The sequence below is a fragment of the Cellulomonas sp. URHD0024 genome (assembly GCF_000426185.1).
Taxonomy (GTDB): domain Bacteria; phylum Actinomycetota; class Actinomycetes; order Actinomycetales; family Cellulomonadaceae; genus Cellulomonas.
Genome location: NZ_AUEW01000001.1, coordinates 859,108 through 913,856, shown reverse-complemented (window position 1 = coordinate 913,856; position 54,749 = coordinate 859,108). Strand labels below are relative to the sequence as shown.

Here is a 54,749-nt window from a genome sequence, read left to right as displayed (position 1 = left end):
CGCCGAGCGCGTTGGGGCCGGCCTGCAGCAGGTCGGTGACGTCGTAGGTGGAGTAGCGCAGCCGGTGAGGGTAGACGGTCCAGCCGGGTGCGAGGTCCTCGTCGCCCACCCGGATGCCGTTGAGGTACGGCTCAACGAGCCCGTGCGCAGTCAGGTACAAGCGCGCCGAGACCGGGCGTCCCCGCAGGTCGAACTCGTGCCGCATGAGCGGTGGGCGTCGCAGTTCGCAGTCCTCGGGTGGCTCGAGCGGCGTGATGGGTCGGGCGACCCAGTCGGTGGCCTCGAGGAGGCCGATCTCGGCGGCCGTGGCGGGGGACCAGGCCGACACCGTTCCGTCAGCGGCGCGTACGCGCACGGCGATGTGCACGCGCTCACGGGACCGCAGCGCCCCGAAGGGCCACGCGACCAGCGACTGTCCGGCACCGGCCAGCCAGTCGGAGGTCTCGTCCGCACGGCCGTCGGCGCGGACGCGAAGCTGGTAGTCCGACGTCCCCCAGTCGGTGGGCGCGTGGTCGATCGTCCACGAGATGCGTGGTCGCGCCTCGCCGATTCCGAGCGCGTGCACGTGGTGCTCGATCCGGGGGGCCGACAGGGCGATGTCGCCGTCGGACGACGTGCGGGAACGGTCCGGCGCCGCGACCGGTCGTGGTTCTGTGAGCACGCCTCAGCCCTTGACCGCCCCGGCGGCCAGGCCGCGCATGACTCGCTGGTTCAGGAAGATGTACAGCACCAGGACGATGAACATGTTGATGCAGATGGCCGCGAAGGTCGGCCCGTAGTCGACCGCGCCGAACTGCCCGGTGAAGTTGAGCAGGCCGACCTGGACCGTCCGCAGGTAGTCCTGGGTGGTGAAAGTCAGCGCGATCAGCAGGTCGTTCCAGAGGAAGAAGAACTGGACCAGAGCGATCGTGAAGACGGCGTTGCGCATCATCGGGAAGCCGATCGACCAGAACGAGCGGATCGCGGAGGCCCCGTCGAGGGTGGACGCCTCGAAGACCTCGCGGGGTATCGACCGGAAGTAGGTGGCCATCATGAACACGGTCAGGGGCAGGCCGATCGCCGTGTAGGTGATGATCAGCGGCCACAAGGTGCTGGTCAGGTGCAGCTTGAAGTACACGGTGAACAGCGGCAGCAGGATCATCTGGCCGGGAATCATGATGCCCGCCAGGAAGAGCAGCAGGACTCCGCCACGGCCGCGGAAGACCATGACCTCCAGCGCGTACCCGGCGGCCGTTCCCAGCACGATGACCAGGGCGAGCGCCGGGAACACGGCCAGGATCGAGTTGCGCAGGTAGAGCGCGATGCTCGACCAGGCCTCGGCGTAGTTGCTGAAGTTGGCGAAGCTGTCCGGCAGCGACCAGGTGGGGTTGTTCAGGAACTCGTCCTGCGTCTTGAAGGATCCCAGCAGGAGCCACAGGAGCGGGTAGACCATCACGACCAGCAGGACGGTCACGCCGGCATAGAGAGGGATGCGGCGGAGGCGCTTGCGTGCCCGCCCGGGGCGGGTCGGGTTGGCCGTGGTCACGGGGTTGGTGCGCGTCAGGGTGGTCATGGCTCAGTCCTGGGTGAGGTCGCGACGGTTCGCGCGGAAGATGAAGAGGGTGACGATCAGGCACAGGATCGTCAGCGCCAGGGCGATCGTGGAGCCGTAGCCGTAGTCGCCGTAGAAGAACGACGTGCGGTACATCAACAAGGTCAGCGGTGTGGTCCCGCTGCCTGGGCCTCCGCCGGTCAGGGCGTAGATCGAGTCGAAGACCTTGAGGGTGCCGTTGATGCTGAAGATGATGGAGGAGACCAGCACGGGAAGGGACAGCGGCAGCACGATGCTGCGGACCAGGCGCCAGCCGGCCGCGCCGTCGAGGCGGGCGGACTCGAGGAGCTCGTCGGGCACGTCGACAAGACCGGCGTACAGCAGCACGGCGTAGAAGCCCATCGAGCGCCAGATGTCCATCAACGCGATCACCCAGAACGCGGTGCCGGCGGTGCCGAACCAGTCGACCGCGTGCAGTCCGACGGCCTCCAGGAGGGCGTTGACCGGCCCGGTCTGAGGCGCGAACTCGAAGAACTTCTGGAAGAGCAGCGAGACCGCGACGGTGGGCAGGACCACGGGGAAGAACACCAGCGTGCGGATGGTGGCCGAGGCCTTGCGCAGGAAGAAGACATAGAGCAGTGCGAGGCCATAGCCGACGGTGACCTGGCCGATGGTGATGACCACCGCGTACTTGAGGGTGAAGAGGAGCGCCTCACGTGCGGCCGGGTCGGTGAACAGCTTCTGAAAGTTGTCCAGGCCTACCCAGGTGAACCCGGTGACGACGCTGCCGCTGAAGAGCGTGTACCCCAGGGACCACAGCATCGGCATCAGCATGACGACCGAGTACACGAGCAGGGCTGGGCCGAGCAGCAGCAGGATGGCGCGCTTGTCGCCCAGGACACGGTTCATGGCAGGAGCTGTCTCTCATCGTCGAGGGGTAGCGAAGGGTGCGGTGGTGGGCCGATGGATGCCTATCGGCCCACCACGCGCCTGTCAGGGGATCAGGAACCCAGGCTCGCCTGGACCTGCTTCATGAATTCCTCACCGCTCAGCTGTCCGGAGCCCAGCAGGCCTCCGTCGTTCTGGCTGGTTGTGGTCGCCTGCGGGCTGAAGTACGCCTCGAACCACAGGATGCTCTCCTTCGTCTTACCGATCTCGTCCTGGACCAGCTGGCTCAGCGGTGCCACGTTGGTGTCGCCGCTCACCTCGAAGCCGGTGACCTGGCCGCTGTCGCGCAGGGCGACCGTGCCGTAGTTCGCCGCGATGCACTTGACCCAGTCCTGCGTCGCGGTGTCTTTGAACCCCTTGGCGGAGATCGCCACGGCGGTGCCGACGTTCGCCGGCATCTGGTCGGCGGAACCCTTGCCCCCGTCGACGGCGGGGAAGTGCATGAAGCCGATGTTGTCGGCACCGACCTTGTTCTGCGTCTCGTCCGAGAAGTTGGAGACCGCCCACGAGCCCATGTAGATGAACGCCGCATCCCCGGTCAGGAACGTGTTCAGCGCCGTCGTGTAGTCGATCGACGTGGGCGACTGGCCGAAGTAGCCCTGCTTGCCGAGGTCCGCGATCGCGTCGGCCGCCTTGACGTACTCGGAGTCGGTGAGCTTGGCCTTGCCGTCGCGCACGTCCTGCAGCGCGGTCGCACCGAGGTCCCGGGCGATGTAGTTGCCCACCCAGCGGGTCACGCCCCACCCGTCCCCACCCTTGCCGGCCTGGGAGATCGGCTGGATGCCTGCGGCCTTGAGCTTGGCGAACGCATCGGTGAGCTCGGTCCAGGTCGCGGGGACCTCGATGCCGTTGTCGGCCAAGATCTTCTTGTTGTACCAGATCCCCTCGATGTTCAGCTCGGTGGGCAGCACCAGCTGCTTCCCGTCGTAGAGGTTCTCGATGACTGACGTCGCCGCAGGCAGGACGCTGTCTGAGATGCCGAGCGTCTTGAGTGCCTCGCCGGCGTCCTGCAGCGTGCCCTGCTCCGCGAGCTGAGCGTTCAGCGACGGGGCGTTCGCGCTGATGAAGAGCTGCGGCAGCGCATCCTGCCCCGCGAGGAGCTGGAGCTGCTGGTCGAGTGTGGACTGCGCCTGCTTGGTGATCTCAAGCGGTTGGGCCGCGTCCTGCGCCTTGCACTCGTCCTTGCTCAGCGTGGTCAGGGTGGTCGGGATGGTCTCGTTCTCGTTGATGGCGAGGAACGACAGCTTGGACGCCGACTTCCCCGACCCGCCGTCGGACGACTTGCCGGACGAGCCCGAGTCCGACCCGCTGCACGCCGCGAGCGCCAATGTTGCGCTCAGTCCGAGGGCGCCGACCAGCAGCGTCCGCCGACGCTTCAGCATCGAGTTCACAGTTCCTCCTTGAAGTGCGAAAAGTGTGGATTGAAGCGTTTCAAAACGTAGACCCTCGCTTCCGGTCGGTCAACTCGCGTTGCCGAACTGTGACGTGGGCAGGTCCTTCGCCACCCGTCGGCTCGGCCGCGTGTGCTGAAGTCACCGCTCGGGTTGGTTCGGTTCAACACGGGCGGGGAGGCTCGGACAGCGTGCGGACGGTCGCTCGCTTCGACGGCTACTCTCGACTCGCGCCAGATCACTCGATCACAGAAGGAGCCGTCGTTGCCTCCCGGAGAGCCGATGAGCCGTCCGACCGTCAGGGCGCGCCCGAGCGTGGACGACGTCGCGTCTCTCGCCGGGGTATCGCTGGGCACCGTCTCCAATGTGCTGAACCATCCCGACAAGGTTGCGGCCGCGACGCGGGAGCGGGTCGAGCGCGCGATCGTCATGTTGGGGTACGTCCCCAACACCGCTGCGCGGTCGTTGAAGTCCGGATCGAGCAAGTCGATCGGCCTCATCGTCTCCGACCTCAGCAACTCCTTGTTCGTCGACATCGCACGGGGCGCCGAGAACGGCGCGGAGCACGGTGGCCTGACGCTGCTGATCGCCAACAGCGATGCACAGATCGAACGTGAGTCGAACTACTTGGCGATGTTCGCGCAGGCCCGGGTGACGGGCGTGCTGATGACGTTGAACGACGCCGCGCACTTCGCTGCCGTGGCCCGCCGCGCGCCCGCCGGCGTCCCTCTCGTCCTGCTGAACTTCAGTGCACCCGTGTCCCAGTACTGCAGCGTCGACGTCGACAACGCGCTCGGCGGCTATCTCGCCACCAAGCACCTCATCGACTCCGGCCGGCGCAAGCTGGCATTCGTCGGAGGACCGGCCGAGCTCCAGCCGGTGGTCGATCGCGGCAAGGGCTTCCATCAGGCGGTCGGCGAGCACCCAGAGGTCAGTTCCGAAGTGATCACTCCCGAATGGATCAACCGGTCTGACGGCTGGGCCGTCGGTGTCGACCTCGCGCCACGGGTCGCCGCCGGGGAGATCGACGGGATCTTCGCGGCCTCCGACCTGCTGGCGGCAGGAATCGTCCAGGCGCTGACGGTCGCCGGACACGTGCGTGTTCCTGAGGACGTCGCGATCGTCGGCTACGACAACAACCAGGCGGCCTGGGACAGCCCGATCCCGATCTCGACGATCGCCCAACCCGGCGACGAGGTGGGGCGTCTTGGTGCCATCCTCCTCGCCGAGGAAGCCGCCCACGGTGGTGGACCGCACGAGCACTCGGCCGTCGTCCTGCCGCCCAAGCTGGTTGTCCGTCAGAGCTCGTCCCGGCGATGACGAGATCGGACGGGGGTACGTCGTGAACGGGCGCCGACGGCCGTCGATCGCCGACGTGGCGCGCACGGCAGGCGTGTCTGTCGGTACGGTCTCGAACGTCCTCAACCGGCCCGATACGGTCGCGCCGCCGACGCGCGAGCGGGTCGAGAGCGCCATCGCTGAGCTGTCCTTCGTCCGCAACGGGTCGGCTCGGCAGCTTCGTCAGGGTTCGATCAGCACCGTCGGGGCAATCCTGCTGGACATCCGGAACCCGTTCTTCACCGATGTCGCGCGCGGGATCGAGGACCGTCTCGCCGTCGACGACCTCACCTTGATGCTGGCGAGCTCGGACGATGACCCGGCGCGCGAGGCCAAGTACCTGCGGCTGTTCGAGGAGCACGGGGTCCTAGGCCTGCTCGTCGTGCCGACCGGGCGATCCGTCGACCACCTCCTGGAGATCCAGCGCCGCGGCGTTGCCGTGGTGCTCCTCGATGCGGCGTCCGCCGCCTCCGGGCTCTCCTCGGTGTCGGTGGACGACGTGACCGGCGGCGAGCTCGCCGCAGCTCACCTGCTCGAGCAGGGACATCAGTCGATCGTGTTCCTGAACGGCCCGCACGAGATCCGGCAGTGCGAGGCGCGCCGGGTGGGCGTCGACCGCGCGGTGGCCGCAGCCGGGCTCGAACCAGATCAGGTCGTCGACGAGGTCACGCTCGCGACCCTCGACGCGTCCGGGGCCGACGACGCGCTCACGCGGTGGCTCGCCGCGCACGACGGTTCGGCGCCCCGAGCGATCTTCTGTGTGAACGACCTTGTCGCGATCGGGGTGCAGCGCTGCCTGCGACGCCAGGGTGGCACCGCACTGCTCGCGCGGACGGCCATCGTCGGATACGACGACATCGACGTCGCCGGGGAGCTGGCGCTGCCGCTGACGTCGGTACGGCAGCCGACGCACGAGATGGGCCACGCGGCGGCGGAGCTCCTCCTGCGCCAGGCCGACAGCGGCGAGATCGACGACGTCGTGTTCCGGCCCGAGCTGGTCGTGCGAAGCTCATCGCTCGTCACCTGAACGGGTGGCAACTTGACGCGTCCGGTGCGGCGCTCGTACGCTCTGAAACGTTTCAGCCTTGAATCGTTTCACCACCCAGAGGATGGCAATGATGTCCCACCCCGTCGTCGAGTCCCTGGTCGCGCGTTCGAACCGCCTCGGAGCCGACCCGCGCACCACCAACTACGCAGGCGGCAACACATCGGCCAAGGGCACGACGCTCGATCCGGTGACCGGCGCGGACGTCGAGGTGCTGTGGGTCAAGGGATCCGGGGGAGACCTCGGCACGCTGACCGAGAAGGGTCTGGCCGTCCTGAGGCTCGACCGGGTGCGCGCGCTGACCGGCGTGTACCCCGGCGTCGAGCGCGAGGACGAGATGGTCGCAGCGTTCGACTACTGCCTGCACGGTCGTGGTGGCGCCGCACCGTCGATCGACACCGCCATGCACGCGCTGGTGGACGCCGCCCACGTAGACCACCTGCACCCCGACGCGGGTATCGCTCTGGCGACCGCGGCGGACGGCGAGGCTCTGACGCGCGAGATCTTCGGTGAGACGGTCGTCTGGGTGCCGTGGCGCAGGCCCGGGTTCCAGCTCGGGCTCGACATCGCGGCGATCAAGCAGGCGAACCCGCAGGCGATCGGCTGCATCCTGGGCGGGCACGGAATCACCGCGTGGGGCGACACGTCGCGGGAGGCCGAGGAGCGCTCGCTCCGGATCATCGGCGCCGCCGAGGCGTTCATCACCTCGCGCTCCACGGACCGGCATCCGTTCGGCCCGGTCGTGCACCCGGCTCTGCCCGACGGCGACAGGCGCGCCCGGGCCGCGGCCCTGGCCCCGGTGATCCGCGGGCTCGCCTCCACGGACCGCCCGCAGATCGGCCACTTCACCGACTCCGACGTGGTGCTCGACTTCGTGTCCCGCGCCGAGCTGGGCCGGCTCGCGGCGCTGGGCACGTCGTGCCCGGACCACTTCCTGCGGACCAAGGTCAAGCCGCTGGTGGTGGACCTGCCCGCCGACGCTCCTCTGCAGGACGTGGTGGCGCGGCTGGCCGAGCTGCACGCTGCCTACCGGGCGGACTACCAGGGCTACTACGACCGCAACGCCACCCCGGAGAGCCCGGCGATCCGGGGCGCGGACCCGGCCATCGTGCTGGTCCCCGGCGTGGGGATGTTCTCCTTCGGCAAGGACAAGCAGACGGCCCGGGTGGCCGGGGAGTTCTACGTCAACGCGATCAACGTGATGCGCGGCGCCGAGGCGATCAGCACCTACGACCCGATCGACGAGGCCGAGAAGTTCCGCATCGAGTACTGGTCCCTCGAGGAGGCCAAGCTCGCCCGCATGCCGGCGCCCAAGCCGCTGGCCACCCGGGTCGCGGTCGTCACCGGCGCCGGTTCCGGGATCGGGCGGGCGATCGCCGAACGCCTCGCCGCCGAAGGAGCGTGCGTCGTGGTCGCGGACGTGAACCTGGAGGGTGCGCAGGAGGTCGCCACCGCCCTGGGCGGACCAGACGTCGCCGTCGCCGTGCACGCCGACGTCACCGACGAGGACGCGATCACCGAGATGATCGACGCGGCGTGCCTGGCGTTCGGCGGGGTCGACCTGGTCGTGAACAACGCGGGTCTGTCCATCTCCAAACCTCTGCTGGACACCACCGCCCGGGACTGGGACCTGCAGCACGACGTCATGGCGCGCGGCTCGTTCCTGGTGGCTCGTGAGGCCGCCCGGGCGATGATCGCCCAGAAGCTGGGCGGCGACATCGTGTACATCGCGTCCAAGAACTCGCTGTTCGCGGGCCCGAACAACATCGCCTACTCGGCCACCAAGGCGGACCAGGCGCACCAGGTCCGCCTGCTGGCGGCCGAGCTGGGAGAGCACGGGATCCGCGTCAACGGGGTCAACCCCGACGGGGTTGTGCGCGGCTCGGGGATCTTCGCCGGCGGCTGGGGCGCGCAGCGCGCGGCCACCTACGGCGTGCCGGAGGCCGAGCTGGGCGCGTACTACGCGCAGCGGACGCTGCTCAAGCGCGAGGTCCTGCCCGAGCACGTGGCCGCCGCGGTCTTTGCGCTGACCGGACCCGACCTCGTTCAGACGACCGGCCTGCACATCCCTGTCGACTCCGGCGTCGCCGCCGCCTTCCTGCGCTGAAGGGCCACGCCATGACCCAGCGCCAGATCCCGAAGTGGTCCGAGCTCAAGCCGCTCATGCGACCCAAGCCCCTCCGGTTCGACGCGACGGAGCGCCGGCTCGCCGATGCGTTGACGATCGCCGACCTGCGGACGGTCGCCCGACATCGGACACCGCGGTCGGTGTTCGACTACACCGACGGAGCGGCCGAGGCCGAGATCACCCTCGGCCGTGCCCGGTCGCTGTTCCGGAACCTTGAGCTGCGTCCGTCGATCCTGCACGACGTGTCAGCCGTCGACACGACGACCGACATGCTCGGCAAGCCCGCGGCCGTGCCGTTCTCGTTCGCCCCGACGGGCTTCACGCGGCTGATGCACCACGAGGGCGAGAGGGCTGTCGCCCGGGTCGCCGAGCGTCGAGGCATCCCGTACGCACTGTCGACCATGGGCACGACCTCGATCGAGGACGTCGCGGAGGCGGCACCCGAGGCTCGCAAGTGGTTCCAGCTCTACGTCTGGAAGGACCGCTCCGCGGGCGAGGACCTGATGGGCCGCGCGAAGGCCGCAGGCTACGAGGCCCTGCAGCTGACCGTCGACGTCCCGGTCGCGGGGGCGAGGCTGCGCGACGCGCGCAACGGCTTCGCGATCCCACCGGCGCTCACGGTGAAGACCGTGCTCGACGCCGCGACGCACCCGGCGTGGTGGATGAACCTGCTCACCACGGAGCCGCTGACCTTCGCGTCCCTGTCCGAGTGGTCCGGCACGGTCGCCGACCTGCTCGACAAGCTGTTCGACGCCACCATGACGATCGCCGACCTCGAGTGGCTTCGGGCGTCCTGGGACGGGCCGCTGATCATCAAGGGCATCCAGACCATCGAGGATGCGCGGCGGGTCACGGACGCGGGGGCGGACGCGATCGTGCTGTCCAACCACGGCGGCCGGCAGCTCGACCGGGCGCCCGTGCCGCTCCGGCTGGTGCCCGACGTCGTGGAGGCGGTCGGCGACCGGACCGAGGTCTGGGTGGACACCGGGATCATGTCCGGCGCCGACATCGTGGCCGCCCTGGCGCTGGGGGCAGACGCCACCATGGTGGGGCGCGCCTACCTGTACGGGCTCATGGCAGGCGGCGAACGCGGCGTCGACCGCGCCGCGGAGATCCTGACCCGCGAGGTCCGCCGCACCATGGCGCTGCTCGGCGTCACCCGGGTCGACGAGCTCGGCCCCCAGCACGTGCGGCTGCCATGAGAGGCGGCCGAGGCCAGCGACTGCAGGACCTTCGACCCTTACCGCTGGGGTTCGCGGCAGATTGAATCGATACAACGACGAGGTCGACACGACGAAAGCGGGTGCACGGTGGCGCAGCGAATGGTCTGGAACCAGACGGCGTACTTCGGTCCGGACGCGATCGAGGTGATCCCCGACGAGCTCGCACACCGGGGCTTCGGGAAGGCGTTCGTGGTCTCGGACCGGGTCCTGGTAGACACCGGCGTGACGGCACGGGTCACCGACCTGCTGGACTCGGCGGGGTTCCCGTACACGGTGTACAGCGACGTCCAGCCCAACCCGTCGATCGAGAACGTGCAGTCGGGCGTGGCCGCGTTCCAGGCTGCGGGCGCGGACGTCCTCATCGCGATCGGCGGCGGCTCCCCGCAGGACACCTGCAAGGCGATCGGCATCGTCGTCACCAATCCCGAGTTCTCGGACATCCGCTCGCTCGAGGGCGTCGCGCCCACGAAGCACCCCAGCGTGCCGATCATCGCGGTGCCGACCACGGCCGGCACCGCGTCGGAGACGACGATCAACTACGTCCTCACCGATGTGGAACGGCAGCGGAAGTTCGTCTGCGTGGACCCCCACGACATCCCGGTGCTCGCGGTGGTGGACCCGAAGATGATGGCGACGGCCCCGCGCGCGCTCAAGGTCGCCACCGGCCTGGACGCGCTGACGCACGCGATCGAGGGGTACGTCACCCAGGGGGCGTGGGAGCTGTCGGACCTGTTCCACCTCAAGGCGATCCAGGTGATCGCCGGATCGTTGGCCGCGGCCGCGGACGGCGACGAAGCAGCGATGGACCGGATGGCCCTCGCCCAGTACGTCGCCGGGATGGGCTACTCCAACGTCGGCCTCGGGCTCGTGCACGCGATGGCGCACCCCCTCGGCGCCTTCTACTCCGCGCCGCACGGCGTGGCCAACGGCATCCTGCTGGCGCCGGTGATGGCGTTCAACGCCCCGGCCACGGGTGAGAAGTACCGCGACATCGCCGCGGCGTTCGGCGTCGAGGGCGCACACGTGATGCCGATCGACGAGGCGCGCGAGGCGGCCGTCAGCGCGGTCGCCGGTCTGACGCAAGCCCTGGGAAACCCGACCAGCATCAGCGAGGTCGGCGCGACGAAGGCCGATGTGCCGGCGCTCGCGAAGGCCGCGTTCGAGGACGTGTGCGCCGGCGGGAACCCGCGCGAGGCGTCGATCGCCGACATCGAGCAACTGCTTCACGACCTGCTGTGAGGGACCAGGGCGCGGTCGGCTCCCGCCGGCCGCGTCCGTCCGTCGACGGCCATGCAGTGCGCACCACGACTGAAGACCCGAGCGAAACGAGAAGCCATGACCACCCTCAGCACCGACCAGCTCGACGTTCTCGCCGCGCAGGCGATCGAGCTGCCCTCGTGGGCGTTCGGCAACGCCGGCACGCGGTTCAAGGTCTTCAGCACCCCGGGCACGCCTCGCACGATCCGGGAGAAGCTCGCCGACGCGGCCGAGGTGAACCGCCTGACCGGGCTGGCCCCGAGCGTCGCGCTGCACATCCCGTGGGACGTGGTCGAGGACTACGCCGAGCTGGCGGACTACGCGCAGGGCCTCGGTGTTCGGCTGGGGACGATCAACTCGAACACGTTCCAGGACGACGACTACAAGTTCGGCTCGCTGACGCACGCGGACCCGCGGATTCGCCAGAAGGCGATCGACCACCACTTCGCGTGCATCGACGTCATGGATGCGACGGGCTCGCAGGACCTGAAGATCTGGCTCCCGGACGGCACCAACTACCCGGGTCAGGGCGACATCCGCGGCCGCCAGGACCGGCTCGCCGAGTCGTTGGCGACGATCTACGCGCGCCTGTCGGTGGAGCAGCGCCTGGTCCTGGAGTACAAGATCTTCGAGCCGTACTTCTACACGATGGACGTCCCGGACTGGGGCACGTCCTACGCGCACGTGACGGCGCTGGGCGAGCGGGCGTTGGTCTGCCTGGACACCGGCCACCACGCTCCGAGCACGAACATCGAGTTCATCGTGGCGCAGCTGCTGCGCCTGGGTCGGCTGGGGTCGTTCGACTTCAACTCGCGGTTCTATGCCGACGACGACCTGATCGTGGGTGCCGCCGACCCGTTCCAGCTCTTCCGGATCCTGTTCGAGGTCGTCCGTGGGGGAGGCCTGGACGCCGGGTCGCCCGTGCGGTTCATGCTCGACCAGTGCCACAACATCGAGGACAAGATCCCCGGGCAGATCCGCTCGGTGCTCAACGTCCAGGAGATGACCGCCCGGGCGCTGCTGGTCGACCTGGCCGAGCTGCGGGTCGCGCAGGACGCTGGTGACGTCCTGACCGCGAACGGGATGTTCATGGACGCGTTCTACACCGACGTGCGTCCCGCGCTGGCGGCGTGGCGCGAGGAGCGCGGTCTGCCGGCGGACCCCATGGCCGCGTACGCGGTGTCCGGGTACGGGCGGCGGATCGCCGACGAGCGGGTCGGCGGCGCGCAGGCCGGCTGGGGTGCCTGAGAGACGCCGGACCGATTACCCATGAACACCTACGCCGCGGTCGACCTGGGCGCCACCAGTGGTCGAGTCCTGACCGGGCGGCTGTCCGGGGGCCGGCTGCTGACGGACGAGGTCGCCCGCTTCGACAACACACCGGTGAGGGTGCCTGCGGGCGGACGCCAGGTCTTGCAGTGGGACGTCCTCTCGCTGTGGTCGGGCATCCGAGCCGGGCTGCAGGCCGCCCATCGGCGGGGCGGGTTCGACTCGGTCGGCGTCGACACGTGGGCCGTGGACTACGGCCTGCTCGACGCGGACGGTGCGCTGCTCGGCAACCCGGTGCACTACCGCGACGAACGCACCCTCGGGGCGTCGGACCGGTTCTTCGCGACGATGCCCGCGGCGGAGCACTACGGCCTCACGGGTGCCCAGGTGCAGCCGTTCAACACCGTGTTCCAGCTGCTGTCGGCCGCGGGAACCGTGCAGCTGCGCGCTGCTGAGCAGGCACTGCTCGTCCCGGACCTCGTGACGGCGTGGCTCGGCGGCGGCCGGGTCGCCGAAGTCACCAACGCCTCGACCACGGGCTTGCTCGACGTCGGCGCGCGCGCCTGGAGCGCACAGGTCCTCGGCCATCTGGAGAAGGCGGTCGGCGCGAGCGTCTCGTTGCTGCTGCCTCCCCTCGTCGAACCCGGCGCCGTTCTCGGCCATCTGCGGGCGGACCTCGGCTGGGGCGATGGACTGGTCGTGGCCGTCGGATCGCACGACACCGCCTCGGCGGTCGCCGCCGTCCCGATGGCCGACCCGCAGCACGCCGCCTACATCTCCTCGGGAACCTGGTCGCTCGTGGGGGTCGAGCTGACCGCGCCGGTCCGCACGGAGGCGTCGCGGCTGGCGAACGTGACCAACGAGCTGGGTGTCGACGGGACCGTGCGCTACCTGAAGAACGTGGCCGGCCTCTGGCTGCTCACCGAGTCGCAACGCACCTGGCGCGCCCAGGGGCACACGTCCTCGCTGGTCGAGCTCCTGGCAGCTGCCGCGGACGTGCCGGTTTGCCGGACCGTGATCGACGTCGACGACCCGGTCTTCGCTGCTCCTGGCGACATGCCCGCCCGGATCCGCGACGCCGCACGCGCGTCCGGGCAGCCGGTCCCCGAGGACGAGGCGTCGATCACCCGCTGCATCCTGGACTCCCTGGCGCTGGCCTACCGCCGTGCGCTGCGCACCGTCGCGGAGCTCTCGGGCCGCGACGTGCGGGTCCTTCACGTCGTCGGCGGGGGATCGCGCAACGGTCTGCTGTGCCAGCTGACCGCCGACGCCACGGGGCTGCCCGTCCTGGCCGGACCGGCCGAGGGCACCGCCATGGGCAACCTGCTCGTGCAGGCGTGGGCACTGGGGGACCTGGCAGGTGGTCTGCCGGCGATCCGGGAGGTCGTCGCCGCCTCCACCGAACTCGTCCGGTGGGAACCCACCGGTACCAGCACGGCCTGGGAGCAGGCCGAACACCGACTGCGGACACGACCGCAGCCCTGACAGTGAGGAACACCATGTACTCGACCCCGCCGCGCCCCGACCTCGAGGAGCTCCTCGTGTCCATGGGTGCCGCCGGCGCCCGGATCTGCGAGATCGACGCCTCCGAGGCCGGCGCCGGGAACCTCTCGATCTACGTCGGCTGGGACATCGAGGTGCGCCGCCGGTTCCCCATCACCGAACGGATCGATCTGCCCGCCCCCGCACCGGCCCTGGCGGGTCACACGATCCTGGTCACCGGCTCCGGGCGCCGTCTGCGGCAGATCCAGGACGACCCGGAAGCCAACATCGGCGCCGTCCTGGTCCACGCCGACGGCCTCACCGCGACCCTGCACACCTCGCCGCGCCGACTGTTCGAGAAGCTGACCAGCGAGTTCAACTCCCACCTCGGGGTCCACCAGGACCAGGTCCGGCGCCGAGGTGTCGAGTTCCAGGCAGTCGTGCACGCCCAGCCGATGAACCTGACCTACCTGTCGCACATCCCCGCCTACCGGGACACCGCCGCCATGAACGCCCGCATCCTGCGCTGGGAACCCGAGTCGATCGTGTCCCTGTCGGCCGGTGTGGGCGTCCTGGAGTTCATGATCCCGGGGTCCGCCGAGCTGATGGCCGCCAACGTCGAGGGCCTGCGTGAGTTCGAGATCGTGCTCTGGTCCAAGCACGGCGTGATGGCCCGCTCGGACGTGTCCGTCACCCGGGCCGTCGACCGGGTCGAGTACGCCGAGACCGGTGCCCGCTACGAGTACATGGATCTCGTGGCCGGCGGACGCGCCGAGGGCCTGACCCTCGAGCAGATCGGGTCCGTCGCCCGCGAGTTCAACATCGACTCCCGCTGGGTCCACTGACGACCCGGCGGCGCTCGACGGGGCTGCCGCCTGCACGAACCCGTGCCGACGGGAAGCGGCGCGGCCGGACGCCGCGCAGCGTCACGCCGTCGCAGTCGGCGATCTCGCAGATGACCCGGCGGGCTCCAGTCCGGTGAGGATGGCGAGGTCGACTGCCGCTTCGGTGTGACGCGGGCGCGCGGCGACGCCGCCCGGATGGGCGACCAGGGGCAACATGTGTCCGGGGCGGACGAGGTCGGCGGCGGTCGAGCCGGGCCGCCACAGCACGGCGGTGGTCGCGGCCCGGTCGGCGGCAGAGATACCCGTCGTGATGTCGACCGTGGCGTCGACCGAGACGGTGAACGCGGTGCGCAGACCGTCCCGGTTGTCGGCCACCATCGGAGCAAGGTCGAGGAGCCGGGAGTCGGCCGTGACCGGGACACATCAGAAGCGCCCTGCACCGGTCCATCATGAACGCGACGATTCCGGGGCTCGCGTTCCGGGCGGCGACGACGAGGCCGCCCTCGTCCTCCCGGCCGGGGTGGTCGGCGGTCGGTGACGACGACCGGACGACCCGCCCGGATCGGGGCGACCGCCTCCGGGACCCGCGATCCGGTCACGCGCCGTAGACGAGTGCTCGAGCGCTGAGTACGTCGGTGACAAGCACGTTGTCCCAGCGGCCGCGCAGCGCCCCCCGGATGGCGGCGACCTTGCGCGTGCCGCCGGCCACGGCGATGTGTCGCGGGATCGACAGCAGAGCCTCCGGGGAGGTGCCGAGGACGCGCTCGTCGAAGTCCGAGGTCACCAGGTTGCCGGCCGCGTCCAAGTACCGCAGGCAGACGTCGCCCACCGCGCCGGGCAGCGCGCAGGCTAGCCTGGTCGACCTCGGCGACGCCATTGCCGCTCTGTCGCAGCAGCGGCGAGGGCTCGAGCGCTCTGATGCGACGAGCGCAGTGGCCAGGCCCGGCCACAGCCTTCGCCGCCGAGGTGGCTGCCCGACGAACGCTCCGAGGAGCCCGAGGGCCAACGCGATCGCGCCGGGCGCATCCACGTGGAGAACGTAGCCGCTGTGTTGCCCCAGGTGCGGCGTTCGACGTGCGTGTGCATCCCGACGCCTCAGACGTGGCCGTGCGCTTCAAGCCACTACGTTGTGGACCTGTGCGAGATCGTGCGCGTGACGTCGGACGCGCTGCTCGGACGCTGCCGCAGAGAGAGTTCGGCTATGCGTGGCTCCGTGGCGACCGTTGGGTCCGGCCTCGACTGAAGGCCCGAAGTTGAGTGCCCGGATGCTCCCCAGGCGGAACGGAGTGTCGTCCCGTGTTGGGCACGTAGTGGGCACGAAAGCACGAAGGCCGCCTCGAGAGGCGGCCTTACCTGCGCTGATAGTGGCTCCCTCGACTGGACTCGAACCAGTAACCGTCCGATTAACAGTCGGATGCTCTGCCAATTGAGCTACGAGGGATCGTGCGGGGAAAACTCTAGCAGCCGTCGGGGGCTGCTCTTGCATTCAGCGGGGGAGCCCGACGGCATCGCGGACCTCGTCCTCCGCCGCGTCGACGACCGCGGCGACCGCCGGGTCGGACAGGTCGACGGAGCCCTCGCCGAGGACCTGCGTGAACAGCTCGCCGTCCTCGCCGCGGCGCAGGGCGACTCGGACGCGCTGCCCGTCGGGGAGCGTAATGGCGACGGCGTGGACCACGGACTGCTGGACCCGCTCACGGAAGGTCTGCGCGAACGCGGTCGACCCGGGAGCGTCGGTGAAGACGAACCGGGAGGTGCGCCCCCAGACCCACCGGACGCTCAGCGTCCTGGTCGCCGGGTCCATGGCGCCGTGGTCGACGTCCGACCACGGGTAGCGGACGGCATCCTGTCCGGCGTCCAGCACGTGCAGCGCCAGGCGGCTGGCGACGACCCACCGCTCGTCGGTCAGCTCGGTGCTGACCAGGACGGCGTCGCCGGGGCGCAGCTCGAGGCGCGCGCGAACGGCGTCGGGGAGTCGTCGACGGGAGAACAAGGCCACGGCAGCACGGTACCCGCGTGGCGCAGTGCCCCAGGTCGGGCTTGAACCGACGACCTCTCAGATTATGAGTCTGGCGCTCTGACCGGCTGAGCTACTGGGGCAGTGGAACACTACCGAAGGAGCTCGCGAACCGGCGGCGCAGGATCCCCTCCGAGTCGGGCTCGAGCGCCGTCGACGGACTGCCTCGCGACGACGCGCGCCCCTCGCAGGCGCCCCATCTCTACGGCAAACGGGTGAAACGCGTCACATGTCGGGAAGTCTGCCCGGGTCTGTCGCATCTGTCCCGGGAGGAAGTTGGACAGGTGCCCAGGAGGCGGCGGGACGGCGCGCCGCGCGGGACGCGCGTGACGAAACGGACAGGTGTCGGGTTCCTTCGCCCCTCGACATAACTCCTGGTCAGACGGCATCTGGCAGGGGAGCCGCCGTGGCGACGCGGCGCCAGCACCGTCCGCCAGGTGCTGACACACGACCCCTCTCCGAGGGAAGGTGAAGGGGGCCGTCCGCCCGGTTTTGGAGGGTTTGAATCACCCGTTTGCGCGCGAAACCGCCGTTTCCGCCTGTTGCACACCTGTCCAGATCCGGGCATAGTTCCCCTTGTCAGCGACAAACGGCAAACCCGCTGCAAGGCGGGGACGCAAAGCCACGGGGCCCACGAGGCCAGCCGAGCTACCGAACGACAGGAGAACGATCATGGCTGTTCCCACCATCGAAGCCCCCCTCTCGCAGGGCGCCCTTCTCACCCCCGGTGAGGTTGCGGTCCTCTTCCGCGTCGACCCCAAGACGGTCACGCGCTGGGCCCAGGCCGGCAAGCTCTCGGCGGTCCGTACCCTGGGCGGCCACCGCCGCTTCCACGAGTCCGAGGTCCGCTCGCTGCTCACGGGTGTTCCCACGCAGCGTGGCGAGTGATCTCGACACACACTGACGTCCCACGGGACGACGCAGGAAGCCCGCCGGGAACGGCGGGCTTCTTGCATGTCCGGGGTGGGGCGACGGATCAGGCGATGGTCGCCAAGACCGCCTCGCGGACCTCCGCGAGCGTGCGGTAGGGCTCGAAGACCAGCCACTCGAGCCCGGCCAGCAGCGTCGCCCCGAAGAGCGCGGCAGCCGCGAGGAGCGCGTTGCGCTCGGGCCAGGCCTCCGCGACGACGTCGGCGAAGGTGCCGATCGACTCGTCGCGCAGCTGCTGGATCGCGTGCTGCCAGCTGCGACCCGTGCGGAAGGACTCGGCGGCCATCAGCTTCGCGAAGTTCGGATGGGCCTCGATCTGGGCGAGCAGCTCGGTCACGAGCGCCTCCAGCGCATCGCGGCCGTGCAGCCCCTCGGCCGCTGATCGCAGGGCTGCGGTGAGGCGCCCGACGCCCTCGCTGATGATCGAGTCGAACAGTCCGGCCTTGGAACCGAAGTTGTAGAAGACGCTGCCCTTGGCGACGCCGGCGGCCGCGGCGATGTCGTCGACGGACGTGGCCGAGAAGCCGCGCTCGGCGACCAGCCCGAGCGCAGCGTCGACGATCTGCTGCTTGGTGTCCGTGGCACGCATGTCGGCAGCCTCGCAGATCGCTCGAGCACTCATAGGGTCAATGCCGGGTGAAGCCGGGCGATCGTCCAGGTGCGCATCCGGCCGGCCTTCCACGAGGTGACAGCCAGCGAGGCCAGCAGGACGGCAACCAGATATCCGACGGCGAACCACAGCCGGGCGTCCGGGGATCCGGTGACGAGGTCGCGCAGACCCTGGACGGCGTACGTCATCGGCAGGATCGGGTGGAGCGCCTGGAAGAACGCGGGCGTCGTCTGCACCGGGTACGTGCCGCTGGCCGAGGTGATCTGGAGCATCAGCAGCGCGATCGTCGCCACCTTGCCCGCCGCCGGCCCCAGCACCGCGATGAGCATCTGCTGCACGGCCAGGAACGTCGCGGCGACGAGGACCAGGAACGCGGCCGTACCGACGGGGTGACCGACGTGCAGGCCGAGCCCGAGTCCGACGACGCCGAGAAGGAACAGGACCTGACCTGTGCCGATGGCCAGCGCGGGCAGGTACCCGGCGATGGCGACCCGCCAGCCGGCCGCCGGGGTGGCGAGCGCCCGGGTGGGCAGCGGACGCATCAGGAGCCAGGTGACGATGCCGCCCACGAAGAGCGCCATCGGCAGGAACATCGGGGCGAAGCCCTCGCCGAGGCTGTCCGCCGTGGCGAGGTCGGTCGACTCGAGGGCGACGGGGTTGGCGATCGTCCTGGCGCGGGCGGTCCGTTGGGCCGACGAGTCGTCGGGGATCTGCGCGGTACCGGCGTCGAGTCCCTCCGCGAGCTGCCGCGTGCCGTCGCTCACCTGGGTGGTACCGCTCGCCACGTGCGACGCTCCGTCGGCGAGCGCGGCGGTGCCTGCGGCCAGCGTCGCGGCGCCGACGGCAGCGTCCGCCGTGCCGTCGGAGAGCCGTGACGCCCCGTCCGCCACGGAGGTCGCGCCCGTCGACAGCGTCTGAGCGCTCCCGGCCAGGGTCGTGAGGCCGTCGCGCAGCGCCGTCGCCCCGGAGTCGACCTGCGCAGCGCCCGCGTCGAGCTGGTGCAGCCGGGTCGCCATGCCGGGTAGGTCGGCCGAGCCGAGCGCGGCGAGCAGTGCGGCCGCCTCAGGGTCGCCCGCGGCAGCGCGGCCCTGCAGGTAGCCGCCGACCTGTGCGAGGCCCGAGCTCACGGTGTCGACCTGCCCGACCGCCTCGTGGACACCGTCGGCGACCTGCCGGGTCCCGGCGGCGAGGGCCACGCTGGACCCGCTCGCCGCCTGGGCGCCTTCGGAGAGCCTCCCGGCTCCGTCGGCCACCGCGGCGCTGCCGTCGGCCACCTGTGCCGCGCCGGACCTGAGCGTGACGGAGCCGGCCGCAAGCTGTGCCGACCCGGCGCGCGCCTGCCCGGCCGCGTCAGCGACCCGTGTCGCGCCGTCGCCGAGCGTCCTCGCGGCGTCGTGCAGCGAGACGGCGGCATCGGACGCCTCGGAGAGGCCGTCCCGGGCGGAGCCGAGCCCTACGAGCACCTGGTCGACCGCCTCCTGACCCGCGGTCGCCGCGACCGCGTCCCGCACCTGAGTCATCGCGGCGCGGCCCAGCGTCGTGCCGATGAACGAGTTGGCGTCGTTGTAGGTCACGTCGATCCGGGCGCTCGTCGGCGCGTCCCCGCCCGCCGACAGCAGTGCCGCCGAGAAGTCGTCGGGGATCGTGACCGAGAAGTAGTACGTGCCGTCCCGCACGCCCGACGCCGCGTCCGAGGCGCCCGTGAGATGCCAGTCCAGTGCGTCCGCACCGGTCAGCTGGTCCGTCAGGTCGGCGCCGGCCGTGAGTCGCCCGCCGTCTGTCCGCGTGCCTCCCGTGTCCGAGTTCACGAGCGCGACCGGCAGACGATCCAGGTGCGCGGTCGGGCTCCAGAACGCCCAGAGGTACAGCGCGCCGTACAGCAGGGGGACGAGCAGCATCACGGCGACCGCGACCCGGGGGAGCCGTCCGCGGCGGAAGCGGCGGAGCTCGGATCCGGAGGTCAAGGAGAGCATGTGGAGTCCTTCAGATGGAGAGGTCGAGGACGGTGTGCGGCGCCTGGGCTGCGCTGGCGGCGACGACGGTCAGCCCGTCGCCGGTGAGGGCGTCGAGCCGATCCCAGACGAGGCGCCGACGAGCCGGGTCGTGGACCTGGTCGAGGTCGTCGACGAGGAGCAGGCGCGGCCGCTGGGCCATCGCGAGGGCGATGCGCAGCAGGAGGGCGTCGACCTCGTCGAGATGCCACACCACCGTCTCCGCTGCCGGGACCGGCACGTCGCCGTAGACGGGTGCGAGGACTGCGTCGACGACGGACTGGTTCGGCCGGCGCATTCGCCGGTACCACGGGGAGAGCCACGCCAGGCGTTCGCGCACGTGCTGCGCGACGGTCACGGAGTCGTCGAGCTCGTCGATCCCGGCGAAGCCTGCGAGCGCCGCCTCCTTCTGCAGTGCTGGACGATCGGCGGGAAGCCGGTGCCCGAGCACGACGAGCCGGGACGACGGGTCAGGGATCATCCGACCCGCCAGAGTGAGCAGGATGCTGGTCCTGCCTGACCCCTGGGGACCGCGCAGGACGGAGAGCGACCCCTCGGTGATGTCGAGGTCGAGCGGCCCGTACACGGTTCCGCGATCTCCCGTCAGCCCGAGGGCACGCGCGTGTGCGGCGAGGGGTGGGGTCATGGTCGACACGAGGCTCCTTAGACTGACTGGTCAGTACAAAGATAACGCCAGTGGGACGCACGGACGTCGGCAGGCGGTGTCAGCCTGGTCACAACCTGGATCGCCCCGCGCCTCGGGAGGGCGGCGGCCATGAAAGGATCACCGCATGGCCATGCGAGAGATCCGGACCGTCGGGGACCCCGTCCTGCGCACTCCCTGTGACCCGATCACGACGATCGACGCCCGCGTCCGTGGGCTCGTCGAGGACCTCGTGGAGACCGTGGACACCGACGGGCGCGCCGGCCTGGCGGCCAACCAGATCGGGGTCGGCCTGCGCGCGTTCTCCTGGAACATCGACGACGAGGTGGGCTACGTGCTCAACCCGGTGATCGTCGAGCTGTCCGAGGACGAGTACCAGGACGGCGACGAGGGCTGTCTCTCGGTCCCCGGACTGTGGTACCCGACGAAGCGCGCCTGGTACGCCCGCGTCGTCGGCACCGACCTCGACGGCAACGAGGTGGTCGTCGAGGGCACGGAGCTCATGGCCCGCTGCCTGCAGCACGAGGTGGACCACCTCGACGGGATGCTCTACCTGGACCGCCTCGAGCGGTCCGTCCGCAAGAAGGCCATGCGGACGATCCGCGACCAGCTCTGAGGGCGGCGAGGTCGCAGGCTCGCCGGGCGTCAGGCTGGCGCGCGGGGCAGGCGTCGTGCATGCTGTGACCAGCACGCCGCGAGACCGTGTTCATCTGGGTGCCGTTGCTTGGACGCTCTGAGGTCGTTGGGGAAGACGAACCTCGAAGCCCGTTCAGGAGGACGACATGGCAGGTGCGATCACCCGCGGTGTTCTTTTTGTGCACTCCGCACCCCGCGCGCTGTGCCCCCACATCGAGTGGGCGGCGGGCAACGTGCTGGGCGGACGCGCGGCGTTCGACTGGACGGAGCAGCCGGCCGGACCCGACTTCTACCGCGCCGAGCACTCGTGGCAGGGCGCCCAGGGCACCGGCGCGCGGCTCGCCTCTGCGCTGCGAGGCTGGGCGCACCTGCGCTACGAGGTGACCGAGGAAGCGAGCCACGGGGTCGACGGGTCGCGCTGGAGCCACACCCCGGAGCTCGGCATCTTCCACGCCGCGACGGACGTGCACGGCAACATCGTCGTTCCCGAGGACCGCATCCGTGCCGCGCTCGAGCACGCGGCCGACCCGGTCCGGCTGCGCACCGAGCTGGACCTCGCGCTCGGGCAGGCGTGGGACGACGAGCTCGAGCCGTTCAGGTACGCCGGCGCAGGCGCACCGGTGCGCTGGTTGCACCGCGTCGGCTGAGCGCGCCGCTCGTCCGGCACGTCGAACTGCTGCAGGGCCACCGTGGGCCGAGCTCCGTAGGGAGAGCTCCGTGTGCTGGGCCGGAGGGCCCACCCGCCTGGGCTGAACCTGGTTCGCGGGTGGATGCCCGGGATGCCTGGATCGCCCGGGTGCTGGACCGGCTTGGCGGCGAGCGGGTGAAATTCTCTACAGTGCTTCCAGAGTCGCGATCTCACGCCGCTGGTCGGCACGAACTTGGAGCACTTCCCATGAGGACACCCCACAGGCACACGGTCGCGCTCGTTTCCGGAGCGTCACTGGTCGCGGCACTCGCGTCCTGCTCGCAGTCGACGGACCACGGGACCGGCGCGGACGTGGCCGCGAGCACGACCGCGACGGAGTCAGCACCCTCCTCCACGAACGTCTCGGACTACAAGAACGGCACCTACACCGCGACCGGGGCCTACACGTCCCCGGCAGGTGACGAGTCGATCGGGGTCTCCGTCACGCTCGCGGACGGCGTGATCACCGCTGTCGCCGTGACGCCCGCGGCGACCAACCCGATGAGCCAGAAGTTCCAGAGCGCGTTCGCCTCCGCGGTGTCCGGCGTGGTCGTCGGGAAGGCTGTCGCCGACGCGGACGTCGACGTCGTCTCCGGCGCGTCCCTCACGCCGGAGGGCTTCAACGCGGCGCTGGCGCAGATCGCGTCCGATGCGCACGCCTGATGCGTCGTTCGACGCGATAGGTACCCGCTGGTCGATCTACCTCGACGGACCGCTCGACGTCGTCACGTTGCGGCGGGTCCGTGACCGGATCGACGCGTACGACGCCGTCTGGTCGCGGTTCCGAGCCGACTCGCTGGTCAGCCTGATGGCGCGGGAGGCGGGCACCTACCGCCTGCCCGCCGAGGCCGGGCCACTGCTCGACCTCTACGCGCTGCTGGGTCGAGTCACGGACGGGGCGGTCTCACCCCTGGTGGGGCGGAGCCTCGTTCGCCTCGGCTACGACGCCGACTACTCCCTGCGACCCTCCGGCGCACCCGAGGCGGCACCCGCCTGGGATGCCGTGCTCGAGCGCGACGGCGATGTGCTGGTCGTTCGAGAACCCGTGCTGCTCGACGTCGGCGCTGCCGGGAAGGGTCAGCTCGTGGATCTCGTCGCCGCCGAGCTGAGGGCGTGCGGGATCGAGCAGTACGTCGTCGACGCCGGCGGCGACCTGGTGCACCGCGGGGGTGAGGCGTTCCGGGTCGCGTTGCAGCAGCCCGGCGACGCGACGCGTGCCGTCGGTGTGGTGGAGCTTGCCGACGCCGCGCTGTGCGGCTCGGCGGTGGACCGACGGGCTTGGGGTGACGGGTTGCACCACGTCCTCGACGCGAGGACGGGCATGCCCACGAAGCGCGTGGCTGCCACGTGGGTGGTGGCGCCGTGCGCGATGGTCGCCGACGGTCTGGCGACCGCGCACTTCTTCGCCGATGCAGACCTGCTCGAAGCCGCGATTCCGCATACGTACGCGCGGCTCGGGTCCGACGGGCGGCTGCGCTACTCGCTGGGCCTCCAGGGGGAGGTCTTCGCATGAGCGGCCTGTCCGGATCCCTCGGGAAGACCACGATGTACCGCGTCACGACGTGGGCCCTCGGGGCGATCCTCCTGTCCGCGATCGTGCTGGCACTGGTCGGCTCGGTGCATCAGGACCCCCTGGCGATCTTCCTGGGCGCGGTCGTGGCCGTCGCCGTCACGGCCCTCACGAGCCGACTGTGCGGCGCCCTGTGGCGGACGCGCGTGCACGTCGAGTCCTCGGTGATCACCGGGCTCATCCTCGCGCTCCTGTTCTGGCCACAGCTGAACGTGGCCTCGTTCCTCACGATCGCGGCTGCCGCCGTCGTCGCCGGCCTCTCCAAGTTCCTGATCGCGGTACGGGCCCGGCACCTGCTCAACCCCGCGGCGGCCGGCGCCTTTCTCGGGGGGCTCGTCGCCGTGCCGTTCGGCGGCTTCCCTGCAGCGTGGTGGGTCGCGACGCCGGCGCTGCTGCCGGTGGTCGCCCTCGCCGGGCTCGCCGTCGTCCTGCGCACGCGGCGCGCACTGCTGGTGGCCACCTATCTCGTCGCGTCGCTGGCGGTCGTGGTTTCCCGGCTCGTCTCCGACGGGTCCCCGCCGCTCGACGCCCTCGTCACCGCGTTCCAGTCCTACCCCCTCGTGTTTGCCGCGTGCTTCATGCTCACCGAGCCGCTGACCTTGCCGCCGCGACGACGACAGCAGCTCGCCGAGGCGGCTGTGGTCGGTGCGCTGACGTTCGTGCCGTTCCACTTCGGCTCGGTGTACAGCTCGCCGGAGCTGGCGCTGCTGGTGGGGAACGTCCTGGCGTTCCTGTTCGGTCAGCGTCGTGCGGTCCACCTCCGGGTGCAGGGGCACCGGACCGTCGTCCCCGGCGTGCGCGAGGTCGCCTTCGCGCCCGAGAACCCGGTGCGCTGGGAGCCTGGGCAGTGGATCGAGCTGCACATCCCGCACGCCGACGCCGACGGGCGTGGCTCCCGGCGGGTGTTCTCGATGTCCAGCGCGCCCGGCGACGAGCTGACCGTGGCGTTCCGGCTCTCGGACGCACCGAGCACCTTCAAGGCCGCCCTGAGCTCCGTCCCCGAGGGGGGCCTCGTACGGGCCACGGCCGTCGGTGGCGACTTCCTGCTCCCGCGCGACGCCTCGGTGCCGCTGCTGCTCGTCGCGGGCGGGATCGGCGTGACCCCGTTCGTCAGCCACCTCGCGTCCCTCGTGCGCTCCGGCGACCCGCGCGACGTCGTGGTCGTCCTGCTCCTGGGTCCTGGTGACCCCCCCGCGTACCCGGACGTGCTGCTCGCCTCGGGCGCGCGCGTCGTCGTCGTGTCGCCGGCGATCCCCGACGACCTGCCCCAGTGCTGGACCCACGTGTCCGCGCCCCTGCTCGACGCAGAGCTGCTGCGGGCGCAGGTCCCGGACGCCGCGAGCCGGGTCGGCTACGTCTCGGGCTCGCCCGGCATGGTCGACCACGCCCGCAAGGTCCTGCGTGGCGCAGGCGTCCGGCGTGTCCGGACGGACACGTTCAGCGGGTACTGACGGTCCGCTGCTGACGGTCAGCGGCGCTGAGCGTCACCCGGGCGTCAGACCGAGGCGACGACCAGGGCGACGTTGTGTCCGCCGAACCCGAACGAGTTGTTCACGGCACCGATCTGGCCGTCCCGCAGCGCGCGGGGCTTGTCGCGGACCAGGTCCAGCACCAGCTCGGGGTCGGGGTTCTCGACGTTGATCGTCGGCGGTGCCTGCCGCTCGTGCAGCGCCAGCACGGTGAAGATCGTCTCCAGAGCGCCCGCGCCACCCAGCAGGTGGCCGGTCATCGACTTGGTGGCCGAGAGGGCGACGTGGTCGGCCTCGTCACCCAGCAGACCGCGGATCGAGCGGGCCTCGATGAGGTCACCGACCACGGTCGACGTCGCGTGCGCGTTGACGTGCACGATGTCGGTCCGCGCGATCCCTGACTCCTCGAGCGCGGCCTTCATGGCGCGGATCTGACCGTCGCCCGACGGCTCGGGGGAGGTGATGTGGTAACCGTCGGCGGACAGACCGATGCCGGCGATCCGCGCGTAGACGCGGGCGCCACGCGCGGCGGCGTGCTCGGCGCTCTCGAGGATGACGATGCCGGAGCCCTCGCCGATCACGAAGCCGTCGCGGTCGACGTCGTACGGGCGGGACGCGCCCTCGGGGTCGTGGTTGCGGAGCGAGAGGGTGCGCGACGCGGCGAAGGCGGCGACGGGCATCGGGTGGATCGTTGCCTCGGTACCACCGGCGATGACGACGTCCGCGCGTCCGCTGCGGATCATCTCGACCCCGTAGCCGATCGCCTCGGCGCCCGACGCGCAGGCCGAGACGAGCGCGTGCGCGCCGGCCCGGGCACCGAACTCCAGCGAGACGTAGGCGGTCGGCGAGTTGGGCATGAGCATGGGGACGGTCATCGGCAGGACGCGACGGGCGCCCCCGTCCGGGTTGGTGAGGAGCTTCTCCCACGCGTCGAGGATGGTCTGCAGGCCGCCGATGCCGGACGAGACGACCGACCCGAGCCGGTCACCGTCGACCTCGGGCGAACCGGCGTCGGCCCAGGCCTCGCGGGCCGCGATGATCGCGTACTGCGCGGACGGGTCCATCTTCTTCTGCTCGGGACGGGTCAGGACCTCCCCGGGGTCGACCTTGATGGTCGCCGCGAACTCGACGGGGATGCCGAAGGTCCCGGCCCGCTCGAACCAGGCGTCGTCGAAGCGCCGCGCACCGGACTCGCCGTTCAGTGCGGCGGCCCAGGTGCTGGTCACGTCCCCACCCAGCGGGGTGGTCGCGCCCAGTCCCGTGACGACGACATCAGGTACGTGGCTCATCGGTGCTCCAGGTCGGATCTTGGGGGCTGTTCAGGTGTGGACCGCCCGGGCGGGCACGGGATGCGCCGGCCCGGACGGACCCGGGGTGGGACAGGCTCAGGCCTGCGCACCCGCGATGAAGCTGACGGCGTCGCCGACGGTCGCGAGGTTCTTGACCTCGTCGTCCGGGATGGTGACCTCGAACTTCTCCTCGGCCAGCGTGACGATCGTCATCATCGACAGCGAGTCGATGTCGAGGTCGTCGGTGAAGGACTTCTCGGGCAGGACGGAGTCCGTCGGAAGGCCGGTCTCCTCGCTGACGATCTCGGCCAGTCCGGCCAGGATCTCCTGCTCGCTGTACGCCATCGGTATCTCCTCGTTAGTCGGGTTCGTGCTGTGTGGGGTCGGACGAACGGTACAGGGGGGGCCGCACCGACAGATGACTCAGGGCAGGACCACGACCTGCGCCGCATAGACCAGACCGGCGCCGAAGCCGATCTGCAGGGCGAGCGCGCCGCTGGACACCTGTCCCTCGCGGAGCAGTCGCTCGGTCGCGAGCGGGATCGAGGCCGCAGACGTGTTGCCGGTGTCGGCGATGTCCCGGCCGACGACGACGGACTCCGGAAGCTTCAGGGTCTTGATCATCTGGTCGATGATCCGCATGTTCGCCTGGTGCGGGATGAACGCCTCGATCTGGTCGGCCGTCACGCCCGCGGCGTCCATCGCCTTCTGCGCGACGGGTGCCATCTGCCAGACGGCCCACTTGTAGACGCTCTGGCCCTCCTGGCGCAGCGTGGGCCAGCCGAGACCCTCGTCGCGCGTCGCGAGCCACGAGTGCGTCTGACGGATCGCGTGCGCCTGGGCACCGTCGGAGCCCCAGATCGTCGGGCCGATCCCCGGGGTGTCCGAGGGGCCGACGACGACCGCGCCGGCTCCGTCGCCGAGCAGGAAGGAGATCGAGCGGTCGGTGGGGTCGACGAAGTCGCTCATCTTCTCGGCTCCGATGACCAGCACGTTGCGCGCGGTTCCGGCGCGCACCAGGGCGTCTGCCTGGCCGATGCCGTAGCAGTACCCGGCGCACGCCGCGGAGATGTCGAACGCGGCCGCGGGGGAGGCGCCGATGCGGTCAGCGATGATCGCGGCGCCCGCCGGGGTCTGGTGGAAGTACGTGACCGTGGACAGGATCACGACGTCGATGTCCGCGCCGGTCAGGCCCGCGTCCTTGAGCGCGAGGTTGGCGGCGTCCGTGGCGAGGTCGATCACGTCGGTGCCCGCCCCCGCACGGCGACGCGTCACGATGCCGGTGCGCTGGCGGATCCACTCGTCCGACGAGTCGATCGGGCCGGCGATGTCGTCGTTCGTGACCACGTTCTCGCCGCGGACGCCGCCGAGGCCGAGGATGCGGGTGTGCGCCGGTCCGGTGGCCTGCGTGAGGGTGGGACGGGTCACGACGGGTTCTCCAGGCTGTTCGCGGGGATGGTGTTCGCGGCGGTACCGCCGTGCCGACGGATGAGGTCGCGTGCTGCGTCCAGGTCGGCGGGGGTCTTGACGGCGACGGTCTCGACCCCGGGCAGCGTACGCCGCGCCAGCCCCGTGAGCACGCCGCCGGGCGCGAGCTCGAGCAGCCCGGTGACCCCGAGCCGCTGCAGTGTCGCCTGGCAGAGGTCCCAGCGGACGGGGTTGGCGACCTGGGCGACGATGAGCTCGACGGCCCGGGCGCCGGAGGCCGTCACGGACCCGTCGGAGTTGGTGAGCAGCGGCACCATCGGCTCGCCCGGTGTCACGTCCTCGGCCGCCGCTCGCAGCTCGGCGACCGCCGAGGCCATGTGCTGCGTGTGGAACGCGCCGGCAACCTGCAGGGTGATCACGCGTGCCTTCGCAGGCGGGGCCGCGGCGAACGCGGCCAGTGCGTCGAGCGTCCCGGCTGCGACTACCTGCCCGCCGCCGTTGACGTTCGCGGGGACGAGCCCGTGCTGCGCAAGCAGGGCAAGGACCTCGTCGGGGTCGCCACCCAGCACCGCGCTCATCCCGGTGGGCGTCGTGGCGGCCGCGCGGGCCATCGCAGCGCCGCGGATCGTCACCAGGCGCAGGGCCTCGTCGTCCGTCAGCACACCAGCGATCGCGGCGGCGGCCAGCTCCCCGACGGAGTGGCCCGCGGTGGCGTCGAGCAACGGCGCGGCAGCCATGGCGAGCGGGGCGCCGGCGTCGATGTCGAGGACCGCGCGCAGGCTGGCGAGCGCGGACGCCACCAGCAGCGGCTGGGCCACGGCCGTGTCACGGATCGTGTCGGCGTCGGACGTGGTGCCGTGGGCTACCAGGTCCAGGCCCGTGGTGGCACCGGCCCTCGCGATCGACTCGGCGACGGACGACAGCTCGAGCCACGGGGCGAGCATGCCGGGGGACTGGGCGCCCTGACCAGGGCAGACGACGACGAGCACGCCCCCAACTCTGCCGTCCCGGCGCCGCATCACCCGGTCACGGCGTCCACCAACCTTCCCGGGCGGCCTTGTACCTCTCCTACAAAGAGGCCGCGTCCAGGCGGCCGAGCGCCAACGCGATCTGCAGGACGTAGGACTCGCGGGCGTCGAGCGGATCCCAGCCGGTCACGTCGGCGACCCGGCGCAGGCGGTACCGGACGGTGTTCGGGTGCACGTACAGCGTGCGCGCAGCGGCCTCCAGGGAGCGTCCCGTGCCGAGATAGGCGGAGAGCGTCTCGAGCAGCGAGCCCTGGCTGGCGGCGAGCGGGCCGTACGCCTGCGCGACCAGCGTCCGACGAGCGGTCTCGTCACCGATCAGCACCCGCTCGGGCAGGAGCTCGTCGGCCTGCACGGGTCGCGGAGCCTCCTCCCAGGCGGGCGCGGCGAGCAAGCCGGACAGCGCTGCTCGGGCGGACCTCGCCGAGTCGGTGAGATCGCCGACCACCGGCCCGATCACGACGGGTCCCGGGCCGAACCGGGGGAGCAGGGTCGACGCCGCCGCACGGAGGTCACCCTCCCCACCGAGGAAGACGACGAGACGGTCCCCCTGGATGCCGACGAGCGCGTCGCCGGCCGCACGACGGGTCGCTCTGCGCAGCTCGGCGGCGCGGACGTCGTCGAGTGCGGAGGTCGTCGTGCCCACCATGACCAGCGTCGATCCTCGTCCGCTCCATCCCAGCGCCGCGATCCGCGACCGCAGCGCGTCGTCCGCGTCCCCGCGGACCAGGGCGTCCACGACCAGCGCCTCGAGCCGGGCGTCCCACGCGCCGCGCATCTCAGCCGCTCTGGCGTAGACCTCGGCTGCCGAGAACGCGACCTCCCGGGAGTAGCGAAGAACTGCCTCACGGACCTCCCGCTCGTCGCCGGGTGCGGCCAGACGGTCGCTGTTCGTCTCGACCACGTCGACCACCACACGCACGAGCTGCAGGGTGTGCTGCAGGGAGATCGACCGCGTGAGCTCAGGCGGTGCGGTCGCGAAGATGTCACCGACGCCGTGCGGGGGACGCGTCGGCTCGGCGAACCACGTGACGAACGCGGTGATCCCGGCCTGCGCGATCAGGCCGACCCAGGAGCGGTCCTCGGCGGGGAGCGCGCGGTACCACTCCAGGTCCTCGTCGAGCCTGCGCATCGCCGCCGCTGACAGCAGGCCGGCGCCTTCCCGTACGCGGCGCTGCGTCTCAGGTCCGCCGCGCGCGTCCGACGCGGGCGTCGTCAACCGAGCCGGCGGTGTCCGTCGCGGGCGTGCCGGGGGAGCCTTCGTGGGCCCGTCGAGGGTGCTGGACATGGGCCGAGCATAGGGTCCGGGTTGTGGGAAGTCGACAAACGTTGCCCCGTGCACAGCCGTGTCGGGGGCACCCTCGGCCGGTGTGATTCCTCCCTTACGGGATATGGTCGTTTCATGGCACTCCTGCCCCGCTTGCGTCAGCTCATGCGACGGCCGTCTTCGGCCTCGCGGGTTGGCGCGCGTCGGCCGACCACCGCCGCGCGGCGTGGGGACACGCTCCATGAGGACGCGCTGCGCTCGATGTTGAGCGACGACCCGAACAACGAACGGGCCTTCGTCGCGCTGGCCGAGATCGTCCGCCGCAGGGCTGCCGAGGCCACCATCGCCGACGAGGACCCGCTCGCAGCCCCGACCGACGACGGTGAACGCCGGCGTGCCGCGGACCTCGCTGTCTGGGCCTTGGGCGAGGAGCTCGCCGGGAACCCGCGCGCCTGGTACCCGCTCATCGAGGTCGCGCGACTGTCGGTCGCCGACGACCACGAGGGAACTCTGCGCCGGCTCACGACCGCAGCGGAGCGGGACCCGTCCGGGCGGGCCCTGGTCGAGGCGTTGGCACTGCTGCGCAGTGCGGACATGCCGGTCGACGCAGTCGGCCTCGGCGTCGGGCACTGGCGCCCGCGTGAGCACGACCCGGAGGTGGGCCGGCAGCTGGTCCTCGCGTCGATCGAGGCGGGCCGGCCGCTCGAGGCCAAGCAGCACCTCGCCGCCCTCGACCTGCATCCCGACACGGCGGCGACCGCCGAGCTCAAGCTCGAGCTCGCGCATGAGCTGGCGCGGGCCGAGCAGAACAACTGATCCACCCGCTCGGGCACCGACGACGAAGGCCCGGGCGAGCGCCCGGGCCATCGTCATGCGTCAGCGGTCAGCTCTCGCCGCCCGCATTGCCGGACGTGCCGGCGGTGACGTCGTGCAGGCGGTAGCGATCGATCGCCTGTCCGACCACCGCGGGGTCGACCGCGCCCGAACGGGCCAGCTGCTGCAGCACGCGCACGACCGTGGACGGGCCGTCGATCTTGAAGTGACGACGGGCCGCCGCGCGGGTGTCCGAGAAGCCGAAGCCGTCGGCGCCGAGCGTCGCGTACGTGCCGGGGATCCAGGCGCGGACCTGGTCGGCGACGAGGTGGTCGTAGTCCGTCGTCGCGACGAACGGACCCTCGGCGCCCTGCAGCTTCTGCGTGAGGTACGGGACGCGTTCCTCTTCGCCGGGGTGCAGGTAGGCCCGCTGGTCGGCGGCCAGACCGTCGCGACGGAGCTCGTTCCAGCTCGTCACTGACCAGACGGCTGCCTGGACACCCCAGTCGTCGGCGAGCAGCTGCTTGGCCTCGAGCGCCCACGGCACCGCCACGCCCGACGCCAGGATCTGGGCACGCGGCCCGTCACCCTCGATCGGCGAGATCAGGTGGATGCCGCGCAGGATGCCCTCGACGTCGACGTTCTCCGGCTCGGCCGGCTGCCGCATCGGCTCGTTGTAGACCGTGAGGTAGTAGATGACGTTCGGGTCGCGGTCGTCGTTCTCGCCGTACATCCGGTGGATGCCGTCGCGGACGATGTGCCGGATCTCGTACCCGTACGCCGGGTCGTAGTGCACGACGTGCGACATGGTCCCGGCCAGCAGCGGGGAGTGTCCGTCGGCGTGCTGCAGACCCTCGCCCGTGAGGGTGGTGCGGCCGGCGGTGGCGCCGATGAGGAACCCCCGGGCCATCTGGTCGCCGGCGGCCCAGAACTGGTCGCCGGTGCGCTGGAACCCGAACATCGAGTAGTAGAAGTAGAACGGGATCAGCGGCTCGCCGTGCGTCGCGTAGGACGTGCCGACGGCCTGGAACGCCGACGCGCTCCCTGCCTCGTTGATGCCCGTGTGCATGATCTGGCCGGACTCGGACTCCTTGTAGGAGAGCATGAGCTCGCGGTCCACGGCCATGTAGTTCTGGCCGTTCGTGTTGAAGATCTTGGCGCTCGGGAAGATCGAGTCCAGGCCGAACGTGCGGGCCTCGTCGGGGATGATCGGGACCAGGCGGTGACCGAACTCCTTGTCGCGCACCAGGTCCTTGAACAGGCGCACGAGCGCCATGGTCGTGGCGACCTCCTGGTGACCCGAGCCCTTCGCCAGGCCCTCGTAGACCTTGTCCTCCGGGAGGACGAGGGTCTTGTGGGTGGTCCGACGCTCGGGCACGAACCCGCCGAGCTGGCGGCGGCGGTCGAGCATGTACCGGATGCCCTCGTCCTCGGTGCCGGGGTGGTAGTACGGCGGGACGTACGGGTTGGCGTCGATCTGCTCGTCCGTGATCGGGATGTGCAGCGAGTCGCGCAGGGTCTTGAGGTCGTCGCCCTTGAGCTTCTTCATCTGGTGCGTGGCGTTGCGCCCGGCGAAGCCCGAGCCCAGGCCGTAGCCCTTGATGGTGTGCGCGAGGATGACCGTCGGCTGACCCGTGTGCTCGCGGGCGGCCTTGTAGGCGGCGTAGATCTTGCGGTAGTCGTGCCCGCCGCGCTTGAGCGCCCAGATCTCGTCGTCGGTCATCTTCTCGACCAGCTGCTTGGTGCGCGGGTCGCGGCCGAAGAAGTGCTCGCGGATGAACGCGCCGTTCTCGGCCCGGAACGTCTGGAAGTCGCCGTCCGGGGTCGTGTTCATCAGGTTGACCAGCGCGCGGTCCTTGTCGGCGTTGAGCAGGGCGTCCCACTCGCGGCCCCAGACGACCTTGATGACGTTCCAGCCGGCGCCGCGGAACTGCGCCTCGAGCTCCTGGATGATCTTGCCGTTGCCGCGCACCGGGCCGTCGAGCCGCTGCAGGTTGCAGTTGACGACGAAGGTGAGGTTGTCCAGGCCCTGCTGGCCGGCCAGCTGGAGCATGCCGCGGGACTCAGGCTCGTCCATCTCGCCGTCGCCGAGGAACGCCCACACGTCCTGCTGGCTGGTGTCCTTGATGCCGCGCAGGTGCAGGTACCGGTTGGTCCAGGCCTGGTAGATCGCCGACGACGGGCCGAGGCCCATCGAGACCGTGGGGAACTCCCACAGGTCCGGCGCCAGGCGCGGGTGCGGGTAGGACGGCAGCCCGCCGCCCGGGTGGGACAGCTCCTGACGGAACCCGTCGAGCTGGTGCTCGGACAGCCGCCCCTCCAGGAAGGCGCGGGCGTACACGCCGGGGGAGGCGTGGCCCTGGAAGTAGACCTGGTCACCGCCGCCCGGGTGGTCCTTGCCGCGGAAGAAGTGGTTGAGGCCCACCTCGGTCAGCGTCGCGACGGACGCGTACGAGGAGATGTGCCCGCCGACGCCCACACCGGGCCGCTGCGCGCGCGTCACCATCACGGCGGCGTTCCAGCGGATCCAGGATCGGTAGCGACGCTCGAGCGCCTCGTCGCCCGGGAAGTACGGCTCGTCGTGCACCGCGATGGTGTTCACGTACGGCGTGTTGAGCGAGGCCGGGATGGCCACGTTCCGCTGTCGGGCGTGCCGCAGCATGCTCAGCAGCACGTACCGCGCGCGCGGTCCGCCCTTCTCGTCGATGAGTCCGTCGAGGGACTCCACCCATTCGCCGGTCTCGTCCGGATCGATGTCCGGGACCTGGCTGAGCAGGCCGCCGATGAGCGGTCCCGTCTCGTCGATCGAAGCCACCTGCGCTCCTAGCGTCTCGTCCGCGCGCACGAGCCCGGTCGGCATCGGCGGCGCATCTGTGCCCTGCCCCGTCGCGTACGCCTGCCTGGGCGCGGTGACGAGGTGCGGGTAGTCGACCCATTCTCGGACCCCGACGGCCTGAAAGTCACACCGAGCGTCCCGAAGCGACACGTGACGTCCGTGACACCGGTCGTGCGGTTGTCTCCGACCTCGTGTCTTGCCAGGCCACGTGCCCGTGCGGTGGGCTACGGTTTGGCAACAGGTTGCGTCGTCCCGGCCCGGGGCGAGCGAGGGAAGGGATCGGTCAGGACGTGTCATCCACCACGGACGACGCCGCGAACGCGGCTTCTCGTCTGGGTTTCGCCGCGGGACAGGTGATCCAGGAGTTCGGCTACGACGACGACGTCGACGACACGCTGCGGTCCGGGCTCGAGGCCATCACCGGTACCGAGCTTGTCGACGAGGACTACGACGACGTCACCGACGGTGCCGTGATCTGGTTCCGGCAGGATGACGGGGACCTCACGGACGCGCTCGTCGACGCCCTCACCGTGCTCGACGACAACGGCCCCATCTGGGTGCTCACCCCGAAGGCAGGTCGCACCGGCCACGTGTCGCACAGCGACATCGAGGAGGCCGCGACGACGTCCGGCCTGCACGCGATGAGCACCCTGTCGATCGCCACCGACTGGTCGGCAACCCGACTTGCCGCCAGAGGCCGCGGGCGTTGACGGTTGTTAGGGTCGCTCCATGACGACCCCCGCGCTCGGTGAAGCGCCCCCGGACTTCTCCCTGCCGGACACGCACGGGACGCCGGTCACCCTGAGCGGCCTGCGTGGTGGTCCCACGGTCCTGGTCTTCGTCCCGTTCGCGTTCTCGCGCACGTGCACCGGCGAGCTGTGCGAGCTGCGCGACAACATCGCCGACTTCGAGAGTGCCGGGGTGCACGTGGCGGTCATCTCCTGCGACCCCCAGCACTCGCTGCGCGCCTGGGCCACCCAGGAGGGGTTCGGGTTCGACCTGCTGTCGGACTTCTGGCCGCACGGCGAGGTCGCGCGGGCCTACGGCGTCTTCGACGAGGCCAAGGGGCACGCGGTCCGGGGCAGCTTCCTCGTCGACGGTGACGGCATCCTGCGCTGGTCCGTCGTGAACCCACCCGGTCGTGCGCGCGAGCTGTCCGACTACCGGGCCGCGGTCGCAGCACTCGTCGCTGCCTGACCGGTAGGCTGAGCGCCCGTCGTCGTCAGGGGCCTGTAGCTCAGCTGGTCAGAGCGCCGCGTTTACACCGCGGAGGTCGCCGGTTCGAAACCGGCCGGGCCCACCCCTCTCTCGTGCGTCACCATATGGTGACATCGGGCATGAGTAACGATATCGTTACCACCGCCCGATGTGCGGATATGGTGACATGGAGGCCCTCATGAGCGACGAGCTGCCGTGGGCGTGGGTGACCCGCCCCAGTGACCTCGGCCAGTTCCTGCGGGAGACGCGCACGGCCCGCGGGCTGACGCAGGCCGAGCTGGCCGACGAGCTCGGCATCTCCCGCAGGTACGTCAACGAGATCGAGCAGGGCAAGCCGAGCCTGTACACCGACCGGCTGTTCGCGGTGCTGCGCGAGCTGGGGGTCGTCCTGCGGGTCGAGCAACGGTGACCGGCGCCCTGGACGTCTGGCTCTACGGCACGCTGGCCGCCACCGTGCGCCCGGAGCGGTCGGGCATCGCGCTGAGGTGGAGCGACGAGGCCCTGCGCCGTTGGGGGAACGGTTCCCGGGTCCTCTCCCACCTGCTGCCCGTGGGGACGCCCGAGGGTCGGCAGCCCACCCGCGTCCGGGTCTGGCTCGAGGGGTTGCTCCCGGAAGGACGCGCCCGCAGCACCATGGCTGCCGAGCACCGCATCGACCCCGACGACACGCTGGCGATGCTGGCGGTGTACGGCAAGGACACCGCCGGCGCCGTCGTGCTCGTCGACGAGGGGGCCCCGGACCCGGCAACGACCGGCCGGCTCGAGCCCGTCGACGCCGACGAGATCGCCGCGATGCTGACCCATGCGGCACGGCACGGCGGAGGTGGCGAGCGACTGGACTCCCTGACGTCCCTCGCCGGGCTGGAACCCAAGGTCGCGCTCGCGAAGACGCCCGGCGGGTGGGCCCGGGTGCGTGGCGGTGCACCGTCGACCCACATCCTCAAGCTGTCCCGGCCGGACCGGTCGGCGACGCGTGACCTCATCGACACCGAGGCGGCCGCGCTCGACCTGGCTCGGCGCGTCGGGCTGACCAGCGTGCAGGCACGGGTCGAGCGGTTCGCGGACGTGCGAGCGATCGTCGTGGAGCGGTACGACCGCGTCACCGACGGCGGCTCGGTGCGTCGCGTCCACCAGGAAGACCTCGCTCAGGCGCTCGGCCTGTCCACGGCGGACCCCGACCGCAAGTTCCAGCGTGGGCGCGCCCTCCCGTCCTACGCGGCGGCTGCTCGCGTGCTCACGGACGGCGGATCCACCACCGACCCGCTGCTGCGGCTCGCCACCTTCACCGTGCTGGTCGGCAACACCGACGCGCACGCCAAGAACCACTCGTTCGTGCGCCAGGACGACGGGGCGAGGGTCCGTCTGGCACCGGCGTACGACGTGTCGATGCACGAGCACACCGGGGTCTCGTCGGGCCTCCTGGCGCTCGACGTCGCCGGCCGGCGGGCCATCGCCGACATCACCGTCGACGACCTCGTCGCGGAGGGTGTCTCCTGGGGTCTCCCGCCCGTCCGCGCGCGGCGGGCGGTGACCCAGACCGTCGAAGCGACCTCGGCCGCGCTGGTCGACATCGACCGGTCGGTGCACCCAGGCGTCTCCGCGGCGGCGTGGGACCACGTGGAGAGCCGCGTGCAGCGGCTCCGCTAGGCGCGGATCAGCCGAAGTCGCACTGCACGTGGCCCATCCCGGCGACCACGGGTGCGTCTCCGGTCCACCTGGCCACGAACGCGGCGGCGTCCGCGTCGGACGAGAAGAACACCGCCAGACCCCAGGCGTCCGACCAGATGTCCGTCCCGGGAGCTTCGAGGAGGGCGTCGGACGTGTCGTGGCAGCCGACCGGCATCGAGGCGACGTCGTACCCGGCCTCGGCAGCGGCGGTCTCGATCGGGTTCCACGACTCGGCGTCGTCCTCAGGCCCCGTGACCAGCCAGACGGCGGCGGCCTCTGTGCCCGACATGAAGTCTTCTTCCGACACGGCGGTCGGCCACTGGGCGGAGGGTCCGGCCGGTGTGCTGCTCGCGGCAGCGGCGGGTGAGGCATTCGGTGCATCGCTCGACGAGGACGTCGGTGACGGGGTCTCGGGGTCGAGCGTGCTCGCGCATGCGCTCAGCATGCAGGTGAGTGCGACGACGGACACGGCGACGGTGAGGCCACGGAGCATGCGGCACATGCTGGCAGAACGTGGCGGAACCTGTGCCGAGGTTGCCTGATTGTTATGGTCCGCTGGTGCCCGTCGTCTCCGCGCTGACCGTGTTCCCGGTGAAGTCCTTCGCCGGCACCCCGCTGTCGAGGATGGCCGTCGACGTCGCCGGACCGCGGGGCGACCGGCGCTGGATGCTGGTCGAGGACGACGGTGCCACCCTGACCGCGCGCAGGTTCCCGCGGATGCTGGCGGCGCACGCGAGGACCGTCGACGGAGGCGTGGAGCTGTCCGGCGCCGGTCTGCCGACGATCACCGTGGCTGAGCCGCAGGGAGCGCCCGATGTGCCGATCGAGATGACGCGCCTGCCGGTCGCGACCCATGCGGGCGCCGAGGCCGCGCAGTGGTGCTCCGAGCTGCTGGGGCGGTCGGTGCGGTTCGTGTGGCTCGACGACCCGCGGCGTCGGGGGATGTCCGAGCGGCACGGCGGCACGCTCGACGACCCGCTGGCGTTCACGGACACCGGCCCCGTGCACGTCACGACGACCGCGTCGCTGGCCCGGCTGAACCGCTGGGCCGACGAGGTCCACGACGAGCTGGTGCAGCAGGCGCTCGACGCCGGGCGGGTGCCGCCGGAGCCTCGCCCGACGCTCGACATGCGCCGGTTCCGGCCCAACATCGTCCTCGACGGAGACCTCGAGCCCTTCGAGGAGGACGGCTGGCCGACCGTGACCATCGGAGACGTCCTCCTCCGGTTCGCGGACACCTGCGGGCGGTGCGTGCTGACCACGATCGACCCGGACACGCAGCACAAGGGCAAGGAGCCGTTGCGCACGCTGGCCCGTCACCGGCGCCGCGACGGCGAGGTGTGGTTCGGGATCCAGATGGTGCCCGTCCGGACGGGCTCGATCGGCGTCGGCGACGTGGCCCGCGTTGGGTAACGTGCAGGCGTGACCGCAGCGACCCTGGCCGACGTCGTGCAGCTGCTCGAACGTCGCTACCCGCCCTCCACGGCGCAGTCCTGGGACGCGGTCGGGCTCGTGACGGGCGACCCGTCGCAGCCCGTCGCACGCGTCCTGTTCGCCGTCGACCCGGTCGCGACGGTCGTCGACGAGGCCGCGGCATGGGGGGCGGACCTCGTGGTGACCCACCACCCGTTGCTCCTCAAGCCGGTCCACTCGATCGCGGCGACGACCTTCAAGGGCGCGCTGCTGCACCGCCTGGTGCTCGGCGGGATCGGGCTCTACACGGCACACACCAACGCCGATGCGGCCTCGGGCGGCGTCGCAGACGCGCTCGCGCAGGCGCTCGGGCTCGTCGAGACCTCGCCGCTGGACGCCGCACCGGGCGAGGCGCTCGACAAGCACGTGGTCTTCGTGCCGGTCGCGGGCGCCGAGCGGGTCGTCGACGCGCTCGCCGCCGTGGGTGCCGGGGCGATCGGGGAGTACTCGCGGTGCGCGTGGACGTCGACCGGCGAAGGCACGTTCACGCCGTCGGAGCAGGCGAACCCCGCGATCGGCACCGCAGGCGTCGCGTCGAGGGTCGTCGAGGCCCGCGTCGAGATGGTCGCCCCGCGCCGGTTGCGCGCAGCCGTGGTCGCCGCCATGAGACAGGCGCACCCCTACGAGGAGCCTGCGTTCGACGTGCTGGAGCTCGCGTCCTGGCCGGGGTCGACCGGCATCGGCCGGGTCGGACGGCTGGCGGTGCCGACGACTCTGCGTGGGTTCGCGGACGTCGTCGCGAAGGCTCTGCCGTTCACGGAACAGGGTGTGAGGTTCGCCGGCGACCCGGACGGCCGGGTGGAACGCGTCGCCGTGGTGGGGGGGTCTGGCGACTCGCTGTTCGACGCGGTGCGTCGGTCCGGCGTCGACGCCTACGTGACGGCCGACCTGCGCCACCACCCGGCATCCGAGCTTCGGGAACGCGCGGAGCACGAGGACGGGCTCCCGTACCTTGTCGACGTCGCCCACTTCGCGTCCGAGTGGCCGTGGCTCGAGCACGCCGCTCGGGCCCTGCAGCACGATGCCGCCGCCGCGGGGACTACGGTTGAGGTGCGCGTCAGCACGTTGAGCACCGACCCGTGGACGGGTCGCGTCGCGAGCCCCGAGCAGACCGCACCACACGCCTCGACCGAAGGACACCCGTGACCACAGCCCCCGCAGCGGACCAGCGCCGACTGCTCGACGTCCAGGAGCTCGACACCCGGCTGGACCAGATCGCGCACAAGCGACGGACCCTGCCGGAGCTGGCACGCCTGGTGGAGCTCGACTCGCAGGTGGACGACCTGCACACCGCGTTGGTGACCAGCAGGACCGCGGTCGGCGACCTCAAGCGAGAGCTGACCAAGGCCGAGGCCGACGTCGAGCAGGTCGCCAACCGCGCCGCGCGGGACCAGGCGCGGCTCGACTCCGGTCAGGGGAGCCCGAAGGACCTGCAGGCGCTGCAGCACGAGCTGGTCGCGCTCGGTCGTCGGCAGTCGGACCTCGAGGAGGTCGAGCTGGACGTCATGGAGCGGCTCGAGGCGCACGAGAAGGCGCTGGCCGAGGTCACGAGCGCGCACGACTCGCTGGCGTCGCGTCGGGCCGCCGTCGTGGAGGAGCGGGATGCGGCGTTCGCAGCGCTGGACACCGACGCCGAGAAGATCCGCGCGGAGCGAGCTGTTGCGGTCCAGGGCCTCGACGCGGCACTGGTCGCCCTGTACGAGAAGCTTCGGGCGCAGCTGGGAGGTCGCGGGGCCGGTGCGCTGCGCGGTGCCCGCTGCGAGAGCTGCCGGCTCGAGCTGAACCCGCTGGACGTCGAGGCCATCCGCAAGGCGCCCGAGGACCAGGTGGTGCGGTGCGAGGAGTGCGGGCGGATCCTGGTGCGGCTGCCCGAGCAGCCGCGCGGCTGACCGTGGCGCGCCGGCTCGTCGTCGAGGCCGACGGCGGATCCCGGGGGAACCCGGGTCCGGCGGGATACGGCGCGCTGGTACGCGACGCCGACACCGGCGCGGTCCTCGCGGAGCGGGCCGAGTACCTCGGCGTCGTGTCCAACAACGTCGCCGAGTACTCCGGGCTCGTCGCCGGGCTGCGTGCTGCCGTCGCGATCGACCCGTCCGCCGACATCGAGGTCCGGATGGACTCGCGGCTCGTGATCGAGCAGATGCGCGGTGTGTGGCAGATCAAGCACGAGGACATGCGTCGGCTCGCTCGACTCGCCTCCGAGATCGTCGACCCCGCGCGCGTCACCTGGACCTGGGTGCCTCGCGCCCAGAACGGCGCCGCCGACCGCCTCGCGAACCTGGCCATGGACCGCAAGACCTCCCACGTGAGCGACGTCGCCGCACCGCCCCTCGGCCGGGCACCTCGACCGTCCGGCGCTGGCGTCCGGTTCGACGACGAGCAGCCCGTCACCGTGGTGCTCGTCCGGCACGGGCAGACGACGATGACCGTGTCGCGCGGCTACTCGGGGTCGGGCGTTCCCGGGCCGCCGCTCGACGAGACGGGTGTCCGACAGGCGCACGCCGCGGCGGACCTTGTCGACCGCGTCGGTCGCGACCTGTGGGGCGACATCCCTTACCCGAGCCTGGTGATCGCCTCCCCGATGGTCCGCACGCAGATGACCGGTTCGATCATCGCCGAGCGGCTCGGCCTGCCGGTCCGGACGGACCCGACGTTCCAGGAGGCGAACTTCGGCGACTGGGAGGGCCTGACCTCGGAGCAGATCGAGGAGCGCTGGCCCGGGCAGCTCGAGCCCTGGCACACGCAGGCGAACCTCCGCCCGCCGGGCGGGGAGTCGATCGAGGACGTGGGTGGCCGGGTGCGCCGCGGGCTCGAAGGCCTCCTGGCGGAGGGGGTCGACCGCACCGTCGTCGTGGTGAGCCACGCGGTGTCGATCCGTGCGGTGCTCGGCGTCACCATGGGCGCGCAGCCGTCGTCGTGGAGCCAGCTGAGGGTGGCGCCTGCGTCGGTGAGCATCGTCCGGCTCTTCGAGGACCGCCGCAACGAGGTCGCGGTCGTCGGTGCACCGAGCGAGGGCTGGGGCGGCCGCCCCTAGTGCGTCGCGACGAGGGCCAGCGTCGACAGCACGACGGCCACCGGCGCCAGCAGGAGACCCTGTCGCACGATCGTCCCGGTCGGCACGTCCAGCATCACCGTGCGGCAGCGCTGCCACCACAGGACCGTCGCCAATGATCCCCAGGGTGTGACCAGCGGTCCCACGCCCGTCCCGATGAGCAGGGCGCCGACGCGCAGCGGGTCGCCGCCCATCGCGGGTTCCAGGGCGAGGTAGGCGGGCAGGTTGTTGAGCCCGTTCGCGGCGAGCGCGCCGACGCCGGCCACCCGCAGGAGGTCCGTCGCGCCGTGGCCGGTGCCGGACGCGTCGGCGAGCAGGGTGCCCAGCCCGTGGGAGTGCAGCGTCTCGACGACGGCGAACAGGCCGAGGACGACGAGCAGGGTGCGCCACGGCACGAGCTCCCGGGCCCTCACGGGCAGCTTCTGGTGCCTGGCCAGCGTCACGAAGAGCAGGACGACCGCCGCAGCGATCGCCGTGGGTGCCGTCGGCGCACCGAGCGCGAACGCCACGCCGAGAACGATGACCGTCACGGCCGAGACGAGGAGCAGCGGCTTGTCGCGCGGGCGCCTGGGCAGGTTCGGGTCGAACGAGCCGCGCAGCACTCGTCTGTCGCGGAGTGCGAGGGCCGCGACCGTGACCACGATCGCCACGAGGGCGGGCGCCCACATCAGGCCCAGGTAGCCGACGCCGGCCTCTTCGAGCACGTGGTCGGCCAGCAGGTTGGTCAGGTTGGACACCGGCAGCACGAGCGACGCGGTGTTCGCCAGCGCGAGCACGGCCATCGCGAAGGGCAGCGGCGGTGTGTGGGTGCGTCGGGCGAGCGCGATGACGACCGGCGTCAGCAGCACCGCCGTCGTGTCCAGCGACAGGACCGTCGTGCTCAGGATCGCGAGCATGACGACCAGCGACCAGAGCGCCCAGCGCCGGTTCCGGGCGAGTCGCGCGGCCAGTCCGGCCGCCTGTTCGAACAGGCCGGCACCGGCGCACATCTCGGCGACCACGGTCAGACCCGCCACGAAGGCCAGGATGGGCAACGTGCGCTCGGCCAGCTCGACGGCATCGTCGTGGGGGAGCCAGCCGGTAGCCACCACCAGCACCGTCGCGAGGACGGCGACCAGCCACCACGGAACGCGCCTCACGCGACGACGAGCGACAGCGTCCGCGCACCTCGGGCCGGCGGGCCGAGCTCGACGGCGAGCAGGTCCGTGCCGACGAGCTCACCCGCGACCCGGGCCAGGGTCGTCGCGTCGTGCGGCGCCTTTCCGCGACGGGTGAGCAGGTGCCGGGTCAGCACCCCGCGCGTGTGCTTGGCGCTGTGCGACACCACCGATCGCGATCCGTCCCTCTCCTGACGGAGCACGCGCACCGCCACCCAGTCGGCGGTCCTCGGCGGGTGCCACGCCGCCAGGTAGGTCGCCGACCGGCAGTCGACGACCAGCTCGCCCTCGGCGCGTCCCTGCAGCTCGACTCCGAGCGCCGCCCTCCACGCACCCGCGAGCGGGCCGATGCCGGGCAGGTCCGTGCCCATCGACAGCCGGTACGCCGGGATGTGGTCGTCGGGTGCCACCAGACCCCACAGCCCGGACACGATGCGGACCGAGTCCGCCGCCCGCACCCGTGCCGTCGGTGTCAGCCGGTCCATCCCGGCCGCCGCGTAGAGGACCCCCGTGTAGACCTTCGTGGCCGGCGCCGTCGTTGCGGTGCGCAGCGCGACGTTCCGGGCGACGTCGTCGGCGATGCTCGGCCCGACGCCCAAGATGTCGAGCGCGTCCGGCGACGCGCTGACCGCGGCGAGCGCGTCGAGCACCTTCTCGCGCATCGGGGTCAGACCCGGGGCGGACAGGGCGTCGAGGTCCAGAAGGGGGCCGCGGGCGCGCGGCGGCGTCTTGCCCTCGGAGGGCGGCAGGAGCACGAGCACGCCTGAACTGTAGGCTCCGCGCGACGAGGCAACGCGAGGAGGACCGCATGGCGCACGTGAAGATCTACGGCCGGCGTGACGTCTGGCAGGACCGCCGCGGCTCGGTGTCGGATGCCGTGCACCGGGTGATCGTCGGGACGTGGGGCCTTCCGCCGGAGAAGCGGTTCCACCGGTTCCTCCTGCTCGACGCGGACGACCTGGTCGCGCCCCGATCGAAGGACTACCTGGTCGTTGAGATCCTGTGCTTCACGGGACGGTCGGTCGCTGCTCGTCGGGCCCTGATCGCCGCGTTCTACGACGACGTCGCGCCCACGCTCGGCCTGGCCGCCGACGACCTCGAGATCATCATCATCGAGAGCCCACCGCAGAACTGGGGCATTCGCGGGGTCTCCGGCGACGAGCTCTCCCTGGACTACCGGGTCGACGTCTAGGCAGTTGCGGCTACGCTTGCGGCGCGGATGAGTCAGTCAGGCGGCCGCGTCGGGCCTCCGGGCCCGCCGAGGAACGTCCGGGCTCCGCAGAGCAGGGTGGTGGGTAACACCCACCCGGGGTGACCCGCGGGAAAGTGCCACAGAGAACAGACCGCCTTCTCGGCCTCGGCCGAGGAGGTAAGGGTGAAACGGTGGTGTAAGAGACCACCAGCGTGCCGGGTGACCGGTGCGGCTCGGTAAACCCCACCCGGAGCAAGGTCAGACAGGGAGCGTTCGAGGGCTGCTCGCCCGAGCTCCCGGGTAGGCCGCTGGAGGCGTGCGGCAACGTACGTCGTAGAGGGATGGCCGCCACTCGCGCAGCTGCGGGCAACCGCGCGCGAGGACAGAACCCGGCGTATCGACTGACTCATCCGCGCACAACAGCTCGAACCGACCAGGTGGGTCGACACCTCGACACTCACCTGCTCGCCGGTCTTCGCGCGGTTCTCCGCCCGGTCCGAGCGTGCGCCAGCCGGATCAGTCGCTGGCTTCCTCAGCCTCGCGGGCGGCCTGCTCGGCGGGTGTGCGGCCCAGCAGGCAGAACTCGTTGCCTTCCGGGTCCGCGAGCACGCGCCAGGGGACGTCGCCCTGGCCGATGTCGAGAGGGACGGCGCCCAGGGCCTGCAGGCGGTCGAGCTCGGACTGCTGGGTGGAGCCGTTCGGCGGGCGGAGGTCGAGGTGGAGGCGGTTCTTCACGGACCTGGTGTCGTCGACCTTGACGAACAGCAGGTTGGTCGCGGAGCCGTCGGGCGGTGCGAGCTCGATCTCGTCGTCCCCGGCCGCCGGGTCCCACACGTAGGTCCAGTCGAGGACGTCGCGCCACCATGCGGCCAGGGCGTAGGGGTTCGCGGAGTCGATCACCAGCTGGGAGATCACAGGAGGCATGCCAGGCACGCTAGGCGCCGACTCGGGGGCCCGCTACCGGGGATCGAGGCGGACGTGGCCGGAGTCGAGGTCGATGGGCAGGCAGGCGTCCTCGGCGTGCTGGATGTCAGCCTCCTGACGCTCCTGCTCAGCCGTGAGGTGCACGTGGTTGGGCTGGAAGACGTCGATCAGGTCACCGAGGAACCCGGATCCGGTTCCGGAGGACGCCGCGGGCCGCTCCCGGGGGGTCCGCCGGTCGAACCAGCCCCGCGCGACCATCCGGTCGATGGCGAACAGGGCGAGTGCGAGGATCGCGCCGCCGCCGACCAGGGACCAGACCATGCCGCCATCGTCGCACGCGGTCAGCCGGCGAGGACGGCCCTCTGCGCCTCGTGAACGGCCGCGAGCCACGGGTCGAGCAGGCGTGCGTCGCCGGCGAAGGAGCCGTCGAGGTAGGCGCGGTCGGCGGCGACCCGAGGAGACAGGGGACCGACGTGCCCGTGGCCGGGGACCACGAGGGACGCGGTTCCGGCCAGCAGGTCCAGGGCGGCGCGATACGTCCCGACCGGGTCCGGTGCCGACAGGTCGAGCAGTGGGATCTCGATGTCCGAGAGCACGTCTCCGGCGACGAGCGCGTCCGCAGACGGCACGACCAGCGACGTGCTGCCAGGGGCGTGCGCGGCATGCTCGACGACCCGGACCAACGGACCGTCCCAGTCGAGCCAGCCGTCCTTCGACGGGTACCGCACCGGCGGCGGGACGACGACGGGTGCGGGGGAGTCGCCGTGCGAGGCGAGCAGCACGCGGGCCAGCTCGTCGTCCTCGTCGCGCTCGGTCATGAGGGTCTCGACGTCCACGGGCCAGCCCCCCGACCAGCGCGGCAGTCCCGTGAACATGCCGCCGTCCAGGAGGTGGTCCCAGTGCCCGTGCGTCGACCAGACCGCGACCGGCCGCCAGCCGTGGACGCGGATCGACGACGAGAGAAGGTCGATCTCGTGCGCCGTGACGCCGGGATCGACGACGAGGCAGGACCGGTCGGGCGCGACGACCACCGTCGACGTCGTGATGTACACGGCACTCGTCGCGACGTGTACTCCGTCTGCGACCTCGACCAGGACGGACAAGGTCAGCCGCGATAGTCGGCGGCGAGCGCCGCGGCGCCGATGATCCCGGCAGCGTTGCGCAGCTCGGCGGGGATGATCTTCGTGCGGAGGTCGAGCAGCGGCAGGAACTTCTCGTGGTGCTTGCTGACGCCGCCGCCGACCACGATGAGGTCCGGCCAGAACAGGTTCTCGACGACCGTGAAGTACCGCTGCAACCGTTCTCCCCACGCCTCCCAGGAGAGGTCGTCGCGGTCGCGCGCGCTCTCGGCGGCGCGTGACTCGGCGTCGTGGCCGTCGATCTCGAGGTGGCCGAGCTCGGTGTTGGGAACGAGATGACCGTCGACGATGAGTGCCGAGCCGATGCCGGTCCCGAGCGTGACCATGAGGACCACGCCGTCGACCCCCTTCGCGGCGCCGTAGAGGGCCTCGGCGTAGCCGGCGGCGTCAGCGTCGTTGACGGCGAGGACCTTGCGTCCGGTCGCGTGCTGGACGGCCTTCTCGACGTTGGTGCCGATCCAGGACTTGTCGACATTGGCGGCGGACTGCGCGACGCCGTGCAGGATCACCGCCGGGAAGGTCACCCCGATCGGGACTCCCTTGTCCAGGTGGAACGAGTCGACGACCTCAGCGACGGTGGCGGCCACCGCGTCGGGCGTCGACGGCTGAGGTGTCGGGATGCGCACCCGGTCCGCGCCGAACTCGCCGTCGCCCAGATCGACGGGCGCGCCCTTGATCCCGCTCCCGCCGATGTCGACGCCGAACGCCGTGCCGTGCTTCTTCGTGTGCTTCTTGTCCTCGCTCATGGCACTGTCAGGATCTCCGCTCCGGTCTCGGTGACGAGCAGGGTGTGCTCGAACTGCGCACTGCGGCGGCCGTCGGCCGTCACGACCGTCCAGTCGTCGTCCCACACGATCCAGTCGGGGGTGCCGAGGTTCAGCATCGGCTCGATGGTGAAGACCATGCCGGGCTCGATGAGCGTGTCGTACGCCGGAGCCGCGTCGTAGTGCGGGACGACGAGCCCCGTGTGGAACGCCGGGCCGACGCCGTGCCCGGTGTAGTCACGGACGACCCCGTACCCGAACCGCGCGGCGTACTTCTCGATCACGCGCCCGATCACGTTGAGCTCGCGCCCCGGCACGACCGCCTTGATCGCCCGGGCCAGGGCCTCCTGGGTCCGCTCGACGAGCAGGCGGGACTCCTCGTCGACGTCACCCGCGAGGAACGTCGCGTTGTTGTCGCCGTGGACGCCGCCGACGAACGCCGTGATGTCGACGTTCACGATGTCGCCGTCCTCGACGACCGTCGAGTCCGGGATGCCGTGGCAGATGACCTCGTTGATCGACGTGCACAACGACTTGGGGAACCCGCGGTAGCCGAGCGTCGACGGGTAGGCCCCGTGGTCGAGCAGGAACTCGTGGCCGACGGCGTCGAGCTCGTCGGTGGTGACACCCGGCTCGACACGTTCGCCGACGACAGCCAGCGCCTGCGCCGCGATGCGCGCCGCAACCCGGATGCGTCCGATCATCTCGTCGTCGAAGGCGTCGGGCCCCGTCCACCGTGCGGGACCCGGGCGACCCACGTACTCGGGCCGGGCGATCGACGAGGGGACCGGGCGGCGAGGGCTGACCGCACCGGGGACCAGGGCGCTGCGCGGCGCGTGCACGGACGACATACCTGGCAGTCTACGGAAGGGAGGGCACCGCAGCCGGACGGGCGCCCGCGACCGAGGGAGAGCGTGATGGCCGACGGGTTCTACTTCAACATCGAGACCCACCAGGTGGAGGAGGGCCGGCAGAGCGACTACACCAAGCTCATGGGGCCGTACCCCACCCGGGAGGAGGCGACGAAGGCGCTCGAGACCGCGCGGCGACGCAACCAGGCCTGGGACGAGCAGGACGAGAAGCGCTGACTCAGCGTCGTTCCAGGGTCGCGACGATCGGTCGGTGGTCGCTTCCGCCGGTCGCCGGCAGGACGGCGAACCGCACGACCCGCCACACCCGCCCGTCGACGAAGACGTGGTCGATGGGAGCGGCCAGGAGGCTCGGTGCCGACGACGGCCACGTGCCGTGCGCCGCCTCGCCGACCTCGCGCGCCGCATCCACGCAGGGGCCCAGGTCGCGCAGGCCCGGGTGGTCGAGCGTCGCGTTCATGTCGCCCGCGACGATCGCGCCGGGGGTCGTCGCGCAGGTGTGGGCGATCAACGCCGTGTCGTGGCGCCACGCGTCCATGGTGCGCCGGTGGCCCGGAGACATCGGGTGCGCGGCGACGACGACCGGTGAGGTCGCGGGGTCGATCGGGTCTGCACGGAGCGAGCCGAAGCTCGTCGCCAGGGGCGTCGTCGTGGGGTAGTCGCCGACGCGCTCCCCGACGAGCAGGGTCGTGCCGCTGACCATCGGCGACGCACCGATGGCCGTGTGGACCTGCATCGGGTGGCCCGCCTGCGCCATGAGGGCCGCGACCTTCTTGCCTGTCGGGTGCGAGGTCTCGGGCAGCGCGACGACGTCCGCGTGCTGCGCCGCCACGAGCTGGAACAGGTCCTGCGCCGAGACGACGTCCAGGGTGTTGAACGACAGCACCACCAGGTCGTCGGTGCTCTCCGCGGTGGGGGGCCCGTGCGGGACGCTCCGCCACGCCAGGACGCAGCCCTGCGCCGCAGCCCCGACGGCGAACGCGACGACCAGCGGCAGGAGCGCTCGACGGGTCCCGGGCAGGGCGACGAGGAGGATCGCCATGGCCAGCGACCCCAGACCCAGGACCGCCCGGAACGAGACGACCTGCGCCACGGGGTAGAGACCCGCCCCGACGGGCAGCGCGAGGCACAGCAGGAGAGCACCGACGACGATCCCCGCGACGAGGACCGCGCGGGCTGCCGTCATGCGTCGAACTGGTGACCGGCGTCGGGGAAGGTGCCGCCGCGGACCTCGTCGGCGAACGCGGTCGCGGCTGCGGAGAGCGCGGCTCCCACCTCGCCGAACCGCTTGGCGAACCGCGGCGACCACTCGGTCATGCCGGCCATGTCGACCCACACGAGGACCTGGCCGTCGCAGCCGGCACCGGCCCCGATGCCGATGGTCGGGATGGCGACGACCTCCGTGATGCGCGCCGCGACGGGCGCCGGAACCATCTCGAGCACCACGGCGACCGCGCCCGCGGCGGCGACGGCGACGGCGTCCTCGGACAGGGCCTCGGCTGCGTGGTCGCCCCGACCCTGTACCCGCGGTCCGCCCAGCAGGTTCTCGGACTGCGGCGTGTAGCCGAGGTGCGCGACCACCGGGATACCGGCGTCGGTGATCGCCTTGATCTGCGGCACCACGCGCTTGCCACCCTCGAACTTCACGGCGGCGACGCCGGTCTCCTTCATCATCCGCACCGCCGTGGCGAGCGCCTGCTCCGGGCCGGCCTCGTACGAGCCGAACGGCAGGTCCGCGATGACGAACGCACGCTTCGCCGCCCGGGCGACGGCCCGTGCGGGGGGGATGAGGTCGTCCACGGTCACCGGCAACGTCGTCGTGTGGCCGTGCATCGTGTTCCCGATCGAGTCGCCGACCAGCAGCATGTCGATGCCGGCGGCGTCGAAGAGGTGCGCCGTCACGGCGTCGTACGCCGTCAGCATGGTCAGCCGCTCACCGCGCTCCTTCGCCTCGCGCAGGTGGTGCACGCGCACGCGCTTGGGGGTCTGGCTCATCGCTCGTTGCTCCTGTTGCTCATCGAAGAATCAGGCTTCGCGCCACGCGGTCGTGATGGGGAGCCGGCGGTCGCGACCGAACGCCAGCGCCGTGACCTTGGTGCCCAGCGGGTACTGCCGCCGCTTCCACTCGGCGCGGTCCACCAGCGCGAGGACCTTGTCGACGATGGCCGGGTCGAAGCCGCGTGCGAGCAGCTCGGGTCGGCCCTCCGCGTTCTCGACGTAGGCGTCCAGGACCTCGTCAAGAAGGTCGTACGGGGGAAGCGAGTCCTGGTCGACCTGCCCCGGCCGCAGCTCGGCGGACGGCGGCTTGGTGATCGACGACTCGGGGATGGGCGGCAGCTCGCCCGCGTCGAGCGCCGCGTTGTTGCGCCAGCGGGCCAGCTGCCAGACCCGCGACTTGTCGACGTCCTTGATCGGTGCGAACCCGCCGATGCTGCCGGCGTCGTAGATCGTGGTGTAGCCCGTCGCGAGCTCGGACTTGTTGCCCGGTGCGATGACCAGGTGGCCCTCCCGGTTCGAGATCGCCATGAGGATGACGCCGCGGATGCGGGCCTGCAGGTTCTCGGCGGCTATCCCCTCGAGGGCGAGCTCGCCGTCGAAGGCGTCGACCATGGGCTTGATCGGCTGTACGCGGTAGTCGGCGCCGATCCGCTTGGCCAGGTCTTCCGCATCGTCCTTGCTGTGGTCCGAGGACCAGACCGACGGCATCGAGACGCCGACGACGTTCTCCCCGCCGATCGCGTCGGCGGCGATCGCCGCGACCAGAGCCGAGTCGATGCCACCGGACAGGCCGAGCAGCACGGACCGGAACCCGTTCTTGCGGACGTACCCGCGCAGTCCGGCGACGAGGGCCTGGTAGACCTCCTCGTCGGGGTCGAGCGTCCGGGCGAGCTCACCGGTGGCCGGCGCGTCGTCGTCGTCGAGCAGGTCCCAGACCAGCAGGTGCTCCTCGAACTGCGGTGCGCTCGTCAGCACGCGGCCGTCGGTGGCGATCACGAACGAGCCGCCGTCGAACACGAGGTCGTCCTGGGCGCCGACGAGGTTGACGTAGGCGACCGGCGCCTCCACCTCGTGCGCCCGCCGGGCAGCGAGCTCGACCCGCTGATGGCCCTTGCCCTCCTCGTACGGTGACGCGTTCAGCACCACGAGCAGCGAGACCTCGGCCTCGTCCATCTGCGAGACCGGACCACCGTCCTGCCAGATGTCCTCGCAGATCACGACGCCGACCCGCCGGCCCCGCACGTCGATCACCATGAGGTCGCCGCCCGGTGCGAAGATCCGGTACTCGTCGAACACGCCGTAGTTCGGCAGGTGGTGCTTGTTGTACCGCGCCTGGACCTCGCCGTGCTGGAGCAGGACCGCCTGGTTCGTCGGCCGCCGCGGTCCCTCGGGGGCGTGCGGCTCGTGGACCGGGGTCACCGACCGCTCGCCGACGGTGCCGACGAGGACCGCGAGGTCGCCGAGCCCGCCCTCGGCGAGCGCGGCGGCGGTGCGCTGCAGCGCCTCCTCGGCACCCCGGCGGAACGAGGCGCGCAGCGCGAGGTCCTCGATCGGGTAGCCGGTGAGCGTCATCTCGGGGAACACGACGACGTCGGCACCGGCGTCCGCAGCCCGGCGTGCCCAGGCCAGGACCGCCTGGGCGTTGGCGGCGACGTCACCGACGCGCGTGTCGATCTGCGCCAGGGCGACGCGGGCGTGAGGCATGTGTCGAGCGTAGCCACCCGGTCCCCGACGCACCGCGTCTGTCGGCGTGACGCACGCCGCAGTGCCCGACGACCGTCAGCCCACGCCCGGACCCCGTCCGAGCCGCGCCAGGAACCGGCGTTCCACGTCCGCGCGGTCCAGCACGCCGTGCACGCCGACCGGCTCGACGGACCCGACGAGCTTCGCGAGCCCGCCCGCACCGAGCTGCAAGCGGACTCGCAGCGCGGCATCCCCCGAGACCCGGTCGGTGACTGCCACGTCTACGTGGTCCAGGTCGGACCAGGAGTCGAAGCCGGCGTCGTCGACCAGGGAGCGGGTCGCGACCAGGTCGAGCACCCGGCCGTCGAGCCGCAGGGTGCCGTGATAGCTGAACTGCTCCGGTGTCGTCTCGACCCGCCCGTCGGCGAGGTACAGGCGGTCGCGCCAGGGACCGTGGTCGATCGCGCCCGCCACGGCCGCGTCGTCGGGAGCGCCGTCCAACGGCATCACGACCGTCAGGTCGAGCGTCACCGGCGAGCCGTCGACCGTGCCGGTGAGGTGCTCGGTGAAGCGGGCCGACGGCGGTGGGTCGACCATCGCGGTGCACGACGCGTCCTTGACCACGCCGGCGTCGGTGCGCGAGTCGAGGTAGCGGCGTGCGTCGCGGTAGCCCATCTGCACGAGCGACTCGGCAGAGACGCGGCCGAGGTAGAACTCGGGGTCCAGGGGCAGCGGGTGCTCCGGTCGGACCACGTGCAGGACCCAGCTGCGGCCCTGGGCGTCGGCCAGCGCGAAGTCCGCGAGCAGGGCACCGGCGGCGCTCATCTCGATCATGTGCACGTACTGCTCCAGCGGGCCGTCGCCCCAGTGCGGGCTGTTGCCGATGCACCAGACGAGCCACACCTCGTCGGCGCCACGGCGCAGGGCCTCGGCGACGTTGGCGTCGCGGACCCACACGGCGTCGGTCCACACGTGCCCGTCGCGCTTCAGCGGCGTCAGCCACAGCGGCAGCGACATGCCGGCGGCCATCAGCGGTGCGTCGATGTGCGTCGACTCGATCGCGAGGCACTCCTTGGTGGTGAAGTCGACGACGTTGAACGTGCCGACGACCGGGTTCGCGTTGATGGCGGCGACGTCGATGCCGAGGGCCGGGAAGACCTTGTCCAGAACACCGTCGGCGTCGCCGACGGCCGGCAGGTTCCACGGCCCGGTCAGGTAGTCGCGCAGCGGCAGCGCCGAGCCGAAGTCCTGCACGTCCACGCCGCGCCAGCGTTGGCACATCTGCACGCCGTCCACGCCGGAGAGCAGCATCCCGGCGGTCATGATGCCGCCCGACGCGCCGTCGACGTGGTCGAACGTCAACCCGTCCTCCTGCAGGGCCCGCACCACGCCGGCCTGCCACGCGACCCGCATCCCGCCACCGGCCAGCACCAGGGACCTCATGGCCGCGCGCCCCTCTCGCGTGCCTGCGTCCTGAGGAAGACGAGCAGCAGCACGGACGTGAGCAGGTCGAGCGTGGCGACGCCCAGGGCGACCGGGTCGAACACGCTGTTGGCCACCGCGACGCCCACCGCGACCGACGCGCCGAGCTTCTGCACCGCCGACCAGACGACCACGTCCGGATCGGGCCGAGGCCTGCGCAGGGTCGTGACCAGGAGCCCGCCGGCGACGACCATGAACATGCCGACGGTCGCGAACAGCTGCCGTGCCGTGCCGTCGTCGGACGCGCCGAGCAGGCGCAGTACGAACCCCGGCGCGACCACCTGCACGGAACCGCTCAGCACCGTGAGCCAGGCGACGACCTCGAGCACGAGCGCGAACGGGGTGCGGCGGGCCACGCGTGCCGTGGGTGCGGGCGCCGCGCTCACGTCAGCGCGCCCAGCAGGTCGCCACGCGCCACGACGTACCCGACGATCACGATCCAGGTGGCCGTGGAGCTGTAGAACCGGACGTCGTTGAGCGTCATCCACCGCTTCAGCAGGTGCCGCAGCTCGGTGTCGTCGGCGAAGTCGCCGCTGCGGATCCGCTTGTTGATCGGGATGATCAGTCCCTGCCCGACGAAGGTCAGCAGGAAGATCCCGATCAGGCAGCCGACGCCGAACCACACGTAGCTCGTGCCCCACTCGACGACGACGAGCACGATCGACGCCACGAACATGATCGGCACGACCACCGTGAAGAACTTCGTCGCGCGACGCGTCGGGATGCCGAAGTAGATCGCCACGTTGTCCCGGGTCAGCCCGGTCCACGTCGGGAACAGGAACAGCTTGAGCACCCACATGGTGCCCATGTAGAGGGAGGCCCCGAACAGGAACCAGAGCGCGGCGACGAAGGCGCTCACGGCCTGCTCGCATGGACGGCGTCGCTCTCGCTCTCCACACGTCCCCGCTTGGGAGCCGCCGGCCAGGTCTCGCCCCGGCCGAGCCCGACGACGGACTCGAGCGACTCCCCGAAGACACCGGCCGCGGTCTGCGCGTCCACCTTGTCGAGCGACTCGTCGGTCAGGAACCAGGCCTCGAAGTGGTCGTCGAGCACGCCGTGCGCTGTCGGGAGGTACGCGGTGAACAGCGGGTGCGGGCCGATCTGCAGGGTGCGCAGGGGAGCGACGCTCGGTGCGTCGCCGAGGACGAACCGGCCGCGTGCACCGGGTCCGACGGCGACGTCACCGGTGGCCTCGAAGTAGATCGTCGACTTCATGAGCATGCCGCGGAACGCGCAGAAGTTGGCCGCGGCGAGCTTGAGCGGCAGCGCCGTCGGACCCGGACGCTCGATCTCGATGAGGGCGCCGAACCGTCCGTCCAGGTCGTCGTACTGCGCGGAGACCGTCTCGTCGGTGACGACGAAGTCGAGGCTGCCGGCGTGCTTGGGCATGCCCCAGATGCCCTTGCCGCCCTTGACCGAGACTTCGGTGCTCACGGGCAGGTCCACGACGTACTGGCCGAACTGCAGGGTGCGCTGCAGTGCCATCGGGACCAGGGGCGGCGCGGGTCGTGGACCGTGGGTGACGGCGATCGCCATCGAGTACTCGATGTACTTGCCGATGTCGGTCGCCCGGTAGTTGACGACCGTGACCATGGCGATGCCCTTGCCGAACCCGAGGCTCACCGGGTGCAGCTCGCGCCCGGGAAGCAGGGCCCGGGCGGCGGACAGGGAGCACGGGAACGCGGCCATCAGGACGGGGGAGTCCTCCGAGCTCACGGGCATGTCGTAGGGGATCGTGTCCACCCGGGCCGACTGGCCGGTGAGCCGGCGCTGCCGGCGCGGGACGGGTGACGGCAGGCGGGAGAGCACGGCCCGGGCGGTGCCGATGACTGCGTTCATGACTTCAGCTCCTCGAGGATGAGCGGGAAGGTGTCGTACCGGGCACGGGTGCCCCAGAAGACGTCGAGGTGTCCGTACCCCGGCAGGACGTGCAGCGTGTCGCCCTTGTCGGGACGCTGGGCGGCGAAGAACGCGTGCGTCCGGACCTGGGACTCCGGCAGATAGCAGAGGTTGTCGGCGCCCGCGAAGAAGGCGAACCGGGCCTGCGTCTTCGGTGGACCGGCGAGCAGGTCGTCGGGGATCTGCGGGTAGTCGTGCACCTTGACCAGCCGCCCGGCCGCGACCGATCGCCTCATCTGGTCGAAGAACGAGATGGGCACGTCGGCGAACTCGCCCGTGATCCACTCGTGCGTGGCGGCGTCGAGGTTCTTGTGGGACCACAGAGCGGGGAACCCGCTGCCGTAGGTGAACGACACCATGCGGCACACGAGGTTGTCGCACTCGTGGTGGGTGGTCCGCACCACCCGTCGGACGACCTTGGAGAAGTTGCCCTCGCTGCGGTACGCCCAGGCGGGCGAGAGGTACGGGGTGAGGTGCTGCAGGATCGGGGTGAACGACCAGATCTTCGCGCGCGACCACAGCGGCAGGACCGGGTGGAGGG

At 71.2% G+C, this 54,749-nt stretch carries 57 protein-coding genes, 3 tRNA genes, 1 other RNA gene, 1 pseudogene and 1 riboswitch (2 of these 63 only partly in view); of the genes and pseudogenes, 28 read left to right on the top strand and 34 right to left on the bottom strand.

What is annotated here, in order from left to right; translation table 11 throughout:
- The 4 genes from I847_RS21845 to I847_RS0104270 form a co-directional block, all read right to left on the bottom strand.
- Positions 1 to 661, bottom strand: partial view of an alpha-L-rhamnosidase gene (locus tag I847_RS21845; RefSeq protein WP_231384068.1) — the 5' end (the start) only. It extends 1,991 nt beyond the left edge of the window; 661 of the gene's 2,652 nt are visible here — the first part of the coding sequence; its start codon is at positions 659 to 661; the stop codon falls past the left edge of the window.
- Between the two features lie 3 nt (positions 662 to 664).
- On the bottom strand, positions 665 to 1,552 hold the full coding sequence (locus I847_RS0104280) for a carbohydrate ABC transporter permease (protein ID WP_034608833.1): 888 nt from the start codon (positions 1,550 to 1,552) through the stop codon (positions 665 to 667).
- A gap of 3 nt (positions 1,553 to 1,555) precedes the next feature.
- Positions 1,556 to 2,440: a carbohydrate ABC transporter permease gene (locus tag I847_RS0104275; protein WP_028048709.1), complete on the bottom strand. Its 885-nt coding sequence runs from the start codon at positions 2,438 to 2,440 to the stop codon at positions 1,556 to 1,558.
- A gap of 92 nt (positions 2,441 to 2,532) precedes the next feature.
- Positions 2,533 to 3,861 carry an ABC transporter substrate-binding protein gene (locus I847_RS0104270; protein WP_051274488.1) on the bottom strand — a complete coding sequence of 443 codons (1,329 nt, stop codon included), beginning with the start codon at positions 3,859 to 3,861 and terminating at the stop codon, positions 2,533 to 2,535.
- Positions 3,862 to 4,152: 291 nt separating this feature from the next.
- Here I847_RS0104270 and I847_RS0104265 point away from each other — a divergent pair, with 291 nt between their 5' ends.
- The 8 genes from I847_RS0104265 (at position 4,153) to I847_RS0104230 (ending at position 14,457) form a co-directional block, all read left to right on the top strand.
- Positions 4,153 to 5,190: a LacI family DNA-binding transcriptional regulator gene (locus I847_RS0104265; protein WP_028048707.1), complete on the top strand. Its 1,038-nt coding sequence runs from the start codon at positions 4,153 to 4,155 to the stop codon at positions 5,188 to 5,190.
- A gap of 22 nt (positions 5,191 to 5,212) precedes the next feature.
- A complete protein-coding gene (locus I847_RS0104260; protein ID WP_028048706.1) occupies positions 5,213 to 6,235 on the top strand; it encodes a LacI family DNA-binding transcriptional regulator in 1,023 nt (340 codons plus the stop codon).
- Between the two features lie 91 nt (positions 6,236 to 6,326).
- Positions 6,327 to 8,360: a bifunctional aldolase/short-chain dehydrogenase gene (locus I847_RS0104255; RefSeq protein ID WP_196804462.1), complete on the top strand. Its 2,034-nt coding sequence runs from the start codon at positions 6,327 to 6,329 to the stop codon at positions 8,358 to 8,360.
- An 11-nt stretch (positions 8,361 to 8,371) separates the two neighbouring features.
- Positions 8,372 to 9,583: an alpha-hydroxy acid oxidase gene (locus I847_RS0104250; protein WP_028048704.1), complete on the top strand. Its 1,212-nt coding sequence runs from the start codon at positions 8,372 to 8,374 to the stop codon at positions 9,581 to 9,583.
- Positions 9,584 to 9,703: 120 nt separating this feature from the next.
- Complete coding sequence (fucO, locus tag I847_RS0104245; RefSeq protein ID WP_034608831.1) at positions 9,704 to 10,843, top strand: lactaldehyde reductase; 1,140 nt, start codon at positions 9,704 to 9,706, stop codon at positions 10,841 to 10,843.
- A 96-nt stretch (positions 10,844 to 10,939) separates the two neighbouring features.
- Complete coding sequence (gene rhaI, locus I847_RS0104240) at positions 10,940 to 12,109, top strand: L-rhamnose isomerase (protein ID WP_028048702.1); 1,170 nt, start codon at positions 10,940 to 10,942, stop codon at positions 12,107 to 12,109.
- Between the two features lie 21 nt (positions 12,110 to 12,130).
- Positions 12,131 to 13,615, top strand: a complete 1,485-nt coding sequence (locus I847_RS0104235) for a rhamnulokinase family protein (RefSeq protein WP_028048701.1) — start codon at positions 12,131 to 12,133, stop codon at positions 13,613 to 13,615.
- Positions 13,616 to 13,629: 14 nt separating this feature from the next.
- On the top strand, positions 13,630 to 14,457 hold the full coding sequence (locus tag I847_RS0104230; RefSeq protein ID WP_028048700.1) for a class II aldolase/adducin family protein: 828 nt from the start codon (positions 13,630 to 13,632) through the stop codon (positions 14,455 to 14,457).
- 81 nt (positions 14,458 to 14,538) lie between these two features.
- On the opposite strand, the pseudogene I847_RS0104225 reads toward I847_RS0104230, so the two are convergent.
- The 5 genes and pseudogenes from I847_RS0104225 to I847_RS0104205 all read right to left on the bottom strand — a co-directional run.
- Positions 14,539 to 14,868 (bottom strand): annotated as a pseudogene (locus tag I847_RS0104225) (3,4-dihydroxy-2-butanone-4-phosphate synthase); the annotation flags it as partial.
- A 184-nt stretch (positions 14,869 to 15,052) separates the two neighbouring features.
- Positions 15,053 to 15,334, bottom strand: coding sequence for a sugar-binding domain-containing protein (locus tag I847_RS27000; RefSeq protein ID WP_196804461.1), 282 nt, complete (start codon positions 15,332 to 15,334; stop codon positions 15,053 to 15,055).
- A gap of 488 nt (positions 15,335 to 15,822) precedes the next feature.
- Positions 15,823 to 15,898: transfer RNA gene (locus tag I847_RS0104215), tRNA-Asn, on the bottom strand.
- 45 nt (positions 15,899 to 15,943) lie between these two features.
- Positions 15,944 to 16,456: a hypothetical protein gene (locus I847_RS0104210; RefSeq protein WP_028048697.1), complete on the bottom strand. Its 513-nt coding sequence runs from the start codon at positions 16,454 to 16,456 to the stop codon at positions 15,944 to 15,946.
- A 26-nt stretch (positions 16,457 to 16,482) separates the two neighbouring features.
- A tRNA-Ile gene (locus I847_RS0104205) sits at positions 16,483 to 16,557 on the bottom strand.
- Between the two features lie 498 nt (positions 16,558 to 17,055).
- A riboswitch (cyclic di-GMP riboswitch) is annotated at positions 17,056 to 17,130 on the top strand.
- 16 nt (positions 17,131 to 17,146) lie between these two features.
- On the opposite strand from I847_RS0104205, the gene I847_RS0104200 reads away from it, so the two are divergent.
- A complete protein-coding gene (locus I847_RS0104200; RefSeq protein ID WP_028048696.1) occupies positions 17,147 to 17,362 on the top strand; it encodes a BldC family transcriptional regulator in 216 nt (71 codons plus the stop codon).
- 88 nt (positions 17,363 to 17,450) lie between these two features.
- On the opposite strand, the gene I847_RS0104195 is transcribed toward I847_RS0104200, so the two are convergent.
- The 3 genes from I847_RS0104195 to I847_RS21835 are packed head-to-tail and all read right to left on the bottom strand — an operon-like array spanning position 17,451 to position 20,651.
- The gene (locus I847_RS0104195) at positions 17,451 to 17,993 is read right to left on the bottom strand and encodes a TetR/AcrR family transcriptional regulator (protein ID WP_028048695.1); all 543 of its coding nucleotides are present in this window, start codon (positions 17,991 to 17,993) and stop codon (positions 17,451 to 17,453) included.
- 29 nt (positions 17,994 to 18,022) lie between these two features.
- Positions 18,023 to 19,987: a YhgE/Pip family protein gene (locus I847_RS0104190; RefSeq protein ID WP_028048694.1), complete on the bottom strand. Its 1,965-nt coding sequence runs from the start codon at positions 19,985 to 19,987 to the stop codon at positions 18,023 to 18,025.
- Positions 19,988 to 19,997: 10 nt separating this feature from the next.
- Complete coding sequence (locus I847_RS21835; RefSeq protein ID WP_081680471.1) at positions 19,998 to 20,651, bottom strand: ATP-binding cassette domain-containing protein; 654 nt, start codon at positions 20,649 to 20,651, stop codon at positions 19,998 to 20,000.
- Positions 20,652 to 20,796: 145 nt separating this feature from the next.
- Between I847_RS21835 and def the strand changes: the two genes are divergently transcribed.
- The 5 genes from def (at position 20,797) to I847_RS0104160 (ending at position 25,014) form a co-directional block, all read left to right on the top strand.
- Positions 20,797 to 21,285, top strand: coding sequence for a peptide deformylase (gene def / locus I847_RS0104180; protein WP_028048693.1), 489 nt, complete (start codon positions 20,797 to 20,799; stop codon positions 21,283 to 21,285).
- A 166-nt stretch (positions 21,286 to 21,451) separates the two neighbouring features.
- Positions 21,452 to 21,952 carry a DUF3145 domain-containing protein gene (locus I847_RS0104175; protein ID WP_028048692.1) on the top strand — a complete coding sequence of 167 codons (501 nt, stop codon included), beginning with the start codon at positions 21,452 to 21,454 and terminating at the stop codon, positions 21,950 to 21,952.
- A gap of 248 nt (positions 21,953 to 22,200) precedes the next feature.
- Positions 22,201 to 22,656 (top strand): FMN-binding protein, encoded by a 456-nt coding sequence (locus tag I847_RS0104170; RefSeq protein WP_028048691.1) that lies wholly within the window; start codon positions 22,201 to 22,203, stop codon positions 22,654 to 22,656.
- Positions 22,643 to 23,506 carry an FAD:protein FMN transferase gene (locus I847_RS0104165; protein WP_028048690.1) on the top strand — a complete coding sequence of 288 codons (864 nt, stop codon included), beginning with the start codon at positions 22,643 to 22,645 and terminating at the stop codon, positions 23,504 to 23,506. The genes I847_RS0104170 and I847_RS0104165 overlap by 14 nt, the downstream gene beginning before the upstream one ends.
- Positions 23,503 to 25,014: a hypothetical protein gene (locus tag I847_RS0104160; protein WP_028048689.1), complete on the top strand. Its 1,512-nt coding sequence runs from the start codon at positions 23,503 to 23,505 to the stop codon at positions 25,012 to 25,014. Before I847_RS0104165 ends, I847_RS0104160 begins: the two co-directional genes overlap by 4 nt.
- 44 nt (positions 25,015 to 25,058) lie before the next feature.
- Here I847_RS0104160 and I847_RS0104155 read toward each other — a convergent pair whose 3' ends face one another.
- The 5 genes from I847_RS0104155 to I847_RS21830 all read right to left on the bottom strand — a co-directional run bounded on the left by I847_RS0104155 (position 25,059) and on the right by I847_RS21830 (position 30,062).
- A complete protein-coding gene (locus tag I847_RS0104155) occupies positions 25,059 to 26,321 on the bottom strand; it encodes a beta-ketoacyl synthase (RefSeq protein ID WP_028048688.1) in 1,263 nt (420 codons plus the stop codon).
- A gap of 96 nt (positions 26,322 to 26,417) precedes the next feature.
- Positions 26,418 to 26,666 carry an acyl carrier protein gene (locus I847_RS0104150; RefSeq protein ID WP_028048687.1) on the bottom strand — a complete coding sequence of 83 codons (249 nt, stop codon included), beginning with the start codon at positions 26,664 to 26,666 and terminating at the stop codon, positions 26,418 to 26,420.
- 78 nt (positions 26,667 to 26,744) lie between these two features.
- Positions 26,745 to 27,749: a beta-ketoacyl-ACP synthase III gene (locus I847_RS0104145; protein WP_028048686.1), complete on the bottom strand. Its 1,005-nt coding sequence runs from the start codon at positions 27,747 to 27,749 to the stop codon at positions 26,745 to 26,747.
- Positions 27,746 to 28,738, bottom strand: coding sequence for an ACP S-malonyltransferase (locus I847_RS0104140; protein WP_028048685.1), 993 nt, complete (start codon positions 28,736 to 28,738; stop codon positions 27,746 to 27,748). The genes I847_RS0104145 and I847_RS0104140 overlap by 4 nt, the downstream gene beginning before the upstream one ends.
- Positions 28,739 to 28,817: 79 nt before the next feature.
- The gene (locus I847_RS21830; RefSeq protein ID WP_081680407.1) at positions 28,818 to 30,062 is read right to left on the bottom strand and encodes a CdaR family transcriptional regulator; all 1,245 of its coding nucleotides are present in this window, start codon (positions 30,060 to 30,062) and stop codon (positions 28,818 to 28,820) included.
- 114 nt (positions 30,063 to 30,176) lie between these two features.
- Between I847_RS21830 and I847_RS0104130 the strand changes: the two genes are divergently transcribed.
- Positions 30,177 to 30,857, top strand: a complete 681-nt coding sequence (locus tag I847_RS0104130) for a hypothetical protein (RefSeq protein WP_028048684.1) — start codon at positions 30,177 to 30,179, stop codon at positions 30,855 to 30,857.
- 67 nt (positions 30,858 to 30,924) lie between these two features.
- On the opposite strand, the gene aceE is transcribed toward I847_RS0104130, so the two are convergent.
- A complete protein-coding gene (gene aceE / locus I847_RS0104125) occupies positions 30,925 to 33,669 on the bottom strand; it encodes a pyruvate dehydrogenase (acetyl-transferring), homodimeric type (RefSeq protein WP_028048683.1) in 2,745 nt (914 codons plus the stop codon).
- 311 nt (positions 33,670 to 33,980) lie between these two features.
- On the opposite strand from aceE, the gene I847_RS0104120 reads away from it, so the two are divergent.
- From I847_RS0104120 to I847_RS21825, 5 genes are all read left to right on the top strand, one after another.
- Positions 33,981 to 34,400 (top strand): DUF3052 domain-containing protein, encoded by a 420-nt coding sequence (locus I847_RS0104120; protein WP_028048682.1) that lies wholly within the window; start codon positions 33,981 to 33,983, stop codon positions 34,398 to 34,400.
- Between the two features lie 19 nt (positions 34,401 to 34,419).
- A complete protein-coding gene (locus I847_RS0104115) occupies positions 34,420 to 34,887 on the top strand; it encodes a peroxiredoxin (protein WP_028048681.1) in 468 nt (155 codons plus the stop codon).
- A 29-nt stretch (positions 34,888 to 34,916) separates the two neighbouring features.
- Positions 34,917 to 34,990, top strand: a tRNA-Val gene (locus tag I847_RS0104110).
- A gap of 96 nt (positions 34,991 to 35,086) precedes the next feature.
- Positions 35,087 to 35,317, top strand: a complete 231-nt coding sequence (locus I847_RS0104105) for a helix-turn-helix domain-containing protein (RefSeq protein ID WP_051274487.1) — start codon at positions 35,087 to 35,089, stop codon at positions 35,315 to 35,317.
- Positions 35,314 to 36,555, top strand: coding sequence for a type II toxin-antitoxin system HipA family toxin (locus I847_RS21825; protein ID WP_051274423.1), 1,242 nt, complete (start codon positions 35,314 to 35,316; stop codon positions 36,553 to 36,555). The genes I847_RS0104105 and I847_RS21825 overlap by 4 nt, the downstream gene beginning before the upstream one ends.
- Before the next feature lie 7 nt (positions 36,556 to 36,562).
- Here I847_RS21825 and I847_RS26540 read toward each other — a convergent pair whose 3' ends face one another.
- Positions 36,563 to 36,865, bottom strand: a complete 303-nt coding sequence (locus I847_RS26540) for a hypothetical protein (protein ID WP_155855980.1) — start codon at positions 36,863 to 36,865, stop codon at positions 36,563 to 36,565.
- On the opposite strand from I847_RS26540, the gene I847_RS26535 reads away from it, so the two are divergent.
- From I847_RS26535 to I847_RS0104075, 5 genes are read left to right on the top strand one after another with little or no spacing between them, the layout of a single operon-like run.
- Positions 36,864 to 37,118, top strand: coding sequence for a hypothetical protein (locus I847_RS26535; RefSeq protein WP_155855979.1), 255 nt, complete (start codon positions 36,864 to 36,866; stop codon positions 37,116 to 37,118). The genes I847_RS26540 and I847_RS26535 overlap by 2 nt on opposite strands.
- A 16-nt stretch (positions 37,119 to 37,134) precedes the next feature.
- On the top strand, positions 37,135 to 37,989 hold the full coding sequence (locus I847_RS0104090; protein WP_231384066.1) for an MOSC domain-containing protein: 855 nt from the start codon (positions 37,135 to 37,137) through the stop codon (positions 37,987 to 37,989).
- 9 nt (positions 37,990 to 37,998) lie between these two features.
- Positions 37,999 to 39,195: a Nif3-like dinuclear metal center hexameric protein gene (locus I847_RS0104085; RefSeq protein ID WP_028048677.1), complete on the top strand. Its 1,197-nt coding sequence runs from the start codon at positions 37,999 to 38,001 to the stop codon at positions 39,193 to 39,195.
- On the top strand, positions 39,192 to 39,938 hold the full coding sequence (locus I847_RS0104080; protein ID WP_028048676.1) for a zinc ribbon domain-containing protein: 747 nt from the start codon (positions 39,192 to 39,194) through the stop codon (positions 39,936 to 39,938). Before I847_RS0104085 ends, I847_RS0104080 begins: the two co-directional genes overlap by 4 nt.
- The gene (locus tag I847_RS0104075) at positions 39,884 to 41,083 is read left to right on the top strand and encodes a bifunctional RNase H/acid phosphatase (protein WP_369751701.1); all 1,200 of its coding nucleotides are present in this window, start codon (positions 39,884 to 39,886) and stop codon (positions 41,081 to 41,083) included. The genes I847_RS0104080 and I847_RS0104075 overlap by 55 nt, the downstream gene beginning before the upstream one ends.
- On the opposite strand, the gene I847_RS0104070 is transcribed toward I847_RS0104075, so the two are convergent.
- Positions 41,080 to 42,240: an SLC13 family permease gene (locus tag I847_RS0104070; protein WP_028048674.1), complete on the bottom strand. Its 1,161-nt coding sequence runs from the start codon at positions 42,238 to 42,240 to the stop codon at positions 41,080 to 41,082. The two genes, I847_RS0104075 and I847_RS0104070, sit on opposite strands and share 4 nt — an antisense overlap.
- Positions 42,237 to 43,019: a YaaA family protein gene (locus I847_RS0104065; RefSeq protein WP_028048673.1), complete on the bottom strand. Its 783-nt coding sequence runs from the start codon at positions 43,017 to 43,019 to the stop codon at positions 42,237 to 42,239. Before I847_RS0104065 ends, I847_RS0104070 begins: the two co-directional genes overlap by 4 nt.
- A 47-nt stretch (positions 43,020 to 43,066) precedes the next feature.
- On the opposite strand from I847_RS0104065, the gene I847_RS0104060 reads away from it, so the two are divergent.
- Positions 43,067 to 43,450: a tautomerase family protein gene (locus I847_RS0104060; RefSeq protein ID WP_028048672.1), complete on the top strand. Its 384-nt coding sequence runs from the start codon at positions 43,067 to 43,069 to the stop codon at positions 43,448 to 43,450.
- A gap of 28 nt (positions 43,451 to 43,478) precedes the next feature.
- An RNA gene (gene rnpB / locus I847_RS25390) (RNase P RNA component class A) lies at positions 43,479 to 43,863 on the top strand.
- 103 nt (positions 43,864 to 43,966) lie between these two features.
- On the opposite strand, the gene I847_RS21820 is transcribed toward rnpB, so the two are convergent.
- Genes I847_RS21820 through map form a run of 5 tightly spaced genes read right to left on the bottom strand, consistent with a single transcriptional unit; the run spans position 43,967 to position 47,137 of the window.
- Positions 43,967 to 44,374 carry a VOC family protein gene (locus tag I847_RS21820; RefSeq protein WP_034608826.1) on the bottom strand — a complete coding sequence of 136 codons (408 nt, stop codon included), beginning with the start codon at positions 44,372 to 44,374 and terminating at the stop codon, positions 43,967 to 43,969.
- A gap of 33 nt (positions 44,375 to 44,407) precedes the next feature.
- Positions 44,408 to 44,695, bottom strand: a complete 288-nt coding sequence (locus I847_RS0104050) for a DUF6191 domain-containing protein (protein WP_028048671.1) — start codon at positions 44,693 to 44,695, stop codon at positions 44,408 to 44,410.
- Between the two features lie 20 nt (positions 44,696 to 44,715).
- Positions 44,716 to 45,426, bottom strand: coding sequence for an MBL fold metallo-hydrolase (locus tag I847_RS21815; protein ID WP_231384065.1), 711 nt, complete (start codon positions 45,424 to 45,426; stop codon positions 44,716 to 44,718).
- A 53-nt stretch (positions 45,427 to 45,479) separates the two neighbouring features.
- Positions 45,480 to 46,259: a polyphosphate--glucose phosphotransferase gene (ppgK, locus tag I847_RS0104040; RefSeq protein ID WP_028048670.1), complete on the bottom strand. Its 780-nt coding sequence runs from the start codon at positions 46,257 to 46,259 to the stop codon at positions 45,480 to 45,482.
- On the bottom strand, positions 46,256 to 47,137 hold the full coding sequence (gene map, locus I847_RS0104035; protein WP_028048669.1) for a type I methionyl aminopeptidase: 882 nt from the start codon (positions 47,135 to 47,137) through the stop codon (positions 46,256 to 46,258). The genes ppgK and map overlap by 4 nt, the downstream gene beginning before the upstream one ends.
- 57 nt (positions 47,138 to 47,194) lie before the next feature.
- Between map and I847_RS26530 the strand changes: the two genes are divergently transcribed.
- Positions 47,195 to 47,365, top strand: coding sequence for an SPOR domain-containing protein (locus I847_RS26530; RefSeq protein ID WP_155855978.1), 171 nt, complete (start codon positions 47,195 to 47,197; stop codon positions 47,363 to 47,365).
- A 1-nt stretch (position 47,366) separates the two neighbouring features.
- On the opposite strand, the gene I847_RS0104025 is transcribed toward I847_RS26530, so the two are convergent.
- The 8 genes from I847_RS0104025 to I847_RS0103990 all read right to left on the bottom strand — a co-directional run.
- The gene (locus I847_RS0104025) at positions 47,367 to 48,332 is read right to left on the bottom strand and encodes an endonuclease/exonuclease/phosphatase family protein (RefSeq protein WP_028048668.1); all 966 of its coding nucleotides are present in this window, start codon (positions 48,330 to 48,332) and stop codon (positions 47,367 to 47,369) included.
- Entirely contained in the window at positions 48,329 to 49,141 is an 813-nt protein-coding gene (gene panB, locus I847_RS0104020; protein ID WP_028048667.1) for a 3-methyl-2-oxobutanoate hydroxymethyltransferase, read from the bottom strand. The genes I847_RS0104025 and panB overlap by 4 nt, the downstream gene beginning before the upstream one ends.
- Before the next feature lie 30 nt (positions 49,142 to 49,171).
- Complete coding sequence (locus I847_RS0104015; protein ID WP_028048666.1) at positions 49,172 to 50,848, bottom strand: NAD+ synthase; 1,677 nt, start codon at positions 50,846 to 50,848, stop codon at positions 49,172 to 49,174.
- A gap of 75 nt (positions 50,849 to 50,923) precedes the next feature.
- Positions 50,924 to 52,270, bottom strand: coding sequence for a patatin-like phospholipase family protein (locus I847_RS21810; RefSeq protein WP_034608823.1), 1,347 nt, complete (start codon positions 52,268 to 52,270; stop codon positions 50,924 to 50,926).
- Positions 52,267 to 52,665 carry a hypothetical protein gene (locus tag I847_RS0104005; protein WP_028048665.1) on the bottom strand — a complete coding sequence of 133 codons (399 nt, stop codon included), beginning with the start codon at positions 52,663 to 52,665 and terminating at the stop codon, positions 52,267 to 52,269. Before I847_RS0104005 ends, I847_RS21810 begins: the two co-directional genes overlap by 4 nt.
- 26 nt (positions 52,666 to 52,691) lie before the next feature.
- Positions 52,692 to 53,168, bottom strand: coding sequence for a DUF1772 domain-containing protein (locus I847_RS0104000; RefSeq protein ID WP_028048664.1), 477 nt, complete (start codon positions 53,166 to 53,168; stop codon positions 52,692 to 52,694).
- Positions 53,165 to 54,148: an acetoacetate decarboxylase family protein gene (locus I847_RS0103995; protein ID WP_028048663.1), complete on the bottom strand. Its 984-nt coding sequence runs from the start codon at positions 54,146 to 54,148 to the stop codon at positions 53,165 to 53,167. The genes I847_RS0104000 and I847_RS0103995 overlap by 4 nt, the downstream gene beginning before the upstream one ends.
- Positions 54,145 to 54,749, bottom strand: the 3' portion of a protein-coding gene (locus I847_RS0103990; RefSeq protein ID WP_196804460.1) for an esterase. It continues 481 nt past the right edge of the window; 605 of the gene's 1,086 nt are visible here — the last part of the coding sequence; the start codon falls outside the window, past its right edge; the stop codon is at positions 54,145 to 54,147. Before I847_RS0103990 ends, I847_RS0103995 begins: the two co-directional genes overlap by 4 nt.

Excerpts from the sequence above, each read along its gene's own strand:
- I847_RS0104230 (WP_028048700.1), top strand. The coding sequence starts at position 13,630 with ATGTACTCGACCCCGCCGCGCCCCGACCTCGAGGAGCTCCTCGTGTCC.
- I847_RS0104050 (WP_028048671.1), bottom strand. The coding sequence starts at position 44,695 with ATGGTCTGGTCCCTGGTCGGCGGCGGCGCGATCCTCGCACTCGCCCTG.
- I847_RS0104060 (WP_028048672.1), top strand. The coding sequence starts at position 43,067 with ATGGCGCACGTGAAGATCTACGGCCGGCGTGACGTCTGGCAGGACCGC.
- I847_RS0104160 (WP_028048689.1), top strand. The coding sequence starts at position 23,503 with ATGAGCGGCCTGTCCGGATCCCTCGGGAAGACCACGATGTACCGCGTC.
- ppgK (WP_028048670.1), bottom strand. The coding sequence starts at position 46,259 with ATGAGCGAGGACAAGAAGCACACGAAGAAGCACGGCACGGCGTTCGGC.
- I847_RS0104250 (WP_028048704.1), top strand. The coding sequence starts at position 8,372 with ATGACCCAGCGCCAGATCCCGAAGTGGTCCGAGCTCAAGCCGCTCATG.
- I847_RS0104015 (WP_028048666.1), bottom strand. The coding sequence starts at position 50,848 with ATGCCTCACGCCCGCGTCGCCCTGGCGCAGATCGACACGCGCGTCGGT.
- I847_RS21835 (WP_081680471.1), bottom strand. The coding sequence starts at position 20,651 with ATGACCCCACCCCTCGCCGCACACGCGCGTGCCCTCGGGCTGACGGGA.
- I847_RS0103995 (WP_028048663.1), bottom strand. The coding sequence starts at position 54,148 with ATGAACGCAGTCATCGGCACCGCCCGGGCCGTGCTCTCCCGCCTGCCG.
- I847_RS0104155 (WP_028048688.1), bottom strand. The coding sequence starts at position 26,321 with ATGAGCCACGTACCTGATGTCGTCGTCACGGGACTGGGCGCGACCACC.
- I847_RS0104105 (WP_051274487.1), top strand. The coding sequence starts at position 35,087 with ATGAGCGACGAGCTGCCGTGGGCGTGGGTGACCCGCCCCAGTGACCTC.
- I847_RS0104275 (WP_028048709.1), bottom strand. The coding sequence starts at position 2,440 with ATGAACCGTGTCCTGGGCGACAAGCGCGCCATCCTGCTGCTGCTCGGC.
- I847_RS0104025 (WP_028048668.1), bottom strand. The coding sequence starts at position 48,332 with ATGACGGCAGCCCGCGCGGTCCTCGTCGCGGGGATCGTCGTCGGTGCT.
- I847_RS21810 (WP_034608823.1), bottom strand. The coding sequence starts at position 52,270 with ATGAGGTCCCTGGTGCTGGCCGGTGGCGGGATGCGGGTCGCGTGGCAG.
- I847_RS26530 (WP_155855978.1), top strand. The coding sequence starts at position 47,195 with ATGGCCGACGGGTTCTACTTCAACATCGAGACCCACCAGGTGGAGGAG.
- I847_RS0104130 (WP_028048684.1), top strand. The coding sequence starts at position 30,177 with ATGGCACTCCTGCCCCGCTTGCGTCAGCTCATGCGACGGCCGTCTTCG.
- I847_RS0104190 (WP_028048694.1), bottom strand. The coding sequence starts at position 19,987 with ATGCTCTCCTTGACCTCCGGATCCGAGCTCCGCCGCTTCCGCCGCGGA.
- I847_RS0104200 (WP_028048696.1), top strand. The coding sequence starts at position 17,147 with ATGGCTGTTCCCACCATCGAAGCCCCCCTCTCGCAGGGCGCCCTTCTC.
- I847_RS27000 (WP_196804461.1), bottom strand. The coding sequence starts at position 15,334 with ATGGCGTCGCCGAGGTCGACCAGGCTAGCCTGCGCGCTGCCCGGCGCG.
- I847_RS21820 (WP_034608826.1), bottom strand. The coding sequence starts at position 44,374 with ATGCCTCCTGTGATCTCCCAGCTGGTGATCGACTCCGCGAACCCCTAC.
- fucO (WP_034608831.1), top strand. The coding sequence starts at position 9,704 with ATGGTCTGGAACCAGACGGCGTACTTCGGTCCGGACGCGATCGAGGTG.
- I847_RS0104235 (WP_028048701.1), top strand. The coding sequence starts at position 12,131 with ATGAACACCTACGCCGCGGTCGACCTGGGCGCCACCAGTGGTCGAGTC.
- panB (WP_028048667.1), bottom strand. The coding sequence starts at position 49,141 with ATGAGCCAGACCCCCAAGCGCGTGCGCGTGCACCACCTGCGCGAGGCG.
- I847_RS0104255 (WP_196804462.1), top strand. The coding sequence starts at position 6,327 with ATGTCCCACCCCGTCGTCGAGTCCCTGGTCGCGCGTTCGAACCGCCTC.
- I847_RS21830 (WP_081680407.1), bottom strand. The coding sequence starts at position 30,062 with ATGTCCAGCACCCTCGACGGGCCCACGAAGGCTCCCCCGGCACGCCCG.
- I847_RS0104195 (WP_028048695.1), bottom strand. The coding sequence starts at position 17,993 with ATGCGTGCCACGGACACCAAGCAGCAGATCGTCGACGCTGCGCTCGGG.
- rhaI (WP_028048702.1), top strand. The coding sequence starts at position 10,940 with ATGACCACCCTCAGCACCGACCAGCTCGACGTTCTCGCCGCGCAGGCG.
- I847_RS0104165 (WP_028048690.1), top strand. The coding sequence starts at position 22,643 with ATGCGCACGCCTGATGCGTCGTTCGACGCGATAGGTACCCGCTGGTCG.
- I847_RS0104270 (WP_051274488.1), bottom strand. The coding sequence starts at position 3,861 with ATGCTGAAGCGTCGGCGGACGCTGCTGGTCGGCGCCCTCGGACTGAGC.
- I847_RS26535 (WP_155855979.1), top strand. The coding sequence starts at position 36,864 with ATGAAGTCTTCTTCCGACACGGCGGTCGGCCACTGGGCGGAGGGTCCG.
- I847_RS0104170 (WP_028048691.1), top strand. The coding sequence starts at position 22,201 with ATGAGGACACCCCACAGGCACACGGTCGCGCTCGTTTCCGGAGCGTCA.
- I847_RS0104150 (WP_028048687.1), bottom strand. The coding sequence starts at position 26,666 with ATGGCGTACAGCGAGCAGGAGATCCTGGCCGGACTGGCCGAGATCGTC.
- I847_RS26540 (WP_155855980.1), bottom strand. The coding sequence starts at position 36,865 with ATGTCGGGCACAGAGGCCGCCGCCGTCTGGCTGGTCACGGGGCCTGAG.
- I847_RS0104115 (WP_028048681.1), top strand. The coding sequence starts at position 34,420 with ATGACGACCCCCGCGCTCGGTGAAGCGCCCCCGGACTTCTCCCTGCCG.
- def (WP_028048693.1), top strand. The coding sequence starts at position 20,797 with ATGGCCATGCGAGAGATCCGGACCGTCGGGGACCCCGTCCTGCGCACT.
- I847_RS0104280 (WP_034608833.1), bottom strand. The coding sequence starts at position 1,552 with ATGACCACCCTGACGCGCACCAACCCCGTGACCACGGCCAACCCGACC.
- I847_RS0104175 (WP_028048692.1), top strand. The coding sequence starts at position 21,452 with ATGGCAGGTGCGATCACCCGCGGTGTTCTTTTTGTGCACTCCGCACCC.
- I847_RS0104265 (WP_028048707.1), top strand. The coding sequence starts at position 4,153 with ATGAGCCGTCCGACCGTCAGGGCGCGCCCGAGCGTGGACGACGTCGCG.